The organism is Rhodococcus sp. OK611 (assembly GCF_003050885.1).
GTDB lineage: Bacteria > Actinomycetota > Actinomycetes > Mycobacteriales > Mycobacteriaceae > Rhodococcus_G > Rhodococcus_G oryzae.
The window spans coordinates 167,259-223,048 of the sequence record NZ_QAOZ01000008.1 but is presented as its reverse complement, the minus strand read 5'-3'; the positions used below and the strand labels follow the sequence as shown (position 1 = coordinate 223,048).

The window sequence follows — 55,790 nt, the reverse complement described above, 5'->3', positions numbered from 1 at the left end:
GATTCCGGGCAGGTAGTGCTCAACGCTCGCATCGAGGCCGACCAGTCCCTCCTCTACCAGCTGCATGACGACCGTCGCGACGAACGCCTTTGTGTTGCTTCCGATCCGGACCCTCGCATCATCGGGGATCGGCTCGTCGGTGGCGGTGTTCCCTGTCCCCGCGCGGAGGACGCGGGTGCCGCGGCCGGGGTCGGTGATCACCAGCTGCGCGCCGGGAATCCCCCGCTCGGTGACCGCGTCCAGCCTCTGCTGTACCGCGATGTCGGGCGACGGGGCGGCGGACTGCGCGGTGTCACCGCATGCGGTCGCTCCCAACGCGAGGGCGGCGGCGGTGGTGACGGCGAGCACGGCGCGACGTCGAGAGGTGGTCATCGGCACTGGTCCTCCTGGTTGTTCGGACCTCGCGGTGAGATCACTACGACCAGAACGCTATTGACCAGGGCGGGCGCTTCCCATGGCGCTGACCACCGTATTTGCGGTGGACCGGACTGGAGCGGCGGTGGTATGGCGGGCTGTACCCCCGCCGCTCCGGGCCCGGATGGTCAGCGCGCGAGGAACCCCTTGTCCACCGGTATCTGCGCACCGGTGATCACGGCAGAGGCATCGCCGGCGAGCCACACGACGGCTTCCGAGATCTCTTCCGGTTCCACCAGCGCATCGGTCTTGAGCAGGTTCGGCGGGTAGCTGTAGACGTACGTGGGGTATTGCTCGAACAGCTTGTACATCGAGGTGTCATTGCCGAGGGCCGTATTGGTGCCGTACGGGAGAACAACATTGGCGCGAATGCCGAACTCGCCCAACTCCACCGCCAGTGCCTTCGTCAGGCCGAGGACCCCGAACTTGGCTGCGGCGTAGTGACCGCAGCCGGGTGGCGCCTTCACGCTCGCCGACGAGCCGACCGTGATGATGGACCCGCCGTTACCGGCTTCGATCATCGCGGGCACCGTCGCCTTGATCGTGTTCCAGACGCCGGTCAGGTTGACGTCCACGGTCTCCTGGAACTGCTCGGCCGAGATCTCCCAGATTCGGCCCCAGTTGCACACGCCCGCGTTGGCGACCACGACGTCGAGGCGCCCGAAGGTCTCGATGGTCTCGGCCACCACCGCCTGCTGGCCCGCGAGATCCCGCACGTCGACCTGTCGGGTCAGCACCTTGCGGCCCTCGGACTCGATCAGCCGCGCCGTCTCCTCGAGGTCGGCGGGCTCCGCCATCGGGTATCCGCTGAACTCGGCGACCTGCGCGCAGACGTCGACGGCCACGATGTCCGCCCCCTCCTGCGCCATTCGAACCGCGTGCGAACGGCCCTGCCCCCGAGCCGCTCCCGTCACATAGGCGACTTTCCCTGCCAGTGAGCTCATGTCTGAACCTCCGTGAGTGTGTAGTCGAATGCGTAGTCGTCGAACGATGAGAACCGGCTGAACCAGAAGGCGCCGCTGATGGTCTGCGGCCGGTAGTAGAGCGCCTCGCCCTGCGAGTTGACGAAGTAGGTGCGCAGCCCGGGGTTGCTGTCGACGGTGTAGGCGCTGATCGCCTTGCCGTGACGGCGCATCTTGCGCACCCATCGGGCGAACGCTTCGGAGCGGACCTGTGCCACCGTCGCGCCCCTCCGCCCGGTCTCGGCGATCACCCGCACGGCGTGCCGGGCGGTCAGGTCCACGAACGTGTGCCATGCGATGCCGACGTATCCCTGCGGTGCGACCAATGACCAGCGGTTCGGCAGGCCCGGGTGCGCGCTGCCGCCGTAGCTGCGCAGCCCGTTGCGCCGGTAGTCGTCAGCGAGGTCGAACCCGTCGCGACCGACAATGGTGCCGCTGCGATACGTCTCCGGGTCGGTGAACAGCTCGTATCCGGTGGCCGCGACGATCAGGTCGTACGGGCGCTCGGTGCCATCCGACGTGCGAATGCCGTCGGTGGTGACCCGTTCGATCGGGTCGGCGACCAGCGACACGGACGGATCCGCCAGAGCGGGGAAGAAGCTGCTCGACAGCACCGGCCGTTTGGCGAGGATGCCGTAGTCGGGAACCAGTGTGGCGCGGATACTCGCGTCATCGACGCTGCGCCGCAACATGCGTCGGTAGATCGACTGCCAGATCCGGTCGTATTGCGGCATGACCGTGGCGAGGAGCTTGCGCGGGAGCAGTGGCAGGACATTGCAGAGGAACTGCATCGGCAGTTCCATGGCGGCCAGCGCGGCGCCGTTGATGAGGGCGCCCGCGCCGGGTATCGCGAGGAGACGGTGTGCTCGTGCGGACAGCTCGACGTCGGGCTTGGGCAGGATCCAGGACGGCGTCCGCTGGTAGATCTCGACACTGTGGGCCTGCTGATAGATCGTTGGCACGATCTGCACCGAGCTCGAGCCGGTGCCGATCACCGCGACCCTTTTACCGGACCAGTCGTAGTGCGGGTCCCAGGAGTTCGGGCGCAGGACAGTGCCGGTGAAGTCGCCGATTCCCTCGATGTCGCTGGCCGATTTGGCGTTGACGTAGCCGCCTACAGCATTGATGACGAACCGTGCGCGCACGGGGGCCTCGTCCTCGATGTGCAGCACCCACAGCTGCTCCGCGTCATCCCACACCTCCCGGATGACGGTGCAGTTGCCGCGAAAGTACTTGTGCAGGTTCAGGTCTTCGGCAACCTGCTTGTTGTACTCCTGGATCTCCGGGCCCGTGGGAAAGAGGCGTGACCAGTCGGGCTTGCGCGCGAAGGGGAACTGATAGAACAGCGTGGGCACGTCCACGGACAGGCCGGGGTAGACGTTGTCGCGCCAACTGCCCCCGAACTCGTCACTGCGCTCGAGGATGACGAAGTTCTCGATGCCGGCGCGTTGCAGATGGTGGGCCGCGGTGATGCCGCCCGGCCCGGCGCCGATGATGGCGACGTCGACGTACTCGTATGTCATTGCGGCTCATTTCTTTTCGTCGTCAGCGACGTGGTGTCAGACCGTCGAGCATGAGGTCACCGATGCGGCTCCGCGCGTCGTCTGCGTTGCTGAATCCGGCCACCGAGAACGGTAGGATCTCCAAGCTCAGGAGACCGCGCACGATCCAGTCGCCTGCCTGCATCGGGTCAAGGCCGGGGTCGACCTCGCCGCGTCGCTGTGCCTCGGCGACCAGCGACGCCCAGAACGCAGCCCACGTGCGGCAGAGCTGGTCGCCGTAGTGCTCCAGCAACGTCGCGATGATGCTCTCGGTGCGGAGCGGCGGCACCAGGGCCTGCGGAGTGGTGGCGTGTTCGTAGATGAGGGCAGCCGCCTCGCCGATCTGGCTGCGCAGCGTCTCCTTGGGCGTGACGGCCGCGGCCAATCCGTCGATGAAGGCGGTGCACAGGTAGGCGAGGCCGGCGTTGATGGCGGCCTGCTTGTCGCCGAAGGTGTTGTACACGGTGCCCCGGGACACCCCAGCTGCAGTGGCGACCTCGCTCAGGCGAAACCCCCGAACCCCGTTGCGCCGCACGCATTCCGCGGCCACGCGAACCAGTTCGAGGGTGGGTGCGGCCGTCTGGGCCCCCTCGCTCTCATTGAGCATGTTGAACAAATTACGTCAAAGTGTTCAACGAGGTGCCCGATTCGAAAAAAGGCCCCGCTACCGAGCCCGCTCTGTTCAGGCAGCGGGCTCGGTAGCGGGGCATTCCGTGACCATCCCGGCGGCCCACCGCGAGGGACGGTGGATCGGGAAGGTCTCAGGCCGGCCCGTCGCGAGGGACGGTGGGCCGGCACGGTCTAGGCCGTATTCGACAGTTGAACTGTCAGACGGCCGCTTCGATGGGCAGGCTGAGAGGGCAGTTTGCGGAGGAGGGGCCGACCTGCAGGGTGTACGCGCCGGGGCGGTAGGCCCACTTCCGGCTCGTCTCCTCCCATGTCTCGAAGGCGCGCTGCGGCAGGGTGACGGTCGCCGTCACTGTTTCGCCTGCAGCCGCCTCCACGCTCGCGAAGCCGGCCAGCGCGCGAGCGGGCCGGGATGGGTCGCCGTCGACCGGGGCGAGGTAGACCTGCACGACCTCGCGTCCCGGCCGGGACCCGGTGTTGCGGACCCGGACCGTGACGGTCTCGCCGTCCCACTCGATGTCCTCGTACTCCCAGGTGGTGTAGCCGAGGCCGTGCCCGAACGAGTACGCGGGCGCGATGTCGGACCGGTCCCAGGCGCGGTAGCCGATGAACAGGTCCTCGGTGTACGCGAGCTTGCCATCGGTCGGGGTGACCTCGGTGACGGGGCAGTCCTCGAGCGTCGCGGGCCAGGTGGTGGGCAGCCGGCCGCCGGGCTCGGCCGCGCCGGTGAGCACCTCGGCCAGCGCCGAGCCCGCCTCCTGGCCGGGGAACCAGCTCAGCAGCACCGCGGCGACGTCGTCGCGCCACGGCATCTCCACGGGGGCGCCGGAGTTGACGATCACAACGGTGCGGGGGTTGGCGGCGACGACGCGGGAGACCAGCTCGTCCTGACGTCCGGGCAGCTTGAGGGTGGTGCGGTCGAAGCCCTCGGACTCAACCTTGTCGGTGGTCGCCACGACGACGACGGCCACATCGGCCGCGGCCGCGGCGGCCTCGGCCTCGGCCATGAGCTCCTCGGGGTCGCGCTGCGGCTCGAGATGCCCCAGAGCGAAGCTGACGATGGCGATGGGGGCGCCCTCCATCTTCATCGGGTCATACCGCAGGGAGACCTCGACGGGGCGGCCCGCCTCGAGCTCGACGACGGCGCGGTCCTTCGGCGAGCCGAAGAACATCTCGAACGGGTCGAAGCTCTCCAGTGCCTGGTCGCCCTCGAACACCGTCTGGCCGTCGACGGTCAGAGTGAACTGGCCGATGCCCTTGGTGCCGAAGCGGTGCGGGCCGGACAGCTCCGGCGTGAACGTTCCGAAGATCTCGACGGTCTGCAGCGTCGGGTAGTCGATGCCCTCGGGGAGGTCGCCCATCCACATGATGTTGCCGTCCGCCATCGGGAGCTCGCGCTGTAGCGAGCCGTCGGCGGCGAGGCAGCGGGCGCGCAGGTCGAACCCGCGGTCGGCGACGCCCATGTCTTCGCTCAGCACCGTACCGACGTTGTAGCTCAGCGTGCCCTCGGGCAGCGCGGCCGTCAGCCCGTCGAGCGGGGAGACGACGGTCTCGGGGAAGACCATGGCGGAGCCGCCGCCGAGCACACGGGCGTCGCGCGCGGCCAGGCCGACGAGGGCGACGGTGGTCTCGGCCGGGGTGATCGGCAGGACTGGAGTGCCATCGACCTCGGCGTTGCGGGCGAGCACGAAGGAGCGCCGTGCGACCTCGCGCGCGATCTCGCGACCGTCGACCGCGGCGGGGAACTCGGTGACGGCGGCAGGCGCGCCCTCGAGCAGGCCGACGCGCGCCGCGAGCAGCAGGACGTGCCGCACGGCCTCGTCCACTACGGACTCATCGACCTCGCCGTCCCGGACCGCCTTGACGAGAAGCTCGCCGTAGACCGACTGCGGGCCGGGCATCGCGACGTCGAGGCCGCCGAGGATCGCGCCAACCGTCGAGCGGGTGCCCATCCAGTCGGAGACCACGATGCCGTCGAAGCCCCACTCGTCGCGGAGCACGCCGCGCAGCAGTTCGATGTGCTCGCTCATCGTGGTGCCGTTGACGCTGTTGTAAGCGGACATGATGGCCCACGGGCTGGCGTCGCGCACGATCGCCTCGAACGGGGCGAGGTAGATCTCGCGCAGGGCCTCGGGGGAGACGATGTTGTCGACGAACATGCGGTCGGTCTCGGCGTCGTTGGCCACGAAGTGCTTCACGGTGGCGCCGACGCCGCCGGACTGCACGCCGCGGACGAAACCGGAGCCGATGGCGCCGGTGAGCAGCGGGTCCTCGGAGTACGCCTCGAAGTGCCTGCCGCCGACCGGGGTGCGGTGCATGTTCACGGTGGGGGCGAGGAGCAGGTGCACGCCCTTGCGGCGGGCCTCCTGTGCGAGCAGTGTCCCCGCCCGGGCGATCAGCTCGGGATCCCAGGACGCGGCCATCGCGGTGGGCGAGGGCAGCAGAACGGACGGGTCCTCCGGACCCCAGCTGGCCCCGCGCACGCCGACCGGGCCGTCGGACATCACAAGGGAGCCGAGACCGATTTCGGGGAGCGGCGGCAGCGTCCAGATGTCCTGCCCCTGGAGCAGTCGCGCCTTCGCGTCCAGATCCAGCTTGGCGAGCGCTGATTCCACGGCCTCGCGCGTTGCTTCGTCTTCCATCATGAACTCCTTCGTCGTCGGCCGGGTGCTCGACGTGCCGGTCAGGAGAAGTGTCCGTCGGCTCGCCGGTCCGTCTGGGCGATATTGCCAGTCTACCTTGCGAGCACTAGGTGTTGTTATCGAAACGTTATGAATGACTGATCTGGGAGGGGGCCTAGCTCTGGTCGGTTCGGGTTTCGACGTGGGCGCCCGCACTGAGTAGGGAGACGAAGTTGCGGAAGGCGTCGGCCATGTCCACCTCGTCCGGGGCCAGCAGCCACTGGATCTGCATGCCGTCGAGCATGGCGATGAGCAACGGCGCCGCCTGTTCGGGTGTGAGTCCGCCCGGCAGTTGGTCGCCGAATTCCTTGTGTAGCAACAGGGCGAACGCATCGCGGGCGGCGGCGTAGCGCTCGGTGAAGTACTCGCGCGCCGGATGCTGTCCGGTCGTGCTCTCCGCGGCAAGTGCGGTGTAGGTCTGGACGACGCCGGGGCGTCCGGCGTTGAACTCCACGATCTGTTCGAGGTGGGACAGCCGCACGTCCGTCGACCTCGCGAGAAGGGCGGCGGTATCCCATTGGTCGCGGGCCTCGAGCACGCCGATCAACAGGTGTTTCTTGCTGGGGAAATAGTGCAGCACGCCGGGCTGCGTCAGTCCGACGCGCTCGGCCACCGCAGCGAGGGTGGTGGCGCGGTATCCGCGCTCCGCGATCTCGGCCATCGCGGCGTCGAGGATGGCCTCGCGCCTGGCCTCTGCCCTGGCCGCACGTCCGCCCCGCTGTCGCTCCGTCACGAGGCGAGCCTAACGACGAGCGTGCGGCTCCGGCGCGGCGACCTGCATTGTTCGGAATATATAACGATTGTGTATCAAAGCCTTAAAGTCGTTAGGTGCTGTCGTTAGTCTCGGGCCATGAGAAGTCGCTTGAGTAGAGGCGCAGTCCTCCTCGCCGCAGCAACCCTGGCCGTGCTCGGTACCGGCGCCACGGCGCAGGCCGGTGCGCCCGCACCGGGCAACGAGCCGACCGCGTCCGTCGAGGCCACTTACTCCGAACGTGGACCGTGGGAGGTGACCAAGCAGCAGGGATTCGGTTGCTGCGACTCCACCGGCCACAAGTTCGACGTCTGGTACCCCACCGACCTCGGCTCGGACGGCACCACGCACCCGATCATCACCTGGGGCGACGGCACCTTTGCGCATCCCTTCCAGTACGACTACCTGCTCTCGCACCTGGCATCCTGGGGTTTCGTGGTGATCGCGCCCGACACCACCAACTCGGGCTCCGGCCAGGAGATGCTGGACGCGGTGGACTTCCTCAAGCGTCAGGACAGTGATCCCGCGAGCGTCTTCTATCAGACGCTGGACACCGACAACGTCGGCGCGATGGGGCATTCGCAGGGCGCGGTCGGCACCCTCAATGCCACCGTCCGTTCCGGCGGCGCCATCAAGTCCGCGGTCCCGATCGAGCTCCCCGGACAGTTCATGTGCACGCTCAACTCGCCGAAGCCGGACCCGGCGATGACCGTCTGCGCGGATCCCCGGCAACTGACCACCGGCTCCATCCTGTACGTCAACGGCTCCGGCAGCCCCATCTCGCCGTCCACCCAGCCGCTTCCGTGGGAGCAGATCGGACCCCAGTCCGCGCAGGGCTACTTCGGCGCGACCCCGGACTCGATGCAGAAGGCGATGGCGACGCTGAACGGCCCGAACCACAACGACATTCAGGGCCAGCCCGGTTGTCCCGTGAACGATCCGGGCTGCGTCAGCGGCGTGCAGGGATTCCTCGGTGTTCTCACCGCCTGGAACATGGACAAGCTGCGCGGCGATGCGCACGCACACAGCGCCTTCGTCTCCGGGACCGGTGAGCTCTTCGGCCAGACGGCCTGGAGCAACCAGGCCAGCAACATCACCGGCTGATACCGGAGTCGGACGCAACCCGAACACCAGACGCGATCGGCTCCTGCCCACCCGAACAGGGCGGGCAGGAGCCGATCGCGTCTTTTGTGCATACATCAGCAGGTCAGCGGGGCGCCATGCGGATTCCGCCGTCGAGCCGGATGGTCTCGCCGTTGAGGTAGCGGTTCTCGAGGATCGACACGGCGAGCTGGCCGAACTCGTCCGCACGACCCAGCCGGGACGGGTTCGGCACCGAGGCCTCGAGGCCCGCCCGCATCGCGTCGGGCATTCCGGACAGCAACGGCGTGTCCATGATTCCCGGCGCGATGGTGCACACCCGGATGCGTCGGGTCGCCAGGTCGCGGGCCGCGGTCAGGGTCATCCCCACGATCCCGGCCTTGGACGCGGTGTAGTTGATCTGGCCGATCTGCCCCTCGAAGGCCGCGACGGAGGCGGTCATCACGATCGCTCCGCGTTCGCCGTCGACCTCGTCGGTCTTCGCGATGCGCTCGGCGCCGAGGCGCAGTGCATTGAAGGATCCGACGAGGTTGAGCCGGATGACGTGCTCGAAGTCCTCGAGCGAGCCGGCGTTGCCGTGCTTGTCGAGGATTCGCATGCCGCGCCCGCTGCCCGCGCAGTGGACGAGGCCGCGGAGTTCTCCGTCCTCGGTCGCGGCGTCGAGTGCGGCGGCGAACTGTTCCGGATCGGTGATGTCGGCGGGCGCGAAGCGTGCGTTGGGTCCGAGATCCCGTGCCGCTGTATCGCCGTCGGAGGTCGGCAGGTCGACGAGGGTCACGAAGGCGCCGGCGTCGACCAGTCGCCGCGCGGTCGCGTTGCCGAGTCCGGATGCGCCGCCGGTGACGGCGACGGAGATTCCCTTGAGTTCCATGGTGGAGGGCCTTTCGAGGTCAGAGGAGTTCGACGATGGTCGCGTTTGCCATGCCGCCGGCCTCACACATGGTCTGGAGTCCGTAGCGGATTCCGTTGTCGCGCATGTGGTGCACGAGCCGGGTCATGAGAATCGCGCCGGAGCCGCCGAGCGGGTGCCCGACGGCGATGGCGCCACCGAGCGGATTCAGGCGCTTCTCGTCCGCACCGGTCTCGGCCAACCACGCGAGCGGTACAGGGGCGAAGGCCTCGTTCACCTCGAACGCGCCGATGTCCTCGATGGACAGGCCCGAGCGGGAGAGAGCCTTCGCGGTGGCGGAGATCGGGCCGCTGAGCATCATCACCGGGTCGTCGCCGGTGACCGCGACGGTGTGGATCCGGGCGATGGGGTCGAGGCCGCGGTCCGCGGCGATCTTGCTGGTGGTGACGAGCAGCGCCGCCGCCCCGTCGGAGATCTGTGATGCGTTGCCCGCGTGGATGACCCCGTCCTCCTTGAACGGCGTCTTCAGCGTCGCGAGCTTCTCGAGCGAGCCGCCGCGGCGGACGCCCTCGTCGACGGCGAGCAGGCCGTCGATCGGCGCGAGCTGCGAGTCGAAGGCGCCGGTCTCGATGGCCTGGGCGGTGAGCTCGTGCGAGCGAAGCGAGTACTCGTCGAGGCTACGGCGGTCGAGGTTCCAGCGCTCGGCCATCATCTCGGCGCCGAGTCCCTGGCTGAAGCTCTCGATGCCGTAGCGCTCCTGCACGCTCGGCGGCGTGGCCGAGCTCCCCTCCTTGGCCGCGCTGCCCATCGGCACCCGGCTCATGGATTCGACGCCACCGGCGACGATGAAGTCCGCGTGCCCGGCGATCACGGATGCCGCCGCGAAGCTCAACGCCTGCTGGCTCGAGCCGCAGGCGCGGTTGACGGTGGTGCCGGGGATGGACTCGGGCCAGCCGGCCGCCAGTGCCGCGGTGCGCGCGATGTTGCCCGCCTGCTCAGCGGCCTGGACGACGCATCCCCAGATCACATCGTCGATCTCGGTGGGATCGATGCCAACGCGGCCGGTGAGGGCCGCCAGGACGTGTGCGGAGAGGTCGGCCGGGTGCACGCCGGACAGGGACCCACCTCGCTTCCCGATGGGTGTTCGAACGGCGTCGACGATGACGGCGTCATGCATGGTTGTTCCTTCTCTCGTGTCTGGGGATCTGTGGCGGTGTGCTGAGTGGACGGCGAGTTTCGTCAGTGTGTGATCACGCGGGAATGGAGGAACTCGTCGACGGCGCGGCCACCGCGCATGCCGAATTCGGTGACCGTGGCCGACTCGAGCGGTGCTGGGGCCTCGGTGGTGTCGTGCCGGTTGACCGATACGGATTCGGCGTCGACGCGTTCGGCCACCTGGTCTGTCCGGTCGAGGTCGGCTCCCCACACCGACACGCTGAGAACACGGGAGTGCTCGTTGATGCGGTCGACGATCCGGTCGATGTCGTCGTACCCGATGACGGTGAACACGGGGCCGGCTTTCCCCGCGTCCTCGAAGTCGGTCGAACCGTCGGTGTCCCGCAGCAGGGTCGGCTCCAGGAAATAGCCGGGCAGGTCGGTGCCCCGACCACCGCCTGCGACGAGCGCCGATCCGGCCGTGATGGATTGGCGGAGTAGGTCTTCGGCGATGGACAGCTGGTGCGCACTGTGCTGCGGGCCGACCGTGGTCTCCGGGTCCATTCCATCGCCGACGGTGAGCGTTCGCATCGCTCCGGCGAACGCTTCGCAGAAGTCGTCGACGATGTCGGTGGGTACGTAGGCGGACTTGGGGGCACAGCGGGTCTGCCCCGAATTGGTGAAGGCGTATTCGGCCAGCGCGGTCGCCGCGTTCTCGACGTCGGCGTCCGGGAGGAGCAGTGCGGTCCCGCCGCAGGCCGTGGTCGCCGCTACAGGGGTGAGGAACCGGGCCGCGTGGCTGATGATCGTCCGCGCGCCCCCTCGGGAGCCGACGTAGGCGATCCGGCGGATCTTAGGATGGGCGACCAGCGGGCTGTGGGCCTCGCGGGTACCGACCGCGATGTCGAGCACTCCCTCCGGGAGTACGGCTTTGAGGATGTCGACGGCACGCGCGACGGACAGCGCGACCGTGCACGGCGGCTCGACGACGACGGTGTTGCCGGTCACGAGGGCGGGACCGATCTTCGCGGCCATGCGGAGGATCGGTAGGTCCCAGGGGACGAGGACGGCGACCACCCCGACCGGGCGGTGTTCTACGACTGCGGAGCGTTCGTCGTAGGTGTGTGCCGGGGCGTCATCGTCCCAATCGGCATGGGCGGCCTCGGCCAGACACTTCGCCGCCAACCGGATCTCGCCGTCGGATTCGTCGAGCGGTTTGCCCTGTTCCATGGTCAAGAGGGGCGCGAGCGTGCCGGCGGAGCGATAGAGCTCGCGTGCGCAGTCGGTGAGAAACCTCCGTCGGGCCTCGCGGTCGGTCCGCCAGGCGGCGAATGCGCCGTGTGCCCGCGCGACCATGCCGTCGACCTGGGTGGCAGTGGTGATCGCGACGGTACCGATCTGTCCGAGGGTGGCGGGGTTGAGGCTGCTCAGCGATTTACTCGACGGCCGCGGGTCGAGCCTCGGAATGTCGAGCGTTCGCACGGTGTGGGCGGTATCCGCGAGTTCGTAGTTCAACGTCTTCTCCTGGGTGCAACCACCACGGACGGGGCGGAATCGAGGGTCGGCCGGATTCTTCTCATGTCACGACTCCTCGAGGGGGAAGGTGCCGCGGACACTAACGTAACGAGTTACTATGTAATAGTGAAGCATGAGACTCCGCCCCGTGCCGGGCGTCCCCGCGATCTGAGCAAGGACGAGGCGACGCTTGTCGCGACCCGCCGCCTCCTGTCCGAGGTCGGCTACCAGCAGACGACGGTCGCCGCGATTGCGCGGATGGCAGGCGTCAACACCCCAGCCATCTATCGGCGGTGGCCCACGCGCGAGGCGTTGATCGAGGAGGCCGTGCACGGGACCGGGGGTCACCCGCTGCCCGATGAGTCGGGTGACCTGCGAACGGACCTCGCGACCTGGGTGCGGATCTTTCTGATTCGTGCCGCGCGGCCCGCCGCGCGTGCCGGCGTGCCGGGCCTGCTTGCCGACTCCCAGACCCAAGAGGCGCGCCAGCGCCTGCTGGCGATCGGGGCGCCGGTGCGCAAGGCCTTCCAGGAGCTGCTGGACGGCGCCGTCGCCCGGGGGGAGATCGCCGCCGGGGTGAATGCGATGTTCCTGTTCGACCTGCTCTCGGGCACCACGACGATGCGCGGGCTCACCCGGGGAGTGGAGGACGAGGAGGACTTCGTCGACGCGCTCGCCGGCTCGCTGTACGTGCTGGCCGCGCACGCGACCGAGGCGTCGGACGTCACGGCGGTGAACCGATGAAGGTCGACGTGCAGTTGGACGGCAGGCCCGAGGACGCGGCCGCGCGGGCGCGTGAGCTCGTCGCGCTGGGTGCGGACGGGCTGTTCACCTTCGAAGGGGCCCACGATGTGTTCGTCCCGCTGATCGCGGCGTCGGGTGTGGTCGAGGCCGATCTGATGACGAACGTGGCCATCGCGCTGCCCCGCAGCCCGATGCACCTGGCCCACACCGCCAACGATCTGCAGACCCTGAGCCGCGGGCGGTTCCGGCTGGGCCTGGGCTCACAGATCCGGCCGCACATCGAGCGCCGGTACGGTACCGAGTGGTCGAAACCTGCCGCCCGCATGCGCGAGATGGTGCTCGCGATCAAGGCAATCTTCGCCGCGTGGGAGGGCGGTGCCCCGCTCAAGTTCCAGGGCGAGTTCACCACCCATACCCTCATGCCCCCGACCTTCAACCCCGGGCCCAATCCGTATGGGCCTCCGGAGATCTGTCTCGGGGCGTTGGGCCCGTTGATGACGCGGGCGGCTGCGGAAGTCGCGGACGGACTGCTCGTCATGCCGTTCAACAGCGCCAGGCACTTCCGGGAACGGACCCTGCCTTCGATCGAGGAGGGCCTCGAACTCGGCGGACGTTCACGATCGGACCTCGCGATCTACCCGCAGATCATCGTGGGAACCGGCCGCACCCCGGACGAGCTGGACGCGGCGGCGCGGGGCGTGCGGCGCCTGCTCGCGTTCTACGGCTCGACCCCGGCGTACCGGCCGGTGCTGGAGGTGGAGGGCTGGGCCGACGTGCAGCCGGAACTCAACGTGCTCTCCAAGCGCGGCGAGGTCGCCGCGATGACGGAGTTGATCGACACCACCATGATGACCACGCTCGCGGTGCACGGGACCCCCGAGCAGTGCGCGGCGGAGATCGTCGCCCGGTTCGGCGACCACGCGGACCGGGTGTGCTGCTACTTCCCCGGCTATCCGGTATCGAATAAGCATGTCGCCGAATTGATCTCGGCCATTCAGACGGCGCGGCCGTGAGCGGGGTGTCCGTGCGGACGGATGGGGGAGTCGCGGTGGTGACCCTCGACCGGCCCGACCGGCGCAACGCCTTCACCAGCGCCATGGGCCGCGCACTGGGCGAGGCATATCGGACCCTCGACGAGGACGATTCGATCCGGGTCATCGTGCTCACCGGTGCGCCCCCCGCGTTCTGCGCAGGCGCGGATCTCGCCGGTGGCGCCGACACCTTCGACGCTCCCGCTGCCGAGTTCACCGCCTCGCCGGTCAATCCACCGGCCTTCGATCTGCGTAAACCGGTGATCGCCGCGGTGAACGGGCATGCCATCGGAATCGGGTTCACGCTCGCGATGCAGGCCGACATCCGGATCGTCGCCGAGGACGCCAAGTACGCGATCCCGCAGGTCCGCCGCGGGGTGCTGCCAGACGCGATGTCCCATTGGACCGTTCCGCATTTCGCCGGCATGGCGGCCGCGGCAGACGTTCTGTTGACGGGCCGCACCTTCGACGGCGCCGAGGCTGTCCGGCTGGGGCTGGCGAGCCGGTGCCTGCCGTCCGGCGAGGTGCTTCCCGCCGCTCTTGAGGTGGCTCGCGACATCGCGGTGAACACCGCGCCGATCTCGGTCGCGCTGTCCAAACGACTGCTGTGGCAGACCGCTCGGCACGGGTACGGCCCGGAGAAGGTTGCGATACTCGAGACGGACCTGCATCTGCGAGTGATGGGCAAACCCGATGCGGCCGAGGGAGTTCGCGCGTACCTCGACCGGCGCGACCCCCGGTGGACCTCGCGGCTGTCCACGGACTGGGAGGAGGTCTCGCCGGAATGACACAGCAGGGGGCAACCCTCGGCAGCGCGAGCACCACGGACGAGGTCCTCGACGGCGTCGACCTGAACGGACGCACCGTGCTAGTCACAGGGGTGACGAGCGGTCTGGGCGCCGAGACCGCCCGGGCGCTGGCCGGAGCGGGCGCGCACGTCGTCCTCACCGCCCGCGACACCGCCGCGGCAGGATCGGTGGCGACACGGATACGTCAGGCGCATCCCTCGTCGGAACCGGAAGTGTTCGGACTCGACCTCGCCGACCTGGAAAGCGTTCGTGCCCTGGTCGATCGGGTGTCCGAGCGCCGGCTGGCGGTCGACATCCTGATCAACAACGCCGGGGTGATGTACACCCCGTTCGAACGCACCCGCGACGGGTTCGAGCTCCAGTTCGGCACCAACCATCTCGGCCACTTCACGCTCACCACGGCGCTGCTGCCCTCGTTGTCGGCCGCCGCCGATCGATCCGGTGTGCCAGCACGGGTGATCACGGTGTCCTCGGACGCGCATCGGGCACACCCCGTCGATCTCGTCGATCCGAACTTCGAGAGCCGGACCTACGACAAGTTCGTCGCCTACGCGCAGTCCAAGGCCGCGAACGTACTGATGACCGTCGAGCTCGAGCGACGGGTCGGCGGTCAGGGTGTGCACGCGTTCGCGGTTCATCCGGGTGTGTGCGCCACCGGCCTCGCGCGCCACATGTCCTCCGGCGACATGGCCGAGATGAAGCGCATGTCGGCGGGCTCGCCGAACGCGCTGACGAACCTCAAGTCCGTCCCCGCCGCCGCGGCGACGTCGGTATGGGGAGCCACCGCGCCCGAGCTCGACTCGGTGGGCGGTGCCTACCTCGCGGACTGCGTGGTCGGTGCGGCCGCAGACCACGCCACCGATCCCGCCACCGCCGCTGCCCTGTGGGAATTGTCGGACGAGCTGACCGCCCCCAGCGCGCGGCAGCCCTAACCCACCCGAACTTCGTTCCAGGAGGACACATGTCACTATCGATCAACGAGGATCAGCGGGCGCTCGCGGACTCCGTCGCGGCCTTCGCCCGCCGGACGGCGCCGATTGCCGCCACCCGCACCCAGTTCGACGCCCTCTCCGCCGGTACCTGCCCCGCCTCGATGTGGGATGCGGTGGTGCGGCAGGGCCTGCACAACATGCACCTGCCGGAGGCCGTTGGCGGTTCGGACTGCGGGCTGCCGGTGCTGGCGGTCGTGGTCGAGCAGCTCGGGAAGGCGATGTTCCCCGGCCCGTACCTGCCCACGGTCCTGACGAGCGCCGTGGCGGCGACGGCCTCGAACGGCGCCGACGATCTGCTCGCTGCATTCGCCGGCGGCGCCACCGGCGCGCTCGTCACCGGTAGCCGGCTGACCGCACAGCCGGTGGCCGGCGGTTGGGCGGTCGAGGGGACCTCCGATCCCACCATCGGGCTGCCGGGCGCCGAGCGGGTGCTGGTGCGTGCCGCACTCGAGGGCACCTCCGGCGGGAACCTGTGGTTCTGGCTCGAGCGGGCGGATCTCGACGAGGCCGCGACCACCGCGAAGGTGGCGCCCTGCGAGGCGCTCGACCTGACGCGCTCGGTGGGCCGGCTCGAACTCGCCGGTCACCGGATTCCTCACGAGCGGGCGTTGTCCGGACTCGATGCGGACCGGGTCGACGTTGTCGTCACCTCGCTGCTGGGGGCCGAGGCCAGCGGGATCGCCGCGTGGTGTGTGGAGACCGCCGTGGACTATGTGCGCACCCGCCACCAGTTCGGACGCCCGGTCGGCAGCTTCCAGGCGGTCCAGCACAAGGCGGCGCTGATGCTGGTGCGGTCCCAGGTGGCCTGCGCCGCCGCGTGGGACGCGGCCCGTGCAGCCGATGCGAGCGCCGATCAGCAGCGGCTCGCGGCGGCGCAGGCGGCGCTCACCGCGGTCCCTGCCGGTGTCGACCAGGCGCTGGACTGCATCAGCCTGCTCGGCGGGATCGGGTTCACCTGGGAGCATGACGCGCACCTGTACTGGCGCCGTGCCATCAGCATCGCCTCCGCGGTTGGCGCGCAGGATATCTGGGCGGCGCGACTGGGAGATGCGGCCCTGCACACCGAACGCGACTTCTCGTTCATCGACGGGGATTCGCTGCCGGAGTTGCGGGAGCGCGTCGGGCGTGCGTTGGACGAGGTGCTGGCGCTTCCCGACGACGAGATCCCGTCGGAGGGATGGGCCCCGGCCCGGGGTGGATCCCGTCGCGCCCGGCTGGCGGCGGAGGGTCTGACCGCGCCGCACTACCCGCAGCCCTACGGGCTCGACGCCGGACCGGTGGAGCAGGCGGTGATCGGCGACGAGTTCGCCCGGCGCGGGCTCACCCAGCCCGACATGGGAATTGCCGAGTGGGTGCTGCCCACCCTGGTCGCGCACGGCAGCGAGGAGCAGCAGAAGCGGTTCGTCCCGGCCACCCTGCGTGGGGAACTCATCTGGTGCCAGTTGTTCTCCGAGCCCGGTGCGGGATCGGATCTCGCCGGCCTGTCCACCCGTGCCCGCAAGGTGGACGGCGGCTGGGTGCTCACCGGACAGAAGGTGTGGAACTCCCAGGCGCAGGAGGCGGATTGGGGAGTGTGCCTGGCGCGAACCGACGCGGACGTGCCGAAGCACGCCGGTCTGACCTACTTCCTCATCGACATGCACGCTCCCGGCGTCGACGTGCGGCCGCTTCGCCAGGTGACCGGGATCTGGGAGTTCAACGAGGTCTTCCTCGACGAGGTGTTCGTGCCGGATGACGGCGTCGTCGCCGGCCCGGGCGACGGCTGGCGGCTTGCGGTCACCACGCTGTCGAACGAGCGCCTGAAGATGGGATCGGCCAAGCTGGGCCACGGATCGGCGAACATGGTTCGTCGGCTGCTCGACCGCGACGAGTACGGGAGCACCCGGGACGAGGCCATGCGTGTCCTCGGCCGCAACACCGCCCGCGAGCTGTCGGTGGCGGCGCTGAACCTGCGGAGCGTGCTGCAGCGACTCCACGGATCGGAGGACACCACTGGGTCCCTGAACAGCGTGCAGAAGGTGTTCCACGCCATCGCCCAGCGCGATGGTTCCCGCGCGGTGGTCGCCCTGCTCGGACCGCTCGGCTGTGTGGGCAGCCCGGAAGAGCCGTATGTCCGTGACTACCTGGGAGTCCCGGCCGTCATGTTCGGTGGCGGAACCATCGAGATCCAGCTCAACGTCATCGCCCAGCGCGTGCTCGGCCTGCCGCGCTGACATGAACGTCACGCTGCTCGCGGATGGCCTCGGTTTCACCGAGGGCCCGATCTGCCTGCCCGACAACCGGATGGCCGTGGTGTCCATGAGTCGGGGCTCGGTCATCGTCCTCGAACGGGACGGCTCGGTCGTGGCCGAGCACCGGGTCGGGGGAGGCCCGAACGGCCTCGCGCTCGGTCCCGACGGTGAGTTCTATGTCGCCCAGAACGGTGGTATCTGGGCGGCGCATGCCGCGGCGGAACCGGGTATCCAGGTCATCCGCGACGGCGAGGTGTCGTACCTCGCGAGGGGGATGGGCGCGCCGAACGACCTGGCCTTCGGGCCGGACGGGCGGTTGTGGGTCACCGACTCGCGGGAACAGGTCGACTTCTCACGTCTGGAGAGGGCTCTGCCGGGTCGCGTCTGGGCCGTCGACATCGACAGCGGCGAAGCCGAACTGCAACTCGAGGGCCCGGTCTTCGTCAACGGGATCGCCTTTGACGGTGACCGGCTCTACCTCACCGAGACCGTCAGCGGACAGGTGTCGAAATATGATGTGACACAGGGACATACCATCGATCGGGCGAACGTGTACACGGTGACCGACGGGCATCCGGACGGTCTCGCCATCGACGGTGCCGGTCGACTCTGGGTCGCGACCACCAGCGGCGACCGCATCGACATCGTCGGTCCCGGGGGTGCGCTCGAGGCGAGCCACCGTCTGCCCGCGGGCAGTATGCCCACCAACATCTGCTGTGGTCCTACGGGTTCGGGGGAGTTCTACGTCACCGCGGCCGGGGCGGGGGCGGTCCTCAGGCTAGGGGGCTGCGCCGATCACCAATGACCGTGCGAGGTGCCGGTAGTGGTCTGCGATCTCGTCGATCGACAGGCGTCCGGAGGGTTCGAACCACTGGCACACCCCGTTGATCAGATCCATCAGCGCCAGGGTGGTGATCGCGACATCGCCGCGGGTGGCCTTAGGGCCCTGGATGGCGGCGACGACGTCGCGAATGGCCCGCTGGTAGGTGGCCTGCAGGCCCACGATCGTGTCCAGTTGGACGGGGGAGAGGGCGCCGCGGTTGCCCCGGATACTGAGCAGCTCGGTGTGCCTCTCGCTGCTGATCTTCAGGTGGAGGCCGATCGCGTCGTCCAGGCGGTCCCGGGGCGGGCGCGTCGAGTCGTTCAGCACCGGGAGGAGCGCGTCGTTGAAGTCGATCATGAACTGCCGGGATATCGCGAACAGCACATCCTGTTTGTTCCGATAGTGGTGGTACATCGTCGACGACGAGATCCCGGCGGCCTCGGCGATCTCGCGGATCGCGGTCATGCCGTAGCCGCGTTGGTGGAAGAGTCGCGCCGCTTCGACTCTGATCTGCTCGGCCACGTCGACACCGACCTCGAGACCAAGGTTTCTCGCCACTTCCACCTCCGACGTGAACCACCACCCGGTTCCAGGCGTCTTGCAGGGAAATCTAGCAGGACAACCGGCGCCCGGAACCGGTCGGCGCCCGGCGGGCGATCGAGGATCCTCCCGGTCGCCCCCTTCCACAGTGCGTCGACGGTGCGTCAGGTGCCCGGGATGACGCTGGTGCCGAGACGCCAGATCGTGTCCAACAGCTCCTGTCGGGAGGGGGTGACCTCCCGGCTCATGGCCTCAGCCATGAGCTCGCGGAACGCGCCGAGGAACGCGGCCGCGGCAAGTCGCGCATCGACGGTGGGATCGACCTCGCCGCTCCGTTGCGCGTGCACGATATTGCGCGCGGCCATGTCGATCTGGGTCGCGAGGCGTTCGGCGTCGGCCTGCGAAGCGGACGGCTCGCGCAGCCGCCTGCCCACGATGATCGGGGCGAGCGGATCCTCGCGCAGGAAGTCGATCTCCCTGGACAGGCGCAACCGCTCCCGCTCGATCCAGCCCAGATCCTCGGACACCGTGACGGCGAAGACCGCGTCGTCATAGGCGTCGTAGAAGGCGTGGACAACGGCGGCGACCAGGCCGTCCTTGGCGCCGAAGTATCGGTACAGCAGCCCTGGAGATGCCTCGGCGCGTGCCGCGACCTTCGCCACCTCCAGGGCCCCGCCCGTCTCCAGCAGTTCCGCGCGGGCGGCCTCGATGAGGCGCAGCCGGGTGGCTCCGCCCCTGGCCGTCAGCGCGTGGGGGGAAGCTTTGTCAGGGGACGATGACATTGTTCGGGTCCGGCTGCTCTTCCTTGGGTGCGGTGCTGTAGTCGCCGAACGGCGCGTCCCGCACGGCCACCATGGCGGAGACGCCCTGCTTGTCGGCCAGTTCGATGAATTCCAATGCCTCGGGGGTGTTTCGCATCAGCCCGTCGAGGATCGGTCCGAGCATCTGGGTGCTGGCCAGTCCCATGTTCTCATACGCCTGGTTCACGATGAGCTTCATCGCGGAGAGCTGGGAGACAGGAATGCTGGCGAGCTGCTCGGCCTGCCGTGCCACCTCGGCTTCGAGTTCCGCAAACGGCACCGCCTTGTTGATGAGTCCGATCTCCGCCGCCTCCACACCCGAGACGGGCTTGCCGGTGAGAGCGTACTCCTTGGCCTTCGCCAGCCCGAGACGGTAGATCCACATGCCGGAGAGGTGGCAGCCCCACATCCGCGCGTACGGCGTGCCGATCCGGGCATCCTCGGAGGCGATGACGATGTCGGCGCCGAGCGCCATCTCGCTGCCGCCGCCGAGACACCAGCCGTGGATCTGGGCGATCACCGGCTTGGGGCTTCGCCACATGCTCATGAACTTCTGGGTCGGGGCTTCCGAGGGCGCGGTCGCCATCACGAAGTCCTTGCCGGCGTCCCACTTCCCGTCGGTGTTCATCTGATCGCCCCAGTGGCTGAATCCGCCGCTGAAATCGTATCCGGCACAGAAGGATCGGCCGGCGCCGCGAACGACGATCACCTTGACCTCGGTGTCGCGGGTCGCCTTCGTCATGGCGTCCTGGAACTCGTCGGGCATCGGCGGAACGATGGTGTTCAGTCGATCGGGGCGGTTGAAGGTGATCGTGGCCACGGGGCCTGCGACGGAGTAGATCAAAGTCTCGTACATTTTCCACCTCTCATTGGTAAAGTGAATTCACTTTAGCTTTGGATCGACGCGGTTGTCTACCCCATTGACGGACTCGGGGTGACGTGGGTAACTTGATCCGCATTCGAGCGGTCGATCGATTGATCGACCCAATGTCTTTGGGCGCAAACATCATCCAGTCGATTGACGTGGATAGGAAGGCGGTCATCCGCCATGGAGTTGTCATCGGTCAGTCCCGCAACGGCCCCGGGCCCCGGGATGAAGGTCATCGTCACGGGTGCGGCTGGAGGGATCGGAGCAGCGCTTGTCGCGGCCCTGGCGGCGCTCGGATGTGAGGTCGTCGGGATCGACCGCCCCGGCACCACGCTGCCGGATGGAGTAGCGGCGATCCCGCTCCTCGAGGCCGACCTCGCGGACGAGTCGGCCGCGGCGGCCGCGGTCGAACGGGCGGTGTCACTGCTCGGGGGGCTGGACTGCCTCATCGGCGCCGCCGCCAGCGTCGCAACCGTGCACCGCGCCAAGTCGTTCTCCGCGGATACCTTCCGCCGGGATATCGAATCAAATCTGTTGTCCCAGTTCTGGACCGCACAGGCCGCCTACGCAGCCCTGGCCGAGAGCAACTGCGCGAACCTGGTCCTCTTCTCCTCGACGGGGGCCCTCGACGGCCTGCCCGGGCAGGTGTCGTACGGGGCCGCCAAGGCGGGAGTGCTCGGGCTGGTCCGGACGCTCGCCGCTGAATGGGCCGACTCCGGTATCCGGGTCAACGCGATCGTCCCCGGGCTGGTCGCGACCCCCAAGGTTCTCTCGATGCCGGACAGCACCCGTGATCGAGTGCTGCAGAACGTCGCGATGAAGCGCCTTGTCGGGGTGGACGAGGTGGTGGCGTCGGTGTTGTTCCTCATGTCGACGGGAGCCGGCGCCATCACCGGCCAGTCGCTGCGGGTCGACGGCGGCGCGGGGATCAACACCCAGGGCCTCTACCGCTGACCTGAGGTTCCCCCGAGCTCGTGAAAGGAGCTGTCGCAATGGAATACCGTGGCGTGGTCGACCCCGCGTTCGCCGCGGCGGCGGAGGAGTTCGAGCGGAACTTCACCGATCGCGGCGAGGTGGGTGCCTCCCTGTGCGTCCTGGTCGACGGCAGGCCGGTCGTGGACCTGTGGGGCGGTGTCGCCGATCCCGAGACGGGGCGGCAATGGGAACGGGACACGGTCGGTGTCGTGTTCTCGTGCACCAAGGCTGCCGTCGCGCTGTGTATCCAGCTGTTGATCGCGTCCGGCGAGATTCGCGAGGACCTGCCGGTGGCACAGGTGTGGCCGCAGTTCGCCGCGAACGGCAAGGGCGACATCACGATAGGAATGTTGCTCGATCACTCGGCGGGGATTCCCGTGCTCAGCGAGCCGCTCGGATCCGGCATGCTCGAGGACTGGGAGTACATGGTCGGCCGGATCGCGGACCAGGCGCCGTTCTGGCGGCCGGGCAAGCGGCACGGTTACCACCCGGTGACCTTCGGGTTTGTGCTCGGTGAGGTGGTTCGCCGCGTCACCGGCTCGTCGATCGGCGGGTTCTTCGCGGCGGAGATCGCTGGTCCGCAGGGACTCGACTTCTGGATCGGACTGCCGCAGGAGATCGAGCCGCGTATCGCTCCGATCGTCAAGGGGATCACCGGCGAGGTCACCACCACACCGTTCCTCGATGCCGCCCTTCACCAGCGCGGTTCGATCCCGAACCTCTTTGTGTTCAACTCGGGGGACTGGGCTCGCAAGGGGGTGAACACCCGCGCCGGCCGGGCGGCGGAGATTCCCGCGGCCAACGGTGTCACCAACGGGAGAGGCCTCGCGCAGATGTACGCGAACGCCCTTCTCGATCCCGTCGTGGGAGGTCTCGGACGTCTCGAATCGGCTCCGGCGCACTCGATGCCGGTGTCCGACGGCTTGGACGCGACACTGCTGATGCGAACCAGGTTCCGTGGCGGATTCATGCTGTCGATGGACAACCGCGCGGAGCTCGGCGACGGCCACAGCATGCGAATCGGGAGCCAGGCGTTCGGCCACTGTGGATCGGGCGGCTCGATCGGGTTCGCCGACCCCGAGCTCGGCCTCAGCGTCGGCTACACCATGAACAAGCAGGGCCAGGGGACGCTGCTCAACGAGCGCGGACGGGCCCTCGTAGATGCCATCTACCGCTCACTCGGCCAGACCGTCCCGCCGCCGCCGGCGCGACGAGCGCCGCAACTCGAACAGGATCAACGATGACTTCCTCCAACGAACAAGACGATTCGACACGGACAGACGTGCTCATCCTCGGAGCCGGGTTCTCCGGACTCGCGGCGGCCGCGATGATCTCCCGCGCGGGTGGTCTCGACTACCTGCTCCTCGAGCAGGGCGATGATGTCGGCGGGACGTGGCGCGAGAACACCTACCCGGGGTGCGCGTGCGACATCCCCTCGCCGCTCTACTCGTTCTCCTTCCGGCAGAACCCGGACTGGCGCCACCTCTTCGCGCCGCAACAGGAGATCCTGGAGTACCTCCGCGACACCAGCGCGGAACTTCGTATCACCGAGCGTATTCGCTTCGGCACCAAGGTCACCGGTGCCGACTGGGACGAGCAGGACGGGTCCTGGCGGGTCGACACGGCGGACGGCTCGGTCTTCCGGGCACGATTCCTGGTTTCCGCGATGGGGGTCCTGCACCACGCCTCCTACCCGAAGCTGCCCGGCATCGAGAACTTCCAGGGACCGGTGTTTCATTCCGCGCACTGGGATCACTCGTGCGACCTCGACGGCAAGCGAGTGGCCGTCGTCGGCACCGGCGCGAGCGCGATCCAGTTCGTTCCCGCCATCGTCGACCGGACCGCCACGCTCGCGCTCTTCCAGCGGACCGCCCCGTGGATCGTTCCCAAGGTCAATCGAGCGTTCAGCGAGGACGAACGGGAAGAGATGCGCCGCAACCCGATCAAGCGATGGAATCGCCGCGCGCGTCTGTTCTGGATCCACGAGAAGCGGGCCAAGGGATTCGTCTCGGATACCTCGAAGATGGGGCCCACGAAGGCCCTGGCCTCGAGCCATTTGAAGAAGCAGATCCGTGATCCCGAGCTGAGGGCAAAGCTCACCCCCGACTACGAGATCGGCTGCAAGCGACTGCTCATCTCCAGCGACTACTACCCGGCCCTCGCCAAGCCGCACGTCGACGTCGTCACCGCAGGCGTCGAGGAGGTCCGTGCGCAGTCCGTGGTCGCCACGGACGGAACCGAATACGACGCCGACGTCCTCATCTTCGGCACCGGCTTCGATGCGCAGAACAGCCTCAGCCGGGTGCCGATCCGGGGCCGCGACGGCGTGGCCCTCGGTTCGCAGTGGGAGTCGGGTCCGGAGGCGTACCTGGGAACGACCGTGGCGGGCTTCCCGAACCTCTTCCTGCTGTGCGGCCCGAACACGGGCCTCGGGCACAACTCTCAGGTCTTCATGATCGAGGCACAGGCCGAGTACATGGCCAAGTGCATGCGATACGCGGGCCGCGGCGGCGTGATCGAGGTCCGGCGCGACGCCCAGGATCGCTTCAACCAGTTCCTGCAGGGGCGGCTCTCCTCGACCGTGTGGCAGGCCGGTGGATGCAAGAGCTGGTACCAGGATCCCGCCACCGGGCGCAACACGCTGCTGTGGCCCAGATCGACGTTGTCGTACTGGCTGCGCACCCGCTTCGTGCGGCGTTCCGACTATCTGCGGCACGCCAGGGCCACCGTCTCACAACCGTCCGTCACCACCGGCTGAGCCGCACGGTGCACGCACTCGTTCCGAATCCCAGCGGACTCCTCACTCATCTCAGAAAGGCCCCGCAATGACGACCATTCCCGAACTGTTCCAACGCAATGCCGACCTGTTCCACGACAAGCCGGCGCTCACCCATGACGGAGTGACGCTCACCTGGGGCGAAGCCCAGTTGAGCATCGCCCGGATCGCGCTGGGCCTGTCCCGGCTCGGTGTCCGGAAGGGCGATCGCGTCGCGATCATGATGTCGAGCCGCCCGGAGCACTGGTTGACGGACCAGGCGGCGGTGCACCTCGGTGCCCTTCCGGCCACGGTCTACGGCACCATGCCGTCCTCCCAGATCGCCTACGTGGCGAATCACAGCCGGGCGCGTGTGGCGGTGCTAGAGGGAGCTGACGAGGTCGAACGCTGGCTCCCGGTGCTCGACCAACTCCCCGAGCTCGAGCACGTCGTCGTGCTCGATCCGGAGGCGTGTGTGGCCGGCGACGAGCGCTTCGTCAGGTGGTCCGACGTGGTGACGGAGGGGACGGACCTCGAGGCGTTCGAGGCTGTCTGGCGGGAGATCACCGAGGACGATCCGGTGACGCTGATTTACACCTCTGGGACGACCGGCGTGCCCAAGGGGGTGTTGCTGACGCACCGCAACGTGATCGCCAATGCGGAGGCGAGGGACGCGGCGGCGCCCACGCCCGAACACTTCCGCAGCGTCTGCTACCTGCCCCTCGCGCACATCGCCGAGCGCATGGTGTCGGTCTACATGATCGTTCACAAGGCAGGCCACGTGACCTTCTGCCCCGATCCGAGTCGGCTGGTGGAGCAGCTCGTCCGGACTCGCCCGACCAGCTTCTTCGGTGTCCCCCGAATCTGGGAGAAGCTCGCCGGGGCGCTGCGTTCGCGGCCGGGTTCGTCTGCCGCGGACGTCGGACTCGACGAGGTCCTGTGGGCCTGCAGTTCGGCTGCTCCGCTTTCGGTCGCTGTGCAGGAGTACTTCCGGTCGCTGGGAGTCTCGATCGTCGAGGCGTGGGGGATGACCGAAGCGACCGGTGTGGTCACCTCCACCAGCGCGGAGGATTTCCGGTTCGGTTCGGTCGGTATCCCTATCCCGGGCACCGAGATCAAGCTGCTGGAGGACGGCGAGATCCTCGTGCGCGGTCCGATCGTGTCACCGGGCTACCTCCAGGAGGACGGATCACTCGTCTCCGTCACCGACGACGACGGCTGGATGCACTCGGGCGACGTAGGACGAATCGACGAGGACGGGCATCTCTACATCGTCGACCGCAAGAAGGACCTGATCATCACCGCGGGCGGGAAGAACATCGCGCCCGCCGCGGTGGAGGCGCTGCTGACCAAGCACCCCCTGGTCGGTCAGTCGCTGGCCTACGGCGACCGCCGGCCGTACCTGGTCGCACTCATCGTTCTCGACCAGGAAGCGGCTGCGGCGTGGGCGACCTCGCGTGACATCGCCTTCGCCACACCGGCTGAGCTCGCCACACATCCCGATGTGATCGCGGAGATCGACCGCGCGGTCGATCTCGCCAACGAGGACCTCGCTCGGGTGGAACAGGTCAAGCGCTATCGGGTGCTTCCGACGGAATGGACCCCGGAAGGCGGCGAACTCACCGCGAGCCTGAAGATCAAGAGGCGTGCCGTGCACGAGAAGTACGGCGACGTGTTCGACGCCCTGTACGCGTAGCGCCCCGCCCCGCCCCGGATCGGACCGGGGCGGGTTCACCACGGGTCGTGCTTCGAATACGGAGTCAGCCAGGGTGCGCGCCTCGGCCGTACACGGTCATCCGATTCGGCGGATGAGGTCGGCCTCGCGCCGGCCGGAGAGAAGCGCGCCATGGACCGTGGAGGATTCGGTGGCGTGCGTGGCCTCACCGGCGAAGAAGACTCGGTTGCCAACCGGTTCGGCGACGATGTCCCGGTCGTCGGGGGTGGAGTCGATGCCGGGGTAGGAGTAGGAGCCGCGGGCGTAGGGGTCGGACGACCAGCGAGTGATCCGATAGTCGCGGGGTTCGGGCACACTCTCGCCGTACATGGCGCGCAGGGCGAGCATCCCCTCGGCGACGGTGGCAGTGTCGTCGAGGGTTTCGATGCGGCGCGCGACCGACCCGCCGCGCAGCGCGGCGATCACGGGCACCCCGGTGACGCTTTGTAGCGGAAACCATGCGGCCATCGGATCGTTCGGCACGCCGAATTGGGCGATGAGCTCGGCGTCATCCCAGAACTGGGTGTCGAAGCGTAGATACAGCTTGTTGTAGACGCCCATGCCGAGGCGTCGGATCGCCTCCTGTTTCTTCGCTGGCAACGGCGGATCGAAGGTGACGGCATCGGTCTTCAGCACCCCCAGCGGCAGGGTGACGACCACGTGATCGGCATGGAAGACACCGTGGTCGGTGTGCACCCGAACCCCGGTGGTGTCGTGGGCGATCCGATCGACGACATGACCCAATCGCACGTCCAGGCCCTCGGCGAGCCGGGTCGGGATCTCGTCGTAGCCGCGGGGAAAGACCACCTGATCGCCGCCGTGGCTCACGTGGTGCTGGCCGACCCACAGCGGGACCTGTTCGGGGTCGGCGCCGAAAGAGTCCTGGATGAAGTGGTGGACGGTGTTTCGGACGCGGTCGGCACGGATGCCGGTCAGGCGCAGCTGCGTCAGCACCAGGTCGATCGCGGCGGCGAAGGAGGTGTTCGCGAACCGTGGGAGCGCGGACAGCACCTGTATTGCGGCCAGGGCCGCCGCTGCGTCGGCTTCGTGCTCCGCCATCTCGGCCGCGGTCAGGTGGTCGCCGCCGCTGTAGGTGGTGATGACGTTCTGATTGAGCACCACGGTGGGGAGCTTGAACTCGTCGCGCAGCTCGGTGACGGGGTTGCCGTCGATGCCATGGATCCAGGAGGCGCCCAGGTCCAGCGGCATGTCTCGCCAATTGCGATCGGTCCACAATCGACCTCCCATGCGGTCGCGCGCTTCGAGCACTGTCACCCGGCGTCCATCTCGGGCGAGGTCGCGTGCTGCGGTGAGCCCCGCGATGCCGGCTCCGATCACCAGCACAGAACCGGTGCCCGGCGTCGATGCGTTGGCGCTGCGGCGCCCGAAGCCTGCGGCCGATGTGGTTGCGAGGATCGCGGCTCCGATAAGCACGGACCGTCGGTTCGGACTCATGGTGGTTCCTTCCTTGGACCCTCTGAGGCGGTACAACTAAGGCCCTTATGGTACATCGATGTACCAGATATCGCGCTGCCTGAAGTGCCGGGCGCCCAACGATCCTCGAGAACTCAGTCGCGCTTGGCTGCCCCGTGCAGGATCATCGAGAGGAGGAAATCGGGTGCCTGCCGGGAGCCCATTTGCTCGTCGAGGACCAGGTACCAGGCGGTCTCCGCCAGCCCGAAGAGGGTGAAGGACAACCACTGCGGCGGCAGTTCGGGGCGGATGTGGCCCTCGCGCTGGCCGCGGGCGAAGAACTCGTCGAGACGGTTCATCAGGTCCTCGGCCCGCGCGACCAGTGCCGGCTGGCTCAGGAGATGCGGTTCCAGGGACAGGACTCCCCAGATCTGGGCCAGCGGCAGAAAGTTGTTCGTCAGTGCGGTCAGTGCGGTCTGGAAGTCCGCTGTGCCGAGTTCGGCGGCGTCGAGTGCCTCGGCCGCCCTGGCATGAATGCGGTCGGCCAATGCGGTGACGAGTGTCTCGCGAGTCGGAAACAATCGCGTCAATGAGGTGCGGCTGATCCCGGCTGCCTGTGCGATCGACTGCATGGATGCGCCCCTGTCGCGTGCCAGAACGGGGGTCGCGGCGGCCAGGATGGTCTCTCTCATCGTTGACACGCGATCATCGTAGTTGGGGATCGTCTCCGCTCCCGTGCTCGCTTGCGCGTGTGGCTACCGCACGACCAGGTCGTGATCGGTGGCGCTGAGGGTGATGGGCGCCACGCGCTTGCCCCGCGACCAGTCCCGCACGAACGCGTCGAGGGTCGGGTCTGCGCCACGCGCGTCGTAGGCGGCGCGGGGTACCTCGATCGCGCCGACCAGATGCCTCGGCTGATCGTCGAGGCCGGTACCGCGCGGCCCCAAGCGCAGGCCGTCCGCGGTGTGTAGAAGCACCGGGATCGTCTTCCCGTCGGGGGCGGTGACCGTGGCGGGCCGGGTGGTCGCGGCCGGATCGAAATGCTCGACGGACAGCCGGTAGGCCGAGGGACCGGCGTGCAAGCCGGCCTCGTCGAGCAGGCGCGGATCGAGGATCGAGTACGGAACCTGCGCCTCGACGAGCAGCTCGGCGTCGATCAGGGTGTCGCGCGCGGGCAGCTGCGCCGACAGATTCCACGGCGCGGGCGGTGCCAGGGTGTCCGACGACCGGTCCGACGGCGGATTCTTCAACGGGGTTCCGGGCAGGGGCGCGCCGGTGGCCGCGAACGACCAGGCCGGCGCATTCAGGTCTTTGTGCCAGAAGCCGGACCTGCCGTCCTGGCGTCCGGCGACTCGCAGCTCACGACGGTCCGGACCCACGCCGGTGGAGTGCACGCTGATGGCCGAGGTGATCTCGCCGGGGATCTTGGGCTGGTGCACCCAGTCCTGTGCGGGTAGCTGGATCGCCGCGAAGTGGTGGAACCACGACTCGAACGCCGAGTTCGGGGCGGTGGGTTTGCCGCTCTCGTCATCCCAGCTGTATCGGAAGAACACCGAGTCTCCGCCGGTACCGTCGATGTCGTAGTTGCGGGTGTACATGTCGCCGTACTTGTTCATCACGAAAGTGGTTGAAGCCGAGGAAGACAGCGCGATCGATTGGAAGCGCCCGCCGACGGGGCCGCCGATCTCGTAGCTGTCGTCGTCGGGCAACCACGGGTCGGCGTACGTGATGCGGCTGCCGTCCCCGGTCAGCGTGGGCACCATCGTCATCTTCGCGAGCCCGAAGTAGTGGATCCGGCCGGCGACGTCCGCGTAGGTCTGGTTGTCCCAGGGTGATCCGACGCTCAGCGCCCAGGCGCCGGGATCCCCGCCCGGAAGCCGCTTGCCCTTGCCCAGCCACAGCGGCGCCCCGAACGACGAGGTCCAGTTCCAGAAGAGCGGAGCCTGCGAGGCGTTGTCCATGGTGTAGATCCACCCGTCCTCGTCGACCGCGATCAGCTCGTCGTCGTCCACCGAGATCCCGACCAGGCGATCGCGCAGGCACGTCGGCAGCGGCGCGTATCGCCACGGCTCGGGATTGGCGCCGTTCCACGACCGGGGCCGGGTCAGCAACGCATTTCCGGCCAGCGCGTAGTCCCAGAACTTGTTGAACTGAGTTGTCTGGGTGCGCAGTTCGACGCTCGCCGGCGCGCCCGACCCCGCGAACTCCGGCAGCCCCGCCAACCCGTCCCTGGCTCCGAATGATGGCAGGCCGGGCGGTACCTGCGCGGTGCCGAACGGGACGCAGTCGGCGGGTGCGCTCGATGCGGGCGCGGCCATCGCGGCAGGCACCGACGCGGTCAGCGCCACAACCGCAATCGAGCACACGACGGCGGTGCGAACTCGCGATCGGGGGGCATCGTCGAGATAGGTAGGAATGCTCACGACATGAAACATCAACTGCCATTGATGGTTTGTTACATGTCCCAGGTCGACGGCCTCGCTCGACCAGACCTCCGGCCCAATCCTCGGTGATGATCCCTGCTCCACATCCCCAAGCCGACGAGGTGACTGTGGCATGTTCCAATGGGAAGAGGCGCGGACAGGGGGAAATGGTCGCGGCGGAAGCGAAGTGGGCCGACGCGGCCGACTTCGCTACAAGGGGAGGGGTTGCAGTGCGCATGGTCCTTGGGGGACGGGCCCGGCGATCGCGTGTCGTCGTCGCGGCGGGGTCCGCGTTGCTCATCGGGTTCGCGGGGAGCGTCACTGCCACCGCGGCGCCGGTCTCGGAGGTGGGTGTCCCTCCTGGGTTTGCCGAACAGGAGCTCCGCTGGCGTCCGTGTCCGTCGGACCTCCTCGACCACGCGCTGGCCGGCGGCGGCTACGCGGCGGCCCGATCGGCCGTACTGCCCGGTCTCGACTGCGCACGCATCCGCACCCCGCTCGACTGGGCGCATCCCGCCGACGGGCGCGAGGCGACGTTCTGGATCTCGAGGCTTCCCGGTACAGGCAGTGCGACCACACCGCTGCTGACCAGCACCGGCGGTTCGGGCGCCGGTACCCTCCTCGATCCGCACAGCTTCTCCGGCGGAATGCCGAAGCTCCGGGAATCGTTCGACCTCGTCGGTTTCGACGCGCGGGGAACATCCACGTCGTCGACGGCGCAGTCCTGCGATCCGGCCGTTTCCGGGGATCCGGGCCTCCTCGGGACCGGGCCGCGGGAGGGCTACGACATCCTCGACTTCTCGGCGCCCTCCGTGGCCCGTCAGCTGGACGACGCCCGGCGGTGGACCGAGCGATGCCTCGCCGGGGCGGCCACGACCCCGGATGGCGCGTCGACGGCACCCTACGTCACCTACTGGCAGACGGTGCGTGACCTCGACCTGGTGCGGGAGCTCCTGCGCGCGGACAAGTGGAGCTACCTCGGGGTGTCGCAGGGGACCGCGCTCGGGCGAGAGCTGGCGCGGACCTTCCCCGGCCACGTCGACCGATGGGTGCTCGATTCCGTCGTCGATCCGCTCAGGAGCCCGAACGCGGTTCTGCAAGAACGGTATCGGGCCCGGCAGCAGGCCGTCGAGACCGAGTTCGCGCCCTGGGCCGCGACCCGCGGAACCGTCCTCGGGGACAACGCGGAGCGGGTACTGGCATCGATCACGACGCTCCGCGCCGACCTCGCCGCCCGGCCCATCCGGCTTCCCGGGGGTCAGGCGTTCACCTCGAACGACCTGAACCCCATCCTGTTCGGCGTCGGGAACGCCGCCAACGAGGCCGTGCTGTCGAAACTTCTGACGATTCGCGCGGCGGTGCAAGGGGGTTCGTCACCCGCGTCGGTCCAGGCGGTCGTCGCGATGGTCTCCCAGTTCCAGCTCTCGCCGCTGATCGACCGCGAGCTGGGTGCCGTTCTCTCCGGCGCCCCGCGGCAGGGCTGGTGGACGGCCTACAACTGCAATGCCGCGGAATGGAGCCACGACACCAATGCCGTCCTCGCGGAGCAGCAGTGGGCGGCCGAGCAGGCGCCGCTGACGTACCTCGGGATGGGGTTCTCCGCCGTGTGCGCGCAGTGGCCGTTTCCTGGGCGGGCGGATTCGCAGTCGGAGTGGGGCGAGGTGCCGGGCATGCTGCTGATCACCAACGAGCGTGACGCCGTCACACCGGCCGGCGGCGCGCGCGCCCTCCGCGACCTGGTCGCCGGTTCGCGACTGGTCACAGTGGAGGGCAAAGCCGCCCACCTCGTCCTGCCCCAGCGGACTCCGTTCGGGCTCCCCGGCGGCGTTCCGGGAACCAGCTCGTGCGCCACGGACATCGCCGTCCGCTACCTGACGGCCGGTGAACTGCCGAGGAAAGACCAAACCTGCAAACCCAATTGAGCCTGGAGGCCATGGTGAACAGCGAGACGTCGAAGCGATCGCGGCCGCGCCGCGTCCTCCGTGTTGTCGGTCGGGTGATCGCCGGCGTCGTCGCTCTGGCCGTCCTCGCCGTTGCGGTCTCGGCCGGCTTCCATCGGTGGCAGACACCGCGCGACAAGGCGGCCATCGAGGAAGCGATTGGTGCCGATCACCGCTATGTCGAGGTGGACGGGCGCCGGATGAGCGTCGCGGTCCAGGGATCGGGACCGCGCACCATCGTCATGATGCCCGGACTGGGCACGCCGGAACCCATCCTCGGCTTCGCCCCGCTGGCTCGTCGCCTGGCGGAGAAGAACACGGTCGTCACCGTCGAGTACTTCGGGCTGGGCCTCAGTGACGGCACCGACGCCCCCCGCACCAGTGAGGCGATCGTGACCGAGACGCGGGCCGCGCTGCGCGGTCTGGGGCTGAACGGTCCTTATGTCCTGATGCCCCATTCGATCTCGGGTCTGTATGCGACGTGGTGGGCCACGCACCGGCCGGACGAGGTTGCCGCCGTTGTGGGCTTGGACGACGAGCGCTACACCTCGGACGGCGCCAAGGGCGAACCGACTGGCCGGGCTGGATGTCCAAAGTCACCTCTGTCGGCGGCATCCGCGACCTGATCGCCCTGGACAAGCGCACCGATTACCTGGGCCTGGTGGCCGACTATCGTCAGAGTCTCGGCGATGCCGCCGAGTACACCCCGGACCAGCAGGACCGGTACCTGGGGGCGTACTCCTGGGTGTTGAACCCGACGATGCTGGACGAGGTCGCCCGCGAGCCGGAGAACGTGCGAGCGGTCGAGGGGGCCGTGTTCCCGCCGACGTTGCCGGTCCTGTCGATTTTGGCTGCCTCCTCGCTCGAGGCGGAACCGGAGTGGGGGCCCTCACACCGCGCGGCGATCAGCAATCCGTCGATCCAGCAGGTCGCGATCCTCGACGGCCATCACTATCTGTTCCACGTTCAGGCGGCGACGATCGCCGCGCTGACGGAGCGTTTCCTCGACGACCACGTCAAGGCGCCCTGAGCCGGCGAATTGTGGTCTTGTTGATTTGAGTGATTCTGGGCCTGTCGGCGATTCCGGAAAGTGGGCACGATTCGGTGCATGGAGCAGATCAGGAGATACGCCGACCTCGCCAGAAGTGACCGATCCGATCTCGACGCGGTGCTGGACGCCGCTGCGGTGGGCACCCTCTCGACCGTGGTGGACGGACTGCCGTGGGTGGTGCCCATGCTCTACGCCCGCGGCGGTGACCGCATCGTGCTGCACGGGTCGACGGGTGCCGGCGCCCTGCGGCACGTCGCGGCCGGCGCGCCAGTGGCGTTCTCGGTGACGATGCTCGACGGGATCGTGGTGGCGGACACCCTGTTCGACTCCACGGCCAACTATCGGTCGGCCGTCGTGCGGGGCCGCCTGACCGCGTTCAGCGGGGACGGTGCGGTGGATGCCCTCGACTTGTTGTCCGATGCGCTGATCCCCGGCCGGAGCTCGGAGGTGCGCACCCACACGAAGAAGGAGCTCGCGGCGACCCTGGCGATCGCCCTGCCGATCGAGCCGGGCTGCTGGACGGTCAAGGTGCGCGACGCGCCACCGCCCGCGCCGTCGGCTGCCTCCGGCGACTGGGCGGGCGTGGTCCCGCTGCGGACCGTGGCCGGTGAGCCGGAACCCGCACCGTGGGTGCGGGAGGGCGTCCCGGAACCGGAATCCGTGCGCCGACTGGTCACCGCGGTGAGGGTGTGACGACCTCCATCGGCCAAACCCCTAGTGACAGCATGCTGTCTATATGACAGAATGCTGTCATGAGGAACCAAGTGGTGCACCTGGCCATCTACGACACCCTCGCGGACTGGGAGACCGGTCACGCCATCGCGCACATCAACCAACGTCAGTGGCAGCGCGAACCGGGTCGCTACTCGGTGTCCACCGTCGGGCTGACCCTGGACCCGGTGACCAGCAGCGGCGGCGTGCGCATGATCCCGGACCTCCTCCTGGCCGATCTCGACCCCGGGGACAGCGCGATGCTGATCCTGCCCGGGGCCGATACCTGGATCGGGGGCGACACCCTGGCGCCGTTCGCGGCAAAGGCGCGCGCGTTTCTCGACGCGGGCGTGCCGGTCGCGGCGATCTGCGGCGCGACCTACGGGCTCGCGGGCGAGGGCCTGCTCGACGACCGTGACCACACCAGCAACGTCGCGTACTTCCTGGCCATGACCGGCTACGCGGGCGGCGGCCGGTACCGGGACGAGCCCGCGGTGACCGATCGGAACCTGATCACCGCGGGCGCGACGAACCCCGTCGAGTTCGCCCGCGAGATCCTGGGGCGCCTCGATGTCTACACCCCGGAGGTGCTCGACGCCTGGTATCGGCTGTACGCGCACTCGGACGCGAGCGCGTTCGAGGTGCTGCAGGCGGCGACCGCGCAATGACCGAGCCGAAGCCGTCGGAGCTGCTCGCCGGCGCCGCCCTGACCGCGTTCCGGCTCAACGGCCAGTTCCTGGCGGTGGCGGAGCAACTGGCCCGGCCGACCGGTCTCACCGCCGCGTGGTGGCAGGTGCTCGGCGCGATCGTCGACGAACCACTGCCGGTCGTGGGCATCGCGCGGGCTATGGGCATCACCCGGCAGAGCGTGCAGCGGATAGCGGACCTGATGGTGGACAAGGGATTCGCGGAGTACCTGCCGAATCCCGCCCACCGCCGGGCGAAGCTGCTGCGTCTGACCGCCCAGGGTCGGGCGGCGATGCGGCGCATCACGCCCGACCAGCGGGCCTTCGCCGACCGGCTCGCGAATCAGCTGGGGGTCGAGGAACTCGGCCGTGCGCTGGAGGCGCTGGAACAGCTGTCGGCGGCCCTCGACGTGCTGGCGGACTGACCCGCCGAGAGGGGGCCCGGTCCCGAATCCGTCAGCGCGGGACGTCACCCGCGTTGCGCAGCACAGCCCGGTTCGATGCGATATCCACGCGCACCAGCGGCGGTGCCCCGTCCGCGTCGTCCTCGCGATGCATCAGGGACACCTGGCGCTGCTCGAACTCGTGATGCTTCGAGCCCTGGAACATCGCCGTGACCTGCTCGAAGCCGGTGGCCGACACGGTGCCGCGCCCACCGCGGCGGGTCCACGGCAGGAAACGGCCGCCGGTGAGGCGATTGAACAGGGTCTCGGCGAACGCGGCCAGGACGAGCAGGCACACCAGCCCCGGAATCGTCATCGCGAACAGCATCCCCATGCGGTCCGAGTGTAGGCGCGATCTCGAGGATGTGGATCGGACGTCGGCGGTTCGGCATGCTGTTTCGGTGACCACGCGATACCCGCCGATCGAGCCGTACGAGACGGGCCTGCTCGATGTGTCCGACGGGCATGTCCTCTACTGGGAGAGCGTCGGCGACCCTGACGGGGTGCCGGTGCTGTTCCTGCACGGCGGTCCTGGCTCCGGCGCTACCGCCGGTGCCCGACGGTATTTCGACCCGGCGCGGAGCCGGGCGGTGCTGTTCGATCAGCGCGGCTGCGGCCGCAGTCGCCCGCTCGCGGACGGACCCGACGCGGACCTCTCCTCGAACACCACCGCTCACCTGGTGGCGGACATCGAGCGGCTGCGCGAGCATCTGGGTATCGACCGGTGGATCGTGAGCGGGATGTCGTGGGGTGTGACGCTGGCACTGGCCTACGCGCAGCAGCACCCCGGCCGGGTGCCGGCGATGGTGCTCGGCGCGGTGACCGCCGGCACCCGCGTCGAGATCGACTGGATCACCCGCGCGATGGGGCGGGTGTTCCCACAGGAGTGGGAGCGATTCGTCGAGGGGGTCCCCGAGGCCGAGCGCGGTGGTGATCTCGCGGCGGCCTACGCGCGGCTGCTGTCCGACCCGGATGCGGCGGTTCGTGAGGAGGCGGCCAGGAAATGGTGCGAGTGGGAGGAGGCGCACGTGTCCCTGGTGCCTGACTGGCAACCGAGCCAGCGGTACTCGGATCCGTTGTTCCGCAGCATCTTCGCACGTATGGTCACGCACTACTGGAGCAATGACTGCTTTCTCGAGGAGGGGCAGGTCATGGCCTCGATGAACCGGATCGCAGCGATCCCGGCCGTTCTCGTCCACGGTCGCTACGACGTGTCCGGTCCGTTGGACACCGCGTGGCGGATGGCCCGGCTGTGGCCGGCGAGTCGGCTCGTGGTCGTCGACGATGCGGGGCACGGAGGCGGTGGCTTCGTCGCGGAGTTCACGGCAGGCGTCGATGCAATGCTTGCCCGCGTTCTGAATCCCTAGCTGATAGCCTCCGGGAGTCGCCGAAAGACGACCGTGACACATTCGAGGAGGTGAGACCCGTGAACGCTGTATCCACTGGGTGCTCCCCCTGTTCTTCACGGTCGGGCGACTGAAATAGACGTCGCCGGGAGCGCCCCCACAAGGCAATCCCGAAAGGCAACGACCTATGCATTTCACTGCGGAGACATCGTCGAACGGTGTCGTCGAACGCAATTTCACTCTGGGTGACATCACCGGCCTGCTCTGGTCGCCGGCATCCGGCTCCGAGCCCGCGCCGCTGGTGCTGATGGCGCACGGTGGCGGCCAGCACAAGAGTTCTCCGGGAATCCTGGCCCGCGCGCACCGGTTCGTGAGGGCCTGCGGTTTCCACGTCGCCGCCCTCGACGCGCCCGGGCACGGTGAGCGGCCCCGAACCGCGGCGGACGAGCAGCACATCGCCGTCCTGCGGCAGGCTCAGGCCGCGGGCGAGCCGCTCGGCCCGGTCGTCGTGGAGATCCACAAGGACCTCGCAGCTCGCGCCGTGCCGGAATGGCGGGCGACGCTGGACGCTCTCCTAGCGTTGCCGGAGATCGGCGCCGACGTCCCGGTCGGCTTCTGGGGCATCATGCAGGGCACCGGGATCGGGGTGCCGTTGACGGCGGCCGAGCCCAGGATCGCCGCGGCCGTCTTCGGTTGCCTCGGGCATGAATCGCTGACCGAGGCTGCGGCACAGATCACCGTCCCGATCGAGTTCCTGCTCCAGTGGGACGACGAGCACGTCGAACGTCAATCCGGTCTCGCTCTGTTCGACGCCTTCGCCTCGAAGGAGAAGTCGTTGCACGCCAACGCCGGCGGGCACGTCGACATGCCCAGATTCGAGATGGACAGCGCGACCCGCTTCTTCGCCCGTCATCTCGGACAGGTCGGTGCGTCACCGGCCTGACGTGACGGGAATCGGGTCGTGTTGTTCGGAATCCGGCCCCGGGATTCGGTCGCTTATGTATAAATGGGTCGTCCCTCGAGTCGGTCGAGGCGGCAGATCCCAACGGTGAGAAGGAGTCTCGATGCTGGTGTTCGACCCCGTCATCTCGTTGTTCAACGAGATCGCCAGTGCGCTCGGTTCTAGCGACTTGGTCGTCGAGACCTAGGACCACTCCGGAAACGGTGGGTCGAGTCACTGGATTCGACCCACCGTTTCCGTGTTCGGGGGTGTCCGCGGTCGCGGCGCCCCACGAGTTCAGATGTCGAAGTACGTGCCGGGCACCGGCGTGTGCAGGCGTGCGTCGAGTCCGGCGGACTCGAACGCCGCCGCGAACCGGTCCGCGCCCTCGGTGAAATGCGCCCAGCCGTCGGTGTGCACGGGGATGACGACGGACGGGTTGAGGATCCGGGCCACCTCGACCGCCTCCGCCGACGTCAGGGTGACCGGCACCGGGAAGCGGCCGGGATCCGCGGCCCCGGCGAAGAGGACCGCGATGTCGACGGGGCCGAGCCGTTCCCCGATCTCGCGGGTCAGCTCGACGGACGCGTTGTCCCCCGAGACGTAAATCGTGGGAATCCCCTTGGCGCTGAGCACGAACCCGGTGACCGTGCCGGTGATCGGTTCGCATCCGGCGGGGCCGTGCAGCGCCGGGACCGCCGTGACGGTGAGTTCGCGGCCGTCCGGGGCGGTGACCGTCGTGTGGTCCCACGGTGCGAGTCCGGTCACCCCGGCCAGTCGCCCGGCCGCCTCCGGCGTGGAGAGCACCGTTTCGACCCGGCCGAGCAGTCGGCGGCCCGCGTCGTCGAGATTGTCCGCGTGCTGATCGTGCGACAGGAGCACGAGGTCGATGGGGCCGAGCGCCTCCGCGGGGAGCGCGGGCGCGGTCAGCTTGGTCAGGGTGACGCCGCCCTCGTAGCTGCCCGGCTCGTCGAACGTCGGATCGGTGAGGATGCTCAGGCCGGCCACCTTCAGGTGCAGGGTGGGGCCACCCACGAGGACCGCCCGAACGCCGTGCGCCGCTGCGGAACCGGTCGATGTCGTGCTCGCTGTTGTCGAGGTCATGCCCCAAGCATCGGCCGTTCGCCCAGGCGGGACCAGTGGCCCTCAGGACATGTTTCGCTAAGATCGGGCCATGGTCAGTTCGGTCGCGGTGATTGCCTTTCCCGACATCAGCCCGTTCCACCTCTCGGTGCCGTCGCTGGTCTTCGGGCACGCGGAGAACCGCGGCACGGCGCCGCGCTACCGGGTCACCATCTGCGCCGAAGATCCGGGCATCCTGCCCACCAACGCCGGCTACGACGTCGCGGTGCGGAGTTCCCTCGACGCGCTGGTCGAGGCGGACACGGTGGTGGTCCCGAGCTGGGTGCAGGCCCGCCGGCCGTCGGATGCGTTGCTCGAGGCGATCCGGCGGGCGCACGGGCGCGGGGCGCGCATCGTCGGACTGTGCCTGGGCGCCTTCCCGATCGCCGATTCCGGGATCCTCGACGGGCGCGAGGCGGCGACCCACTGGCATGCCGCGGAGGACCTGGCGCGTCGGCATCCGCAGGTGACGGTCAGATCGGACGTGCTGTGGTCGGATCTCGGCGACGTGGTGACCTCGGCCGGTACGGCCGCGGCGCTCGACTGCTGCCTGCATCTGGTCCGATCGGACCACGGTGTCTCCGCCGCGACCGCGCTCGCCCGTCGACTGGTGCTGGCTCCCCACCGCAGCGGCACCCAGGCGCAGTTCATCCCGGTCCCCGTGCGCGAGCAGGACGGTGAGGACGAGATCGAGCGGGCGATGGCGTGGGCCCGGATGAACCTGTCCGAGCCCGTCGACCTCGATCACTGGTCGCGGGTGGTCCTGATGACCAGGCGCACCTTCACCCGGCGGTTTCGCGAGCGCACCGGGTCGAGCCCGCAGCAGTGGCTGCTCGTGCAGCGGCTGGATCGGGCCCGGCTGCTGCTGGAGACGACGGAGCTCGGCGTCGACGCGGTGGCCGGCGAATCGGGCTTCGGGTCGCCTGCGTCGCTGCGGCTGCATTTCGGGCGCGCGTTCGGAATCAGCCCGTCGGCGCATCGGGACCTGTTCTCGACCGGGTGACCGGGCGCCGCCCGCGTCCTTGGGGAGGGCCGCCGCGGGCAGAAACCGCGGCGGAATCCGCGTCGCGGTGGCAACGTGGCCCTCATGAGGGCATTCCGATTCTCGTACAACATCTTCGGACTCGGCTCGCGCAATGACCTCGTGGACAGTTGTCGCCGCGCCGAGCGCCTCGGCTACGACACGGTGTTCGCCGCGGACCACCTGGGCGTCGCCGCACCCTTCCCCGTGCTGGTCGCCGCGGCCGCGGCGACCGAGCGGCTGCGCGTCGGCACGCTGGTGCTCAACGCCCCGTTCTGGAATCCGGCGCTGCTGGCACGCGAGATCGTCACCGCCGACATCCTCACCGGCGGCCGCCTGGAGGTCGGCCTCGGCGCGGGTCACATGAAATGGGAGTTCGACGAGGCGGGCATCGCGTGGGAACCGTTCGGCGCAAGGGCGGAGTCGCTGCTCACCACGATCGACCGGCTCCGCCTGCTGTTCGCCGACGCCGGTTACGAGCAGCAGTCGGGACTGCGGGAGGCCTTCGGGGTCGCAGTGCTCCGACCCACTCAGCGCGTCGGATTCGGCGGCTTCGGACCGCCGCTGAACGTCGGGGGCACCGGCGACCGGATCCTGCGGATCGCGCCGGTCATCGAGCGGGTGCGCGCGCTCGGCGGTTGACGGCCTTTCGCCGCCATCAACGGTCGGCCGCGCGTGTAGCGTTCCGGGTATCCCGCTCCGATACCCGGGGCGGGCGGTCGGAGGTCAAGGGGACGACGGTGGACCGGGCGCGAGAACGACGGCCGACCAGCGCAGACGTCGCGCGTCACTCCGGAGTGTCGAGGGCCACCGTGTCCTATGTGCTCAACGGTCGCGACGACCACCCGATCAGCGAGCAGACGAAGCGACGCGTGCTGGCGAGCGTCGACGCCCTCGGGTACACGCCGAACCTCACGGCGAGCGCTCTGCGCGCCGGTCGCAGCAACATCGTGCTGATGCCGATGCCCGACATCCCGCTCGGGTTCGCGGTCGACGCGATCCTGCAGGGGCTCGATCTGGGTCTGTCGGAGCGGGGGCTCCGCTTCCTCCTGCACGGCGACCGCAATTCGGGCGGCGTGGCCGGTGCCCGCGCGTGGGCGCAGCTCCGCCCGGCAGCGGTCTTCACCGACACCTCGCGCTGCGACGCCGAGGCGGCGGCGCTGCTGCGGAGGGCCGGGGTGCGGGCCGTGCTCCTCGCCGGACCAGAGGTGGTCCCGTACGCGCCGACCGCGCGGTTCCAATTCGATTCGCTGGCCGACTGTGCGGCAAGGTATCTCGCGGTCCGACGCGGCTATCGACGACTCGCGTGCCTGGTGCCGGGGGCCGAACTCGCCGAGCTCGGGGAGCGCCGGTTCCGGGTGTTCGCGTCGGCGGCCGCGCAGGAAGGGGCCTCGGTCGAACGGGTCGACTGCGCCCTGTCGATCGACAGCCTGCTCCCCGTCCTCTCGGTCTGGCGCGATCCGGGACGCCGCCCGGACGCGGTGTACGCGTACGACGACGAGTTCGCGTTGGTGCTGATCCAGGCGCTGCGGGAGGTGGGGCTGGAGGTGCCGCACGACATCGCCGTCGTCGGGTCCGACAACCTGCCGCTCGGCGCGATCCTGCGACCGCACCTGACGACGACCTGCGTCGACCTGCCGGCTGTCGCGTCGGGCCTGGCGGAGTCGATTCACCGTCTGGTCGACGGACTCCCCTTCGAACCGCTCGGCGATCTCTTCGCCCCGCGAGTGGTGGTCCGGCAGTCGGCCTGACGGGTCACCGCGGGGTGATGACGGCCCGGTCCCCGGTTTCGGCGCGGACGGCGATGACCCGGCTCGTCAACGCCCAGCCGGTGTCGGTCCGGGTCCACGAGTCGTCGTAGTCGCCGAGGCATTCGTAGACCGCGCCCTCGTTCGTGCCCGCGCCGACGTGGAACGCGCGGAAGTACGACCGAGTCCGGGCGGTGTCCCCGTCCAGCTGCACCTGCACGTTGCCCATGAGGTGTTGCGTCGGGCCGCATGCGTCCAGGTGGGCCCGGACCACGGCGAGAACCGCGTCGGCGCCCTCGACGAAGTAGGCGCGGGCGTCCTCGGTCATCGACGACCGGAGCCCTGGCCAGTCCTTCGCGTCGAGTCGGGCCTGGAACCGGTGCAGGCTGTCGACCACCGCCTGGTGATCGAGCAGCTGCCCGAAGTCGGCGGGCGGAGTCGATCGGAACGTCGAATCTGGCCCATCAGTTCGCACAGCTGCGCCGCCCTTCCCTGGTTGATTCGTCATGTTTCCCCTGGCCCAACGGGTGACACGTGTAACACTCTATGCGCCCGCCTTCCGGTGCCACGGGGTTTCCCGCTGAGTGAGACGGGTCACATCGGGTCCGGGTGTTCGGCCGCAATCTGGTGCACGCACCTGACCTCGACAGCCGGCTCAGTCGTCTGCGCCGCGGTCCCCCCGAACACATTGGAGGACTCCCATGACCCATCCCGATGTCCTGGCCCCGGCCAAGCTGGGCCCGATCACCCTGCGTAACCGGATCATCAAGTCCGCGACGTTCGAGGGCAAGACGCCGAACGCTCTGGTGACCGATGAGTTGATCGAGTTTCATCGTCGTCCGGCCGCGGGCGGGGTCGGCATGTCCACGGTCGCGTACTGCGCGGTGGCGCCGGAGGGGCGCACGGAACGCGGGCAGTTGTGGATGCGGCCGGAGGCCCTGCCGGGGCTGCGGCGGTTGACCGACGCGATCCATGCCGAGGGGGCGGCGGCGTCGGCGCAGCTGGGCCATGCCGGGCCGGTGGCGAACGAGAAGTCGACGGGTTTGCCTGCGTTGGCGCCGTCCCGGTCGTTCAATCCGATGAGCATGCGGATGATCCGGTCGGCGTCGAAGGATGACATCGCGCGGATCACCGAGGCGCACGGGACGGCGGCTCAGCTGGCTGTGGACGGCGGGTTCGACGCGGTGGAGATCCATTTCGGTCACAACTATTTTGCGAGCTCGTTTCTGAGTCCGAAGCTCAATCACCGCAAGGATTCCTACGGTGGTTCGTTGGAGAATCGTGCGCGGGTGGTGCTCGAGACTGCGCGCACCGTGCGGGCGGCGGTCGGTGACAGGGTCGCGATCTTGGCGAAGCTGAACATGGATGACGGTGTGCCGGGCGGGTTCTGGGTGGACGAGGCGATCCAGGTTGCGCAGTGGTTGGAGGCGGACGGTGGCGTCGATGCGTTGGAGCTGACGATGGGCAGTTCGTTGCTCAACCCGATGTATCTGTTCAAGGGCGATGCTCCGGTGCGGGAGTTCGCGGCGGCGATGCCGCAGCCGGTGCGGCTCGGCGTGCAGCTGATCGGCAAGCAGATGTTTCACGCGTATCCGTATCGGGATTTGTTCATGCTCGAGCAGGCCCGTCAGATCCGGGCCGCGGTGAAGCTGCCGCTTGTGCTGCTCGGCGGGGTGACCGACAGGGCCGGCATGGACACCGCGATGGCCGAGGGTTTCGAGTTCGTGGCGATGGCGCGGGCGTTGCTGCGGGAGCCGGATCTGGTCAACCGCATCGCCGAGGACGCCCGTGCGAAGTCGCTGTGCATCCACTGCAACAAGTGCATGCCGACGATCTTCTCCGGCGCCCGGTGTGTGCTGGTCGAGCGCGCCGGCTAGTTCGCAGCGCAGTTGCCCCAGTTGCCCCAGCGGCCCCAGCGGCCCCACCCGGACACCGAGGAGGGGGGTCGACGTACGTGCGACCATGGAAGAGCCGACGCTCTACACCCGATAAGGCTGACCGGAGGCCGTGGCGATGGACGACCGGGCGAGGAACGAGCACCAGCGGGTCGTGGTCGAGACCGATCACGGCCGCGCAAGCTACAGCGCAGGCAAAGCCGTACGCATCGGCAGGGATCCGCAATTGGAGATCACGATTGTCGATCCGTTGGTGTCGCGCGAGCATGCACGGCTCAGGTGGGACGAGGGATGGCAGCTCGTCGACGCCGGCAGCAAGAACGGTATCTACGTCGGCGGCGAGCGGCGAGAGAAGGTCCCCGTCACGAGCCACGTCCTCGTCCGGCTGGGTGACGCGGTCGAGGGGCCCGTCGTGCGGATCTCGATCGAAGATCCCGACGCGACGCGACTGGACGTGGGCGGTCGATTTGACGAGTCGACGATCGAGGTAGGGGCCTCGAGCGGCCCGCCCCCGACACCGCACGAGGCGGTCCCGGCGGGATCCCTCACGGTGGGACGGTCGCCCGACAGCGACATCGTCGTCCGAGATGTGCTGGCCTCGCGCCATCACGCCATCGTCCACAACGGGCCGTCCGGCCTCGAGATCGACGACCTGGGGAGCGCCAACGGAACGTTCGTCGGCGGCGCCCGGGTGTCGCGCGCGCAGCTGACCGACGGCGACGTCGTCACGATCGGCAACACCGATTTCAGCGTGCAGGAAGGCCGGCTCGTTCCACGGCAGGTGGTGGCCCCGACCGCAGGCGGGCTGCGGGTGGACGGCGTCGGACTCGTCATCGAAGGCGGGCGGCGACTGCTCGAGGAGGTCGCCTTCACTGCGGGACCCGGCAGCCTCACCGCGGTGATCGGGCCCTCCGGCGCGGGAAAGACCACGGTCGCCAAGATCATCTCCGGTTCGGGAAGCCCCACGGAAGGCGTCGTCGAATTCGAAGGGCGCAGCGTGCACACCGACTATTCGGTACTGCGCTCCCGCATCGGCATGGTCCCCCAGGACGACGTCGTCCATCGCCAGCTGACCATCCGGAGGGCACTCGGCTACGCCGCGGAGCTGAGACTGCCGCCGGACACGAGCCGGGCCGACCGTGAGGAGGTGATCGCAGGGGTACTCGACGAACTGCAACTGACCGAGCACGCCGACACCCGCGTCGATCGTCTCTCCGGCGGACAGCGCAAACGCGCATCCGTCGCGCTGGAGTTGCTGACGGGTCCATCCCTACTCATCCTCGACGAGCCGACCTCGGGTCTCGACCCCGCGCTCGACCGGCAGATCATGGCGACGTTGCGCCGTCTCGCCGATTCGGGCCGCGTCGTCGTCATCGTCACGCATTCGCTGTCGTACCTCGAGATGTGCGACCAGGTCCTCCTCCTCGCTCCGGGCGGCAAGACCGCGTATGTGGGCCCGCCCGACCGAGTCGGGGCCGCGCTCGGCAGTACCGACTGGGCCGACATCTTCGCCCGTGTCGCATCCGACCCGGACGGGGTGTTCGCCGAATATCGCGCCACCCGCCCCGAGGCGGTGCCGCCACCGAGCCCGCCGGGGCCTCTCGGTCGCCCCGCACACACGTCGGGGCGCAAGCAGCTGAGCACCGTCGCCCGCCGCCAGGTTCGGCTGATCCGCGCCGACCGGGGCTACCTGATCTTCCTGTCGCTTCTGCCCTTCGTGCTCGGCGGGCTGGCCTTGCTCGTGCCGGGCGACACCGGGTTCGGGCCGTCGGGTACCGACGTATCCGGTGAACTCACCCAGATCCTGGTGGTGCTGATTCTCGGCGCCGCCTTCATGGGCTGTTCACTGACCATCCGCGACCTGGTCGGTGAGCGCATGGTCTATCAGCGCGAACGTGCCGCCGGGCTGCTGCCGTCCGCCTACCTGACGGCGAAGATCGTCGTGTTCTGCGCCGCCGCGATCGTGCAGTCGGTGATCATGGTGCTGATCGTCTTCGTGGGCAAGGGTCTCCCTGGTCGCGGCAGCTTGATCCCCTCGGGCTCGGTCGAACTGATCGTGGACATCGCCGCCACCACTTGTTGCTGTGTGCTGGTCGGATTGGCGTTGTCGTCGGTGGCGCGCTCGAACGAGCAGGTACTGCCGATGCTGGTGGTCACGATCATGGCGCAGCTGGTGATGTGCGGAGGATTGATCACGATCACCGGACGCGCCGTACTCGAACAGGTCGCGTGGCTCTTCCCGTCCCGCTGGGGGTTCGCGGCCGCGGCCTCGACGGTGGACCTGGTCACGAATTCCACCGGCACCGAGCCGGACACGCTGTGGCAGCACACCGCATCGTGGTGGCTGCTCAGCATCGCCATGTTGGTGCTCATCAGCTGTGTGCTCGCAGTCTTCACCTACAGCCGGCTCCGGCTGCGCCGTCCGCGCCGGAGCTGACCGCCGACGACGGGCCGACCCGGCTGGTGCAAGCGAGCGTTGTCGCGGTCGGCCGGGCTCCACCAGAGCCGCGGCTCAATGCACGGCTGGACCGCGATCGCTGGCTGCTGCGACGGCATCGCGGACGAGGGCATCCGGATCCCTGGCCAGGCGGCGCAGCTCGGCGTTGTACCGCTCTCGCAGGTTCAGGGTGAGCGCCGTGTCCGTCAGCACGAACACGCCGTGCCGCCGCACCGCGGCCCAGGGCGAAGCGAGTCCCACGAACGCGGCCTCGGCCTCGTCCGCGTCGATCGTGCAGTACCCGCTGCCCGGAGACAGCCGATCGCACACCGCGTCGTGCAGCGCGGGATGCTCGGTCAGCGCAGCCTCCAACGGGCCGTAGTCCAACGGCTGGTGGACACCGACGTCCCGGAAGGAGGTGTACGGGGCGGTGAGCCCGCGGACGGCGACCTCCCGGGGCAGCCGATCGAGCCGGGCCGTCACCAGATCCATCCGGCCGAGACGGGAGAGCGCCGCCGCTGCCCAGGCTCGATCGGGTTCCCCCAGTCGACGGTTGCCCACAATCGCATCCAGTGCTGCGACCACTTCCGTTGTGGGGATGCCGAGTTCGCCGAGCAGCTTCGCCCACAACCACTTCTCGCGGGCCACCGGAAGATGTTCCAGTATCGCGGACACCGCGTCGGTTCCCAGCTCGCGGAGCCAGGCGCGTGCGCGTTCGGTACCCGGAGGCGCGTGGACGGGGGAGTCGGCGATCGCGATCAACTCGATCACCCTCAGGTCGGGCGGCAGCGCGGCCAGCCGGTCGAGCGCCCGCTGCTCCTCGTCGAGTTCGGGGAAGTGCCTGCGTACCTGGGTCTTGGTCAGGCTCAGCGGAATCAGCTCCCACGCCTCGTCCATGGCCACCGCGACGAACTCCCGGCCGACGACCTCCTCGTCGATCAGTGTGCGGCGCGCCGCCTTACAGGCCTTGGCGACCGTGCGCTCGAATCGGTGGTGGACGGCATGCCAGCGCTCGCCGTCATCGGCCGTCGCGGCTGCCTCGACGCGCTCGGCCAAGCGGTCCTCCGCCTCGCCTGGGTCGAGCTGCCACGGCCAGTCCGCCGGGCTCCACCGCAGCGCGTCGGCGGCGAGGTGGTCGGTCGCGACCGACGCGAGGGATTCCTCGCTGGCGACCCCGATCGACGGCCACGCGATCACGCCGCCGGCTTCGGCATAGAACTCGTGCACGGCGGCGCCGTAGATCCGGTCGTCGGGGTGTTCCACGCGCATGAGGCGCACGAACGCCACGATCTGATCCCGTACGGCCGCTTCCACGCTCGCCCAGTCCACCCGTCCGACCGTAGTGGAGGGCACGGACGCCCCGGATAGGCTCACCCCGGTGAGACCGGATCTCGAACAGCTGCGTTCCCTGTTCGATGCATCGCCCGGGTTGGCGAAACGCCCGGCCGGGCCGACGTCGCGGGACCGGATCGAGAATGTGCAGACCCGCCTCGGTCCGCTGCCCCCGTCCTACCGGTGGTGGCTCGGCGAGTACGGAGCCGGGTGGCTGCGCGGGGCCCCGATCGCGACGGCCGCGCCCGCGGAGGCCGACGAGGCGATCACGGCAGACTGGCGATCGACGGGTACTCGGCTGTGCTTCCACGCCGAGGAGGGCGGCGACACGCACTACTTCGCGCTCGATCGCCGGGGCATCGACGGCGAGTGGCCGGTGGTCCGCCGAGACCCGTTCGACGGCGACGAGTACCCCGTGGCGGAGAACTTCGCGGGATTCCTCGCTGTCCAGGCCGCCCTCGCCCGCGGGCTCCGGGACGGCCCGAATCCGACGATCGCCGCGCTGTGGCGGTCGACGGCCGGGGCCCTGCGCGACGATGGCCTGCTGCTGTACGGACCGCACCAGATCCAGGAGCGCAACGAGACATTCGAGGTGCGAGAGTATGCACCCGACTGGGTGCTGGTCGGCGACGACAGTGGGGGGCGGGGACTGTTCATGAGGCACCGCGGACGGGACCGACGCAGCGTCTATCTGCTCGACCTCGGCGCGATCGGCGGGAACCTCGCCATCGACGGCGAACTGCTCACCGACGACCTGCTCGGATGGCTGGCCATCGGGTAAAAGGGGCGTCCGGGCCACCCGGCCGTGTCCGTCAGACGGACGCCAACGCTCGGGCGGCCCAACGACCATGATGCGCGCTGATCTCGATGCCGTGTTCGAAACACTCAGTGATCAAGTCGCTGGTGAGGACCTCCCCGATTGATCCCTGTGCGAGGACCTGGCCCCGACGAATAAGGATCCCATGGGTGGTGGATGCCGGGATCTCCTCGATGTGATGGGTGACGAGCACGCTTGCAAGCCTGGGATTTTCGCGCCGAACCTGGTCGAGGGCCGTCAGTAGTTGTTCTCGGGCAGCGAGGTCGAGACCGGTGGATGGCTCATCTAGAAGGAGGAGTTGTGGCTCCGGCATCAGGGCTCTGGCGATCAGCACTCGTCCCCGTTCACCCTGGGAGAGGTTCGGCCATCGGGCACCGGAACGATCGGCTACCCCGAACGTTGCGATCAAACCGTCGGCCCTGTCGAGTTGTTGGGGGGTTGGTGCCCAGCGTTGGACCAGTTCCGTGGTGTTGGTGAGTCCGGTGAGGACGACCTCGCGAACTGTGAGGGGGTACTGGAGAGGATGGCGCGGATTCACATGCCCGATCGCGGCACGAAGGCTGCGCATGTCCACCCGACCGAGCCGATGCCCAAGAACCCGGACGACGCCGGTCGTCGGATGGGTTTGGGCGCCGAGCAGGCTGAGTAGGGTGCTCTTTCCCGCCCCGTTGGACCCGAGCAAGACCCAGTGCTGGCCGGGCTCGATTGTTGCCGAGATATCCGAGATGAGGGCCCGCCCGTCACGAACGACCGTGACGGCCTCGGTGGAGACGATTGGCGAAGTCATGCGTTGTCCTCTATCTGCAGTGCCGTGATCACCGAGTCGATGTTTGCGGCGACTGCCGCCATGGCTGCGGCTCCGTCCTGCGCTTCGATGGCGGCCAGGAGGTCGTCGTGCGCGCTCGAGGTGTCCGGATGGTCGGGCTCGTCCTTCTCGAGTTCGATGAGCGCGTCGCGGAGCAAGGGGCGGACCGAGGCAAACAGCGACGCCAGGACGGCGTTGCCCGACAGTGTCACGATCGAGGCGTGGAAATCGAGATCAGCATCGACGAAGTCCTCGATGTCGTTCCCCAGCAGGGAGTGCCGGGCAGCGAGTCCCGATCGGATGGCGCTGAGGTCGTGTGATCGGGCGCGCGCAGCGGCGAGTCGGGCAGCCTCGACTTCCAATGCGCGCCTGACTTCGAACACCTCGAGCAGGCGGGCGCGGCGAAGCAGGCGGGGGAGATCGGAGGCGCTCGGTGTGGCGCCGGACTCGGTGACGAACGTGCCGACGCCGTGACGCACAATCAGCTGGCCGTCCTGCGCTAACAGTCGGACGGCTTCCCTTATCGACGATCGGCCTACCCCCAGCTCGGTGGCCAGGTCCGACTCGCGGGGCAGTCGTTGCCCCGCTGCCCAGTGGCCGCTAGAAATACGTTCGCGCAGTAGGCGTTCCAGCTGTGGAACGAGCGGGCCGCTTCTCAGCTGCGAGTTCACAGGTGTCCTTTCGGTGGCACCATCAGGCTACCAAAGAGATCAGACCTCTGATCTCTTTGGTTGGTTTCCGCCCGTGTACTCCATGTCTGGCGTACGAGGCGGAAGGGAATTTGATCCGGACGCCACGCTGACCTGGCGGGTACCGCGCTGACGCGGCCCCGCCAGGGCCCGGTGACTCAGACGATCGCGGGCAGCCGGACGACCTGGCCGGCGTAGGCCAGTCCGGCGCCGAAGCCGAGCAGCAACGCGGTGTCGCCGGGCTTGGCGCCGCCGGAACGGAGCAGCTGTTCCATTGCCATCGGGATCGATGCCGCGCTGGTGTTGCCGGTCTCGACGATGTCGCGGGCGACCGCGACGGTCTCGGGCAGTCCCAGGGTCCGGATCAGCGCGTCGGTGATGCGGCTGTTGGCCTGGTGCGGCACGAAGGCGTCCAGGTCGCCCGCCGTGATCCCGGACTTCTCCAGGGCGTCGCGGCATGCCTTCTCCAGGAAGGTCACCGCCCACCGGAACACCGCCGAGCCGTTCATCCGGATGTAGGGCCGCTCCGTGGTGCCGCCGCTGGCTTCTGCGGCCGCGACCTCGGCGAAGTACTGCTTGAAGTCCTTGTCCTGTTTGATCGCTTCGGTCTGGGTTCCGTCCGAACCCCAGGCGACCGGACCGATTCCCTCTGCGTCGGCTGGACCGACGACGACCGCGCCCGCGCCGTCGGCGAAGATGAACGCGCAGGTCCGGTCGGTCGGATCGAGCAGGTCGGACAGCCGTTCCACGCCGATCACCAGGACGTGGCGGGCCTGCCCGGCGCGGACGAGGCTCGCGGCGTTGCCGAGCGCGTAGCAGAAGCCCGCGCACCCGGCGGAGATGTCGTAGGCCGCGGTGTCGTGCATGCCGAGCTCCGTGGCCACCACAGCGCCTGCCGACGGTCCCAGCACCATCTGTGACGACGTCGCCAGCACCACGGCGTCGATCTGCCCGGCCTCGATACCCGCGGCGGCGAGCGCGTCGCGGGATGCCGCGACGCTCATCGAGACGATGGTCTCCTCGGAGTCGGCCCAGCCTCGGGACTTGATGCCGGAGCGGGTCTGGATCCATTCGTCGCTGGAGTTGATGGCATCCACGATCTCGGCGTTGGGGACGACGCGTCGGGGTCGGTACGCGCCGAGGCCCAGCAGGGCCGTGTGCGTGACGGGATTGGCGGTGGCGATGGGGGCGGGCACAGCATCCTCTCCATGTGAACCGATCGGTCCATATAGTTGAGATCATCTAACATGAACCGATCGGTTCACACAAGCGCGGGAGGATTTGCATGACCACGGCACGACCGCGAGCCCGACTCCTCTCGAGCACCATCGCCACGGTGCAGGAGCTCGGGGTGAATGCGGCCGGGCTGACCGAGCTGCTCAAACGCAGCAATGCGTCGCGTAATTCGCTGTATCAGCACTTCCCGGCCGGCAAGGGCCAGCTCGTGGAGACGGCGACACGGATCGTGTCGAGAGTGGTGCATTCGCATGTGAGCGTCATGGCGGAGAAGCTGGCGAGCGCGCCGTCGGTGGAGCAGTGGCTGGACGAGCTGTTCGCATTCTGGCGCGAGCCGCTCGAGTCCAGCGAGTACCGGCTGGGTTCGTTCATGATGGCGGCCGCGTTGGACGAGCAGAACCCGGCGGTGCAGGCCGCCGCGGGTCAGGCGTTTACCGATTGGACCTCCCGGCTCGCGGACGGCATGGTCGCGGCCGGAATCGAGGAAGCGGCCGCGCGCTCGATGGCGGGGCTGCTGCTGTCGGTGATCGAGGGCGCCATCGTGCAGAGCCGCGCGCTCGAGTCGAGCCAGCCCTTCGTCGATGCACGCGCCCAGCTCAGCGTTCTGATGGGTCATCACCTCACGCTCGGGTGAGCGCCGGTGGTGCCGTCCGGTTGGCGGCTGCCGACAACCGGACGGTCCCGAGTGACTACGCCGGCACTACCGAGATCGTGCCCTTGCAGACGGCCTTCTGCGTATTGATGAACCGCCAGCCCCCACCGGTCTCGACGGTGACGGTGAAGTCCACCGCTCCGGTTCCCGTCCAGGTTCGGTTGATCGGGATCCCGGGCTTCTGCTGCAGGGCCGTCTCGTCGCTGACGCTGTGGCCGGAGGCCCCCGTCGTCTTGTTGGTCCAGTCGACCAGCACCCGCGTGCCGTACCAGTTGACTCCGAAGCTCGGCAGCAGACCGGGGGGCGGCGCGGGCAGTTCGTTCCCGCCGCTCAGCAGAATTGCCGGCTCCAGCGCGTCTGCGCCCGGACGGAGCGACGCTCCCGATGCGGCATGGACGGTCCACGTGAACGACGGTGCCCAGAAGAGCGGGTTCAGGCTCCCGCACGTCATGGTCGTCGACGTCGGCGGCGCGGGCTGAGCGTTCGCGACGCCTCCACTGGTCACCACCGCGATGCCGAGCCCGACAGCAGTGAGGGTCGCAGCGCACCCACGCCGCACCAACTTATTGCTCATGATCACTCCCCTTGATCCGACAATGCGAGAACCGAGACATTTCGGCCGCACCTTCATACCGAAGGTGGCATACGGTTTGTTACAAATCGTGCAATCTGGACCATACTCGCGCAACCGAATTCGGCAATTCCTGCTGTTCGGACGCCGGCATGGACGACGACGGTTGCACCAGCCGATTCAACTGAGACGTTCGATGATGAGGACGTTCGCGGTGCCGCCGCCCTCGCACATGGTCTGAAGTCCGTATCGTCCACCCGCTCGCTCGAGTTCGTTCAGAAGCGTCCCGAAAAGCTTGGTGCCGGTGGCGCCGAGAGGATGCCCGAGCGCGATGCCGCCGCCATTGACGTTGACGCGCTCCGCGTCTGCGCCGGTCTCGGCGAGCCAGGCAAGGACGACCGAGGCGAATGCCTCGTTGATCTCGATCACGTCGAAGTCGTCCATGCTCATGCCCGTCTTCCCGAGCGCGTACTCGGTGGCCGGGATCGGAGCGGTGAGCATGTAGATCGGGTCGGCGCCGCGAGCGCTCAGGTGGTGGATTCTTGCGCGCGGTACCAGGTTGTGTGTCTTGAGCGCGGCCGCGGACGCGACGAGCACGGCGCTGGCGCCGTCCGAAATCTGGCTGGCCAGAGCCGCGGTCAGGCGCCCGCCCTCTCGGAGCGGTGGCAGCGCTGCCATCTTCGCCAGGCTCGTGTCGCGGGGGCACTCGTCCACCTCGAACGAGCCGACCGGGACGATCTCGTCGTCGAATCGTCCGCCCGCGATCGCATCCCGTGCGCGCTGGTGGCTGCGCAACGCCCACTGCTCCATCTGTAGGCGGCTGATGCCCCACTTCTCGGCGATCAGCTCGGCGGCCCGGAACTGGGAGATCTCCGTGTTGCCGTAGCGGCGGTGCCAGTCTCGGGAGCCCGAGTAGGGATCGTCGAATCCGTATTCCCGGCCCGCCGTCATGGCTGCGGAGATCGGGATCCGGCTCATGCTCTGCACGCCGCCCGCAACGATCAGGTCCGCCGTCCCGCTCAGCACCGCCTGGGCGGCGAAATGCAGTGCCTGCTGACTGGATCCGCATTGGCGATCGACCGTCACGCCCGGGACGCCCTCGGGCAGGCCGGCGGCCAGTGCCGACGTGCGTGCGATGTTTCCTGCCTGGCCACCGATGGTGTCGACGCAGCCGAACATCACGTCGTCGATGGCCGCGGGATCCATGGGGTTCCGGTCCGTGAGCGATCGGATCACGGTCGCGCCCAGGTCGATCGGGTGGGCGGCGGACAGCGCGCCGTTCTTTCTGCCGACTGCGGTGCGAACTGCATCGACGATGTAGGCCTCGGACATTGCGGGTTCCTCGTTTCCTCGGTCGCTTCGGGCATGCGCCAATCAGTTAGATGATTGCACCCTATAGCGTTCGGGTTGATCGTCGGGTCCACCGGTCGAGATCGGCCCGCGGCCGCGCGCAGGGAATGCTCGCGGGCGGGGAGGCGTTACCGACGCGGAGTACCTGTCAGCGCGAAATGAGGAGTGGGGACATGGGTTCGCTTGAAATCATGGAGTGGCTTCGTGAGGGAGCCAATGCAGGAGACCCGATCCGGGGGCCGCTCTACGTCGTGACGTTCGTCGTCGGCGGACTCGTGAGCGTGCTGTTCGGTGGCGGAGTGATCTGACCGATCGGCTGATCGGACCGGACGGCCGTCGCGGCCGCCTCGTCGGAGGCGGTTGCGCTTGCGGTCGTCCGGTCCGGCGATGGCCGCACCCCAATCGCGTACCCGGTTCCTAGGGCGTGCGCGCGAGCGTGACGCCGAGCCCGTCGATGCGGAAGTCGCGATCGGTGACGTCGACACCGAAATCGGTGAAACGCCGACCGCCCAGTGCGCCGGCGAGGAAGTCGCGGATCGGACCGGGCTGGGCGGCGCCGGAATTCGAGACACTCGCCGGCACCTCGATCGTGCCGTCGAAGTGACGGGCCTGCCCGGTGAGGCCTGCCGGTTGCGGTGTCTGCCGGAGGGCGTCGACGGTGTGGAGGATCAGGTCGAGTCCGACGCCGTTGCCGAAGTCCACGTGCAGCGGTGTGGGGGGCTCGCGATGTCGAAGGATTCGACGGCGGCGGTCCAACCCGCGGGGGAGCGGCCCGCGTAGTTGTACGGCGAGGCCGGTACGGACGGGTCGACGCTGCGGTCGTCGGCGGTATTGGCCAGACGCTCCCCGGTCAGGGGCTGGTCGGTGGCGACGAAGCTCCACTCGTCCGCGGTGAGCTGCTTTGTCCAATAACCGGTTCGGCCGTCGTTGGCGCCCTCGACGCGGAGTTCGTGGGCGTCGGAGCCGATGCCTGTCTTGTGTATCGAGATGCGGTCGGTGATCTCGCCGGGGACCTTTGGTTGACGCAGCCAGTCGGACGCGGGGAGCGCAATGGCGGCGGTGCCGACATCGATGCGCTCGCTGAGCATGTCCGCGGCTTCCCGCAGGCCCGGCTGGTCGTCGTAGGAGTAGCGGAAGAAGACCTTGTCCGCGCCGGAGATGTCGAAGTCATAGAGTCGGGTGTACAGGTCCCCATGGCGATTCACGACCAGCGAGGTGGAGCCGCTGGTGGAGAGGGCGACCGCGCGGAAGCGGCCTCCGGCGGGCATGCCGACTTCGTAGCTGTGGTCGACCGGGAGCCAGGGGTCCACGTAGCGAATGCGGGTACCGCCGTCGGTGAGTGCGAAGACGTGGGAGACCTTGGCCAGGCCCACGGGGTGGTTGTTGCCCACGGCGTCGCGCCAGACATGGTCTTCGTTCGCGGAGAGAACCGACCAGGTCCAGTCGAGCGTGCCAGGGGGAAGGGTGCGCCACCGCGCCGGGCTGCACCGTGAGACCCGCGAACGCGATTCCGGCAAACCGCGACGAGGGCGCCTCGCGTGGCAAGTCGCTTCATCACACCCAGCCCAGCGTTCCGAAGATGATGAGGGCGAGGGCATCGATGCCGAAGATCGTGCCGACCGTGATGGCCTTCGCACGCACGGTCGCCATGTCGTGGACCCAGAAGCAGACGGCGAAGAACGGCACGTAGCCGATCAGCCAGATGAGATAGGGGAAGCCCGGCTGCCACCAGGACCAGTCCCAGGTCAGCACGCCCATCTTGTTCAGCACCACCTCGACGCCCACGGCGGCGGCGGAGTTGATCGCGATGAGGATCGGCCGGTTGGGCAGGCCGAAGATTCGGGTCTCCTTGGGCGGTAGCATCTTCGCCGCCGCGACGCCCATGATGGCGAACATGAAGCAGATCTCGATGTTCAGGCCGATGAGCAGCTGGTAGGCCGTCGGTCCGGTCGCGGCCCATACCGGTGCGCGGCCCGTGGCGTGGAAGACCAGCGAGTTCCAGATCTCGTTGAACAGGTCCATGCCCCACAGTGCGAGCCCGGCGAAGAAGACGTTCCAGTTCCGGCGCTCCACTTCCGTGGCGTACACGTAGATGACCAGGAGTAGCAGCGGAATCACATACCACTTGAATTGGCTGCTGTCGCGCAGCAGTTCGAGCGCCATCTTGGCGTGCTCGGTCATCAGCAAACCCTCTCCCCCGAGACCATCAGAAGCCCTGGGGGAGTGTTACGCATTGACGTCAGTTGTCAGGCTGTAACTGTGAAATTGGGTTACACCCGGTCAGCCCGGTGGAGACCACACCGTCGTGACCCTCTGCCGCACGGTCCGAACCGGGTCGGGGGAGGAGAGTGCCGTGACCCCCGCTCGGAGCAGCAGAACGTCCTCGTTTCGGCGCGCCGCGAGCAAAGCGGTCTCCCACAGCACGACGCACTCCGTGGCGATGGCACCGATCGCGTCGGATCTCTCGCCGCCGCCGAAGAGTCTGAATTCGGACTCGCATCCGCCGAGGCGCGCCAGCTCTGTGATGATCGGGTGCCACTTCAGTCTCGCGCCTGCCGCGTAGGTGTGCTTCGCGCCGAAGGTCCGCACAAAGAGGTGTGCCGCAACGAGAACCGGCTCGGCCGAATCCAGGTCAGCGAATCCGCCGAAGACCGGTGGTGGGTGCTTCATGGTTCGATCGTCGCATCCGGATGAAAGGACAGGGCAGTGAGCGTGCGCACCACGGGCCACTTCGGCGGCGTCGACTTCGAGGGCTTCTGGGACGACAGCGACTATTCGCGGGAGAACTACGCCGAGCCCTCGCCGACCGATGAGCTGATCGCGTCGATCGAGGAGGAGCTGGGCGGGTACCGGCTCCCGGACTCCTTCGTGGGACTGATGCGGATGCACAACGGCGGCATGGTCGAGCGGCCGTGTCACCCGATGGACGAATCGACGAGCTGGGCCGAGGACCACATCCAGATCAGCGGCCTGTATGCGATCGGCCGTACCGCCACCTGGTCGCTGTGCGGGGAGCTCGGCTCGACGTTCATGCGGGACGAGTGGGGTTACCCGAACATCGGCGTCGGCATCGCCGACACCCCGAGCGCCGGGCACGAGCAGATCATGCTCGACTACCGCGCGTGCGGCCCGCGCGGCGAGCCTCGGGTCGTGCACGTCGACCAGGAGGGCGACTACCGCATCACCGCGGTCGCGCCCGACTTCGCGACCTTCGTCCGGGGCCTGGTGCGCGAGGACGAGTTCGACGACAGCGAGGAGACGCTGCAGGCGGATCTCGCGGTGG

55 protein-coding genes and 1 pseudogene (2 of these 56 cut by a window edge) are annotated in these 55,790 nt (G+C 68.6%); 28 read left to right on the top strand and 28 right to left on the bottom strand.

The window, feature by feature from the left end:
- From C8K38_RS12420 to C8K38_RS12395, 6 genes are all read right to left on the bottom strand, one after another.
- Positions 1 to 372 carry the start of a serine hydrolase domain-containing protein gene (locus tag C8K38_RS12420; RefSeq protein ID WP_097211751.1) on the bottom strand. Its footprint begins 798 nt before the window's first position, so only the first 372 of its 1,170 coding nucleotides appear in the window; it begins with the start codon at positions 370 to 372; its stop codon lies beyond the left edge, outside the window.
- Between the two features lie 170 nt (positions 373 to 542).
- Positions 543 to 1,358, bottom strand: a complete 816-nt coding sequence (locus tag C8K38_RS12415) for a mycofactocin-coupled SDR family oxidoreductase (RefSeq protein WP_097211750.1) — start codon at positions 1,356 to 1,358, stop codon at positions 543 to 545.
- On the bottom strand, positions 1,355 to 2,899 hold the full coding sequence (locus tag C8K38_RS12410) for a flavin-containing monooxygenase (protein ID WP_097211749.1): 1,545 nt from the start codon (positions 2,897 to 2,899) through the stop codon (positions 1,355 to 1,357). Before C8K38_RS12410 ends, C8K38_RS12415 begins: the two co-directional genes overlap by 4 nt.
- A 22-nt stretch (positions 2,900 to 2,921) precedes the next feature.
- Positions 2,922 to 3,524: a TetR/AcrR family transcriptional regulator gene (locus C8K38_RS12405; RefSeq protein ID WP_143548451.1), complete on the bottom strand. Its 603-nt coding sequence runs from the start codon at positions 3,522 to 3,524 to the stop codon at positions 2,922 to 2,924.
- Between the two features lie 220 nt (positions 3,525 to 3,744).
- Complete coding sequence (locus C8K38_RS12400) at positions 3,745 to 6,186, bottom strand: beta-glucosidase (protein WP_245221125.1); 2,442 nt, start codon at positions 6,184 to 6,186, stop codon at positions 3,745 to 3,747.
- A gap of 154 nt (positions 6,187 to 6,340) precedes the next feature.
- Positions 6,341 to 6,958: a TetR/AcrR family transcriptional regulator gene (locus tag C8K38_RS12395; protein WP_209928253.1), complete on the bottom strand. Its 618-nt coding sequence runs from the start codon at positions 6,956 to 6,958 to the stop codon at positions 6,341 to 6,343.
- A 117-nt stretch (positions 6,959 to 7,075) separates the two neighbouring features.
- On the opposite strand from C8K38_RS12395, the gene C8K38_RS12390 reads away from it, so the two are divergent.
- On the top strand, positions 7,076 to 8,080 hold the full coding sequence (locus C8K38_RS12390) for a poly(ethylene terephthalate) hydrolase family protein (protein ID WP_108168824.1): 1,005 nt from the start codon (positions 7,076 to 7,078) through the stop codon (positions 8,078 to 8,080).
- Between the two features lie 103 nt (positions 8,081 to 8,183).
- Here C8K38_RS12390 and C8K38_RS12385 read toward each other — a convergent pair whose 3' ends face one another.
- The 3 genes from C8K38_RS12385 to C8K38_RS12375 form a co-directional block, all read right to left on the bottom strand.
- A complete protein-coding gene (locus tag C8K38_RS12385) occupies positions 8,184 to 8,948 on the bottom strand; it encodes an SDR family NAD(P)-dependent oxidoreductase (protein WP_097211745.1) in 765 nt (254 codons plus the stop codon).
- A 19-nt stretch (positions 8,949 to 8,967) separates the two neighbouring features.
- Positions 8,968 to 10,104 carry a thiolase family protein gene (locus tag C8K38_RS12380; protein ID WP_097211744.1) on the bottom strand — a complete coding sequence of 379 codons (1,137 nt, stop codon included), beginning with the start codon at positions 10,102 to 10,104 and terminating at the stop codon, positions 8,968 to 8,970.
- A 62-nt stretch (positions 10,105 to 10,166) separates the two neighbouring features.
- A complete protein-coding gene (locus C8K38_RS12375) occupies positions 10,167 to 11,597 on the bottom strand; it encodes an aldehyde dehydrogenase family protein (RefSeq protein WP_097211743.1) in 1,431 nt (476 codons plus the stop codon).
- Between the two features lie 126 nt (positions 11,598 to 11,723).
- Here C8K38_RS12375 and C8K38_RS12370 point away from each other — a divergent pair, with 126 nt between their 5' ends.
- Genes C8K38_RS12370 through C8K38_RS12345 form a run of 6 tightly spaced genes read left to right on the top strand, consistent with a single transcriptional unit; the run spans position 11,724 to position 18,209 of the window.
- Positions 11,724 to 12,341, top strand: a complete 618-nt coding sequence (locus tag C8K38_RS12370; protein WP_257017470.1) for a TetR/AcrR family transcriptional regulator — start codon at positions 11,724 to 11,726, stop codon at positions 12,339 to 12,341.
- A complete protein-coding gene (locus C8K38_RS12365) occupies positions 12,338 to 13,354 on the top strand; it encodes a TIGR03617 family F420-dependent LLM class oxidoreductase (RefSeq protein WP_097211741.1) in 1,017 nt (338 codons plus the stop codon). The genes C8K38_RS12370 and C8K38_RS12365 overlap by 4 nt, the downstream gene beginning before the upstream one ends.
- On the top strand, positions 13,351 to 14,160 hold the full coding sequence (locus C8K38_RS12360; RefSeq protein WP_097211740.1) for an enoyl-CoA hydratase/isomerase family protein: 810 nt from the start codon (positions 13,351 to 13,353) through the stop codon (positions 14,158 to 14,160). The genes C8K38_RS12365 and C8K38_RS12360 overlap by 4 nt, the downstream gene beginning before the upstream one ends.
- Positions 14,157 to 15,113 carry an SDR family NAD(P)-dependent oxidoreductase gene (locus C8K38_RS12355; RefSeq protein ID WP_097211815.1) on the top strand — a complete coding sequence of 319 codons (957 nt, stop codon included), beginning with the start codon at positions 14,157 to 14,159 and terminating at the stop codon, positions 15,111 to 15,113. The genes C8K38_RS12360 and C8K38_RS12355 overlap by 4 nt, the downstream gene beginning before the upstream one ends.
- A 29-nt stretch (positions 15,114 to 15,142) precedes the next feature.
- Positions 15,143 to 17,386 carry an acyl-CoA dehydrogenase gene (locus C8K38_RS12350; RefSeq protein ID WP_097211739.1) on the top strand — a complete coding sequence of 748 codons (2,244 nt, stop codon included), beginning with the start codon at positions 15,143 to 15,145 and terminating at the stop codon, positions 17,384 to 17,386.
- A gap of 1 nt (position 17,387) precedes the next feature.
- Positions 17,388 to 18,209, top strand: coding sequence for an SMP-30/gluconolactonase/LRE family protein (locus C8K38_RS12345; RefSeq protein ID WP_179800544.1), 822 nt, complete (start codon positions 17,388 to 17,390; stop codon positions 18,207 to 18,209).
- On the opposite strand, the gene C8K38_RS12340 is transcribed toward C8K38_RS12345, so the two are convergent.
- The 3 genes from C8K38_RS12340 to C8K38_RS12330 all read right to left on the bottom strand — a co-directional run bounded on the left by C8K38_RS12340 (position 18,183) and on the right by C8K38_RS12330 (position 20,450).
- Complete coding sequence (locus tag C8K38_RS12340; RefSeq protein ID WP_097211737.1) at positions 18,183 to 18,785, bottom strand: TetR/AcrR family transcriptional regulator; 603 nt, start codon at positions 18,783 to 18,785, stop codon at positions 18,183 to 18,185. The genes C8K38_RS12345 and C8K38_RS12340 overlap by 27 nt on opposite strands.
- Positions 18,786 to 18,931: 146 nt before the next feature.
- Entirely contained in the window at positions 18,932 to 19,549 is a 618-nt protein-coding gene (locus C8K38_RS12335; RefSeq protein ID WP_097211736.1) for a TetR/AcrR family transcriptional regulator, read from the bottom strand.
- Positions 19,533 to 20,450: a crotonase/enoyl-CoA hydratase family protein gene (locus C8K38_RS12330; protein WP_257017476.1), complete on the bottom strand. Its 918-nt coding sequence runs from the start codon at positions 20,448 to 20,450 to the stop codon at positions 19,533 to 19,535. The genes C8K38_RS12335 and C8K38_RS12330 overlap by 17 nt, the downstream gene beginning before the upstream one ends.
- Before the next feature lie 165 nt (positions 20,451 to 20,615).
- On the opposite strand from C8K38_RS12330, the gene C8K38_RS12325 reads away from it, so the two are divergent.
- The 4 genes from C8K38_RS12325 (at position 20,616) to C8K38_RS12310 (ending at position 25,861) form a co-directional block, all read left to right on the top strand.
- A complete protein-coding gene (locus C8K38_RS12325) occupies positions 20,616 to 21,389 on the top strand; it encodes an SDR family NAD(P)-dependent oxidoreductase (protein WP_097211734.1) in 774 nt (257 codons plus the stop codon).
- A gap of 38 nt (positions 21,390 to 21,427) precedes the next feature.
- Positions 21,428 to 22,654 carry a serine hydrolase domain-containing protein gene (locus tag C8K38_RS12320; protein WP_097211733.1) on the top strand — a complete coding sequence of 409 codons (1,227 nt, stop codon included), beginning with the start codon at positions 21,428 to 21,430 and terminating at the stop codon, positions 22,652 to 22,654.
- Positions 22,651 to 24,168 carry a flavin-containing monooxygenase gene (locus C8K38_RS12315; protein WP_097211732.1) on the top strand — a complete coding sequence of 506 codons (1,518 nt, stop codon included), beginning with the start codon at positions 22,651 to 22,653 and terminating at the stop codon, positions 24,166 to 24,168. The genes C8K38_RS12320 and C8K38_RS12315 overlap by 4 nt, the downstream gene beginning before the upstream one ends.
- Positions 24,169 to 24,235: 67 nt before the next feature.
- Entirely contained in the window at positions 24,236 to 25,861 is a 1,626-nt protein-coding gene (locus C8K38_RS12310; protein ID WP_097211731.1) for an AMP-dependent synthetase/ligase, read from the top strand.
- A 96-nt stretch (positions 25,862 to 25,957) separates the two neighbouring features.
- On the opposite strand, the gene C8K38_RS12305 is transcribed toward C8K38_RS12310, so the two are convergent.
- From C8K38_RS12305 to C8K38_RS12295, 3 genes are all read right to left on the bottom strand, one after another.
- Entirely contained in the window at positions 25,958 to 27,334 is a 1,377-nt protein-coding gene (locus C8K38_RS12305; protein WP_097211730.1) for a flavin monoamine oxidase family protein, read from the bottom strand.
- A gap of 113 nt (positions 27,335 to 27,447) precedes the next feature.
- The gene (locus C8K38_RS12300) at positions 27,448 to 27,993 is read right to left on the bottom strand and encodes a TetR/AcrR family transcriptional regulator (protein WP_136911111.1); all 546 of its coding nucleotides are present in this window, start codon (positions 27,991 to 27,993) and stop codon (positions 27,448 to 27,450) included.
- 54 nt (positions 27,994 to 28,047) lie between these two features.
- Positions 28,048 to 29,610, bottom strand: a complete 1,563-nt coding sequence (locus C8K38_RS12295; protein WP_257017475.1) for a hypothetical protein — start codon at positions 29,608 to 29,610, stop codon at positions 28,048 to 28,050.
- A 341-nt stretch (positions 29,611 to 29,951) separates the two neighbouring features.
- Here C8K38_RS12295 and C8K38_RS12290 point away from each other — a divergent pair, with 341 nt between their 5' ends.
- The 6 genes from C8K38_RS12290 to C8K38_RS12270 all read left to right on the top strand — a co-directional run bounded on the left by C8K38_RS12290 (position 29,952) and on the right by C8K38_RS12270 (position 34,528).
- Entirely contained in the window at positions 29,952 to 31,637 is a 1,686-nt protein-coding gene (locus C8K38_RS12290) for an alpha/beta hydrolase (protein ID WP_257017474.1), read from the top strand.
- An 11-nt stretch (positions 31,638 to 31,648) separates the two neighbouring features.
- A complete protein-coding gene (locus C8K38_RS27640) occupies positions 31,649 to 32,281 on the top strand; it encodes an alpha/beta fold hydrolase (protein ID WP_257017469.1) in 633 nt (210 codons plus the stop codon).
- Entirely contained in the window at positions 32,242 to 32,685 is a 444-nt protein-coding gene (locus C8K38_RS27635) for a hypothetical protein (RefSeq protein ID WP_257017468.1), read from the top strand. Before C8K38_RS27640 ends, C8K38_RS27635 begins: the two co-directional genes overlap by 40 nt.
- 78 nt (positions 32,686 to 32,763) lie before the next feature.
- The gene (locus C8K38_RS12280; RefSeq protein ID WP_097211727.1) at positions 32,764 to 33,399 is read left to right on the top strand and encodes a pyridoxamine 5'-phosphate oxidase family protein; all 636 of its coding nucleotides are present in this window, start codon (positions 32,764 to 32,766) and stop codon (positions 33,397 to 33,399) included.
- Between the two features lie 59 nt (positions 33,400 to 33,458).
- A complete protein-coding gene (locus C8K38_RS12275; protein WP_097211726.1) occupies positions 33,459 to 34,085 on the top strand; it encodes a DJ-1/PfpI family protein in 627 nt (208 codons plus the stop codon).
- Positions 34,082 to 34,528 (top strand): MarR family winged helix-turn-helix transcriptional regulator, encoded by a 447-nt coding sequence (locus C8K38_RS12270; RefSeq protein WP_097211725.1) that lies wholly within the window; start codon positions 34,082 to 34,084, stop codon positions 34,526 to 34,528. The genes C8K38_RS12275 and C8K38_RS12270 overlap by 4 nt, the downstream gene beginning before the upstream one ends.
- Before the next feature lie 31 nt (positions 34,529 to 34,559).
- Here C8K38_RS12270 and C8K38_RS12265 read toward each other — a convergent pair whose 3' ends face one another.
- Positions 34,560 to 34,880 (bottom strand): DUF6191 domain-containing protein, encoded by a 321-nt coding sequence (locus tag C8K38_RS12265; RefSeq protein WP_097211724.1) that lies wholly within the window; start codon positions 34,878 to 34,880, stop codon positions 34,560 to 34,562.
- 67 nt (positions 34,881 to 34,947) lie between these two features.
- Here C8K38_RS12265 and pip point away from each other — a divergent pair, with 67 nt between their 5' ends.
- Complete coding sequence (gene pip, locus C8K38_RS12260; protein WP_257017467.1) at positions 34,948 to 35,913, top strand: prolyl aminopeptidase; 966 nt, start codon at positions 34,948 to 34,950, stop codon at positions 35,911 to 35,913.
- A 166-nt stretch (positions 35,914 to 36,079) separates the two neighbouring features.
- Positions 36,080 to 36,835, top strand: a complete 756-nt coding sequence (locus C8K38_RS12255) for an alpha/beta hydrolase (RefSeq protein WP_097211722.1) — start codon at positions 36,080 to 36,082, stop codon at positions 36,833 to 36,835.
- 294 nt (positions 36,836 to 37,129) lie between these two features.
- On the opposite strand, the gene C8K38_RS12250 is transcribed toward C8K38_RS12255, so the two are convergent.
- The gene (locus tag C8K38_RS12250) at positions 37,130 to 37,936 is read right to left on the bottom strand and encodes an MBL fold metallo-hydrolase (RefSeq protein WP_097211721.1); all 807 of its coding nucleotides are present in this window, start codon (positions 37,934 to 37,936) and stop codon (positions 37,130 to 37,132) included.
- Between the two features lie 70 nt (positions 37,937 to 38,006).
- On the opposite strand from C8K38_RS12250, the gene C8K38_RS12245 reads away from it, so the two are divergent.
- From C8K38_RS12245 to C8K38_RS12235, 3 genes and pseudogenes are all read left to right on the top strand, one after another.
- Positions 38,007 to 38,957 carry a GlxA family transcriptional regulator gene (locus tag C8K38_RS12245; RefSeq protein ID WP_097211720.1) on the top strand — a complete coding sequence of 317 codons (951 nt, stop codon included), beginning with the start codon at positions 38,007 to 38,009 and terminating at the stop codon, positions 38,955 to 38,957.
- 84 nt (positions 38,958 to 39,041) lie between these two features.
- Positions 39,042 to 39,581: pseudogene (locus tag C8K38_RS12240) on the top strand (LLM class flavin-dependent oxidoreductase); the annotation flags it as partial.
- Positions 39,582 to 39,715: 134 nt separating this feature from the next.
- Positions 39,716 to 40,726 carry a LacI family DNA-binding transcriptional regulator gene (locus C8K38_RS12235; RefSeq protein WP_097211718.1) on the top strand — a complete coding sequence of 337 codons (1,011 nt, stop codon included), beginning with the start codon at positions 39,716 to 39,718 and terminating at the stop codon, positions 40,724 to 40,726.
- A gap of 4 nt (positions 40,727 to 40,730) precedes the next feature.
- Here C8K38_RS12235 and C8K38_RS12230 read toward each other — a convergent pair whose 3' ends face one another.
- Positions 40,731 to 41,231, bottom strand: coding sequence for a nuclear transport factor 2 family protein (locus C8K38_RS12230; protein WP_097211717.1), 501 nt, complete (start codon positions 41,229 to 41,231; stop codon positions 40,731 to 40,733).
- Between the two features lie 193 nt (positions 41,232 to 41,424).
- Between C8K38_RS12230 and C8K38_RS12225 the strand changes: the two genes are divergently transcribed.
- Together C8K38_RS12225 and C8K38_RS12220 are read left to right on the top strand one after the other, a co-directional pair.
- A complete protein-coding gene (locus C8K38_RS12225; RefSeq protein WP_097211716.1) occupies positions 41,425 to 42,600 on the top strand; it encodes an NADH:flavin oxidoreductase in 1,176 nt (391 codons plus the stop codon).
- 136 nt (positions 42,601 to 42,736) lie between these two features.
- Entirely contained in the window at positions 42,737 to 45,055 is a 2,319-nt protein-coding gene (locus tag C8K38_RS12220) for an FHA domain-containing protein (protein WP_097211813.1), read from the top strand.
- A gap of 75 nt (positions 45,056 to 45,130) precedes the next feature.
- Here C8K38_RS12220 and C8K38_RS12215 read toward each other — a convergent pair whose 3' ends face one another.
- Positions 45,131 to 46,384, bottom strand: a complete 1,254-nt coding sequence (locus C8K38_RS12215) for a DUF4303 domain-containing protein (protein ID WP_209928265.1) — start codon at positions 46,382 to 46,384, stop codon at positions 45,131 to 45,133.
- Between the two features lie 100 nt (positions 46,385 to 46,484).
- Here C8K38_RS12215 and C8K38_RS12210 point away from each other — a divergent pair, with 100 nt between their 5' ends.
- Positions 46,485 to 47,168 (top strand): SMI1/KNR4 family protein, encoded by a 684-nt coding sequence (locus tag C8K38_RS12210; protein WP_245222167.1) that lies wholly within the window; start codon positions 46,485 to 46,487, stop codon positions 47,166 to 47,168.
- A gap of 31 nt (positions 47,169 to 47,199) precedes the next feature.
- Here the strand turns inward: C8K38_RS12210 and C8K38_RS12205 are convergent, their stop codons facing one another.
- From C8K38_RS12205 to C8K38_RS12195, 3 genes are all read right to left on the bottom strand, one after another.
- Complete coding sequence (locus tag C8K38_RS12205; RefSeq protein WP_097211715.1) at positions 47,200 to 47,991, bottom strand: ABC transporter ATP-binding protein; 792 nt, start codon at positions 47,989 to 47,991, stop codon at positions 47,200 to 47,202.
- Entirely contained in the window at positions 47,988 to 48,680 is a 693-nt protein-coding gene (locus C8K38_RS12200; protein WP_097211714.1) for a FadR/GntR family transcriptional regulator, read from the bottom strand. The genes C8K38_RS12205 and C8K38_RS12200 overlap by 4 nt, the downstream gene beginning before the upstream one ends.
- Positions 48,681 to 48,856: 176 nt before the next feature.
- Positions 48,857 to 49,894, bottom strand: a complete 1,038-nt coding sequence (locus C8K38_RS12195; protein ID WP_097211713.1) for a beta-ketoacyl-ACP synthase III — start codon at positions 49,892 to 49,894, stop codon at positions 48,857 to 48,859.
- Positions 49,895 to 49,983: 89 nt separating this feature from the next.
- Here C8K38_RS12195 and C8K38_RS12190 point away from each other — a divergent pair, with 89 nt between their 5' ends.
- A complete protein-coding gene (locus C8K38_RS12190) occupies positions 49,984 to 50,568 on the top strand; it encodes a TetR/AcrR family transcriptional regulator (RefSeq protein ID WP_097211712.1) in 585 nt (194 codons plus the stop codon).
- Between the two features lie 55 nt (positions 50,569 to 50,623).
- Here C8K38_RS12190 and C8K38_RS12185 read toward each other — a convergent pair whose 3' ends face one another.
- Positions 50,624 to 51,160, bottom strand: coding sequence for a hypothetical protein (locus C8K38_RS12185; protein ID WP_097211810.1), 537 nt, complete (start codon positions 51,158 to 51,160; stop codon positions 50,624 to 50,626).
- Positions 51,161 to 51,337: 177 nt separating this feature from the next.
- A complete protein-coding gene (locus tag C8K38_RS12180) occupies positions 51,338 to 52,489 on the bottom strand; it encodes an acetyl-CoA C-acetyltransferase (RefSeq protein WP_097211711.1) in 1,152 nt (383 codons plus the stop codon).
- 191 nt (positions 52,490 to 52,680) lie between these two features.
- Between C8K38_RS12180 and C8K38_RS27630 the strand changes: the two genes are divergently transcribed.
- Entirely contained in the window at positions 52,681 to 52,815 is a 135-nt protein-coding gene (locus C8K38_RS27630) for a hypothetical protein (protein WP_257017466.1), read from the top strand.
- Between the two features lie 109 nt (positions 52,816 to 52,924).
- On the opposite strand, the gene C8K38_RS12170 is transcribed toward C8K38_RS27630, so the two are convergent.
- The 4 genes from C8K38_RS12170 to C8K38_RS12155 all read right to left on the bottom strand — a co-directional run bounded on the left by C8K38_RS12170 (position 52,925) and on the right by C8K38_RS12155 (position 55,177).
- Positions 52,925 to 53,209: a hypothetical protein gene (locus C8K38_RS12170; RefSeq protein WP_097211710.1), complete on the bottom strand. Its 285-nt coding sequence runs from the start codon at positions 53,207 to 53,209 to the stop codon at positions 52,925 to 52,927.
- Positions 53,176 to 53,898 carry a hypothetical protein gene (locus tag C8K38_RS12165; RefSeq protein ID WP_097211709.1) on the bottom strand — a complete coding sequence of 241 codons (723 nt, stop codon included), beginning with the start codon at positions 53,896 to 53,898 and terminating at the stop codon, positions 53,176 to 53,178. The genes C8K38_RS12170 and C8K38_RS12165 overlap by 34 nt, the downstream gene beginning before the upstream one ends.
- A gap of 163 nt (positions 53,899 to 54,061) precedes the next feature.
- Complete coding sequence (locus C8K38_RS12160; protein ID WP_218840971.1) at positions 54,062 to 54,688, bottom strand: hypothetical protein; 627 nt, start codon at positions 54,686 to 54,688, stop codon at positions 54,062 to 54,064.
- Between the two features lie 99 nt (positions 54,689 to 54,787).
- Positions 54,788 to 55,177 carry a hypothetical protein gene (locus C8K38_RS12155; RefSeq protein ID WP_097211708.1) on the bottom strand — a complete coding sequence of 130 codons (390 nt, stop codon included), beginning with the start codon at positions 55,175 to 55,177 and terminating at the stop codon, positions 54,788 to 54,790.
- Between the two features lie 36 nt (positions 55,178 to 55,213).
- Here C8K38_RS12155 and C8K38_RS12150 point away from each other — a divergent pair, with 36 nt between their 5' ends.
- Positions 55,214 to 55,790, top strand: partial view of an SMI1/KNR4 family protein gene (locus tag C8K38_RS12150; RefSeq protein ID WP_097211707.1) — the 5' portion only. 458 nt of this gene lie beyond the right edge of the window; the window shows 577 of its 1,035 coding nt (coding positions 1-577); it begins with the start codon at positions 55,214 to 55,216; its stop codon lies beyond the right edge, outside the window.

Coding starts and splice junctions, on each gene's coding strand:
- C8K38_RS12155 (WP_097211708.1), bottom strand. CDS start 55,177: ATGAAGCACCCACCACCGGTCTTCGGCGGATTCGCTGACCTGGATTCG.
- C8K38_RS12160 (WP_218840971.1), bottom strand. CDS start 54,688: ATGACCGAGCACGCCAAGATGGCGCTCGAACTGCTGCGCGACAGCAGC.
- C8K38_RS12390 (WP_108168824.1), top strand. CDS start 7,076: ATGAGAAGTCGCTTGAGTAGAGGCGCAGTCCTCCTCGCCGCAGCAACC.
- C8K38_RS12225 (WP_097211716.1), top strand. CDS start 41,425: ATGACCCATCCCGATGTCCTGGCCCCGGCCAAGCTGGGCCCGATCACC.
- C8K38_RS12220 (WP_097211813.1), top strand. CDS start 42,737: ATGGACGACCGGGCGAGGAACGAGCACCAGCGGGTCGTGGTCGAGACC.
- C8K38_RS12400 (WP_245221125.1), bottom strand. CDS start 6,186: ATGGAAGACGAAGCAACGCGCGAGGCCGTGGAATCAGCGCTCGCCAAG.
- C8K38_RS12410 (WP_097211749.1), bottom strand. CDS start 2,899: ATGACATACGAGTACGTCGACGTCGCCATCATCGGCGCCGGGCCGGGC.
- C8K38_RS12185 (WP_097211810.1), bottom strand. CDS start 51,160: ATGAGCAATAAGTTGGTGCGGCGTGGGTGCGCTGCGACCCTCACTGCT.
- C8K38_RS12380 (WP_097211744.1), bottom strand. CDS start 10,104: ATGCATGACGCCGTCATCGTCGACGCCGTTCGAACACCCATCGGGAAG.
- C8K38_RS12325 (WP_097211734.1), top strand. CDS start 20,616: ATGGAGTTGTCATCGGTCAGTCCCGCAACGGCCCCGGGCCCCGGGATG.
- C8K38_RS12290 (WP_257017474.1), top strand. CDS start 29,952: ATGGTCCTTGGGGGACGGGCCCGGCGATCGCGTGTCGTCGTCGCGGCG.
- C8K38_RS12315 (WP_097211732.1), top strand. CDS start 22,651: ATGACTTCCTCCAACGAACAAGACGATTCGACACGGACAGACGTGCTC.
- C8K38_RS12415 (WP_097211750.1), bottom strand. CDS start 1,358: ATGAGCTCACTGGCAGGGAAAGTCGCCTATGTGACGGGAGCGGCTCGG.
- C8K38_RS12250 (WP_097211721.1), bottom strand. CDS start 37,936: ATGACCTCGACAACAGCGAGCACGACATCGACCGGTTCCGCAGCGGCG.
- C8K38_RS12350 (WP_097211739.1), top strand. CDS start 15,143: ATGTCACTATCGATCAACGAGGATCAGCGGGCGCTCGCGGACTCCGTC.
- C8K38_RS12355 (WP_097211815.1), top strand. CDS start 14,157: ATGACACAGCAGGGGGCAACCCTCGGCAGCGCGAGCACCACGGACGAG.
- C8K38_RS12205 (WP_097211715.1), bottom strand. CDS start 47,991: ATGACTTCGCCAATCGTCTCCACCGAGGCCGTCACGGTCGTTCGTGAC.
- C8K38_RS12280 (WP_097211727.1), top strand. CDS start 32,764: ATGGAGCAGATCAGGAGATACGCCGACCTCGCCAGAAGTGACCGATCC.
- C8K38_RS12245 (WP_097211720.1), top strand. CDS start 38,007: ATGGTCAGTTCGGTCGCGGTGATTGCCTTTCCCGACATCAGCCCGTTC.
- C8K38_RS12405 (WP_143548451.1), bottom strand. CDS start 3,524: ATGCTCAATGAGAGCGAGGGGGCCCAGACGGCCGCACCCACCCTCGAA.
- C8K38_RS12275 (WP_097211726.1), top strand. CDS start 33,459: ATGAGGAACCAAGTGGTGCACCTGGCCATCTACGACACCCTCGCGGAC.
- C8K38_RS27640 (WP_257017469.1), top strand. CDS start 31,649: ATGGTGAACAGCGAGACGTCGAAGCGATCGCGGCCGCGCCGCGTCCTC.
- C8K38_RS27635 (WP_257017468.1), top strand. CDS start 32,242: ATGTCCAAAGTCACCTCTGTCGGCGGCATCCGCGACCTGATCGCCCTG.
- C8K38_RS12365 (WP_097211741.1), top strand. CDS start 12,338: ATGAAGGTCGACGTGCAGTTGGACGGCAGGCCCGAGGACGCGGCCGCG.
- C8K38_RS12295 (WP_257017475.1), bottom strand. CDS start 29,610: ATGGCCGCGCCCGCATCGAGCGCACCCGCCGACTGCGTCCCGTTCGGC.
- C8K38_RS12335 (WP_097211736.1), bottom strand. CDS start 19,549: ATGTCATCGTCCCCTGACAAAGCTTCCCCCCACGCGCTGACGGCCAGG.
- C8K38_RS12345 (WP_179800544.1), top strand. CDS start 17,388: ATGAACGTCACGCTGCTCGCGGATGGCCTCGGTTTCACCGAGGGCCCG.
- C8K38_RS12230 (WP_097211717.1), bottom strand. CDS start 41,231: ATGACGAATCAACCAGGGAAGGGCGGCGCAGCTGTGCGAACTGATGGG.
- C8K38_RS12385 (WP_097211745.1), bottom strand. CDS start 8,948: ATGGAACTCAAGGGAATCTCCGTCGCCGTCACCGGCGGCGCATCCGGA.
- C8K38_RS12320 (WP_097211733.1), top strand. CDS start 21,428: ATGGAATACCGTGGCGTGGTCGACCCCGCGTTCGCCGCGGCGGCGGAG.
- C8K38_RS12190 (WP_097211712.1), top strand. CDS start 49,984: ATGACCACGGCACGACCGCGAGCCCGACTCCTCTCGAGCACCATCGCC.
- C8K38_RS12310 (WP_097211731.1), top strand. CDS start 24,236: ATGACGACCATTCCCGAACTGTTCCAACGCAATGCCGACCTGTTCCAC.
- C8K38_RS12270 (WP_097211725.1), top strand. CDS start 34,082: ATGACCGAGCCGAAGCCGTCGGAGCTGCTCGCCGGCGCCGCCCTGACC.
- C8K38_RS27630 (WP_257017466.1), top strand. CDS start 52,681: ATGGGTTCGCTTGAAATCATGGAGTGGCTTCGTGAGGGAGCCAATGCA.
- C8K38_RS12265 (WP_097211724.1), bottom strand. CDS start 34,880: ATGGGGATGCTGTTCGCGATGACGATTCCGGGGCTGGTGTGCCTGCTC.
- C8K38_RS12255 (WP_097211722.1), top strand. CDS start 36,080: ATGCATTTCACTGCGGAGACATCGTCGAACGGTGTCGTCGAACGCAAT.
- C8K38_RS12180 (WP_097211711.1), bottom strand. CDS start 52,489: ATGTCCGAGGCCTACATCGTCGATGCAGTTCGCACCGCAGTCGGCAGA.
- C8K38_RS12305 (WP_097211730.1), bottom strand. CDS start 27,334: ATGAGTCCGAACCGACGGTCCGTGCTTATCGGAGCCGCGATCCTCGCA.